The following is a 53,585-nucleotide window of genomic DNA, read 5'->3' on the forward strand; positions in this document are numbered from 1 at the left end:
GACCGCCGCGAGGGGCGGGTCGCCGAGTGTCAACGAGACGATGGTGCGCGGTGCCGACGACACGCTCGCGCGCAACGTCAGGGCGAGGGCCTGGCGGGCCTCGATGCGCTCGATCAGCGCTTCGTAGCGTTCTCGGTCGGCAGGGTGTCAGCGGACCCCTCTCGTGACGCGTCCCTGCATCTCGATCCGGTCCGCGAGCGCCTTCCGCAACGCCGTCTCGAGCGTGCCCGGCGGTTGGCCTGTCCACGATCCGCGTAGCGCACTTTGCGTCGAGGTTGCCGACGACCATCGAGAGCCCGGTCACGAGGGCGTCGCGCTCGGCGGAGCCCAGCCCGGACCACCACGCCTTCACGTCACCGGTGGCCGGCGAGGTGGTCGAGCATCCGCTGCGCCCGGCCTGTGTGCGCGGCAGCCCACTTCCGCAGTGCGTCGGGCCCCTGCGCGGCGAGGGCGGTCAGTACGCGGTGGAGGGTCGCGGCGTCTCCGAAGGCGCGGGAGGCCTCGGCGAAGTCGACCATCAGCGGCGGGTGGGGCGAGGGTGTTGCCGCTGAGTGACGGGAAGAGCTGTGGCGTTCGGCCGACCTGCCCTCGCGGATCGCCTGGTCGAGCTCGTACTCGCGCGGTGCTCCATCGCGTCCTCGAGCCGAGCGGCGCGGGCGTGCAGGTCGTCGTTGTCCGCTCGGTACTCGGCGGGCACGGCGTCGTCGCTGTCCGATGCGGCGACCCTGCTGCGGAGTTCGGCGATGTCGGCCGCGAGCGAGCGGGTGACTTCCGGATCGCGGCGACGTCGACCGCGAAGGCCTTCGAGCGGCGGTGGCGACGGACGCAGGCGGCGGCCTTCGCCAAGCCCGCCGGCGGTGTGCACCGCGCCGGCCATCGCCTGCGGCAGGGCATCGGTCGCGCCCGGTGAGGACAGCGCCACTCCGATGCCCGACCACGAGTCTGTGCGGCTTCGGCGTCGTGCTCCACCTGCACGTCGTGGACGACTTGAGCGCGGTGGCGCTGTCGCCGACCGCACCGCTCGTCGGGGTGACGGTCGGGAGCGCCCGCTCGTCGATCAGCCCCTGACTCATTGCGGCGCAGGCGTACCGGCGGAACGGGCGCTCGCCGCGCCCGTGTCACTCGCCATGTCCGTGTCAGCGTGGGGCGAACGCCGTCATCAGCTCCGGTCGCGGCGGTGATCGCCCTCGCGGCATGGACCGGACGGCCGAGGTCGCGTCGCCCTGGCGTGCATCGAGGAACACCTGCGCTGCGCCGACCGCGTCCGTGTCGGTGAGTGCGGTGACCACGTCGCGCAGTGCGGCGTCGACGTCGATCGCCGCGGTCTGCATCGACGACCCCGCGTTCGCCGCGCCGTCGATCACCGCCTGCGCCGCAGCGATGTCGACCTGCCAACCGTCCCCCATGAGACCCCTTCTCAGAGGGACTTCAGTACCTGATACTACATCCAGTACATCGGTATGGACCTGTGGAGGATCAGCGGGCGATGAGCCTTGCGGAGCGCGACGACGACCTCGTCGAGGAAGTCGTCGACCTGGCCCTGGTCGTACCGCGCCAGACCGTCGGCGTGAACCGCGCGGCGACGACGTCCTCCGGGGTGAGTGGCTCGGACGGACGCCCCTGCTCGTACCCGGCGAGCGTCGTCCGCACGCGGTCGAGGAAGTCGTCGACCTGTCCCTGGTCGTAGCCCTGCCCGAGAACTTCGTCGGCTGGAACCGCTTGTCCGCCACGTCTGCTGCGCGCATGTCTCCCCCTCGTGCCTGCCGTCCCCTGCTCGACATCCTGCCACGGTAGTCGGCGCGGTCCGCCGGTCAGCCCGTGCGCACCGACCGGTAGACGTCGAGGAGCGCGTCCGTCGGCTGCTCGACCGCGAGCGGGCAAGCGAGGGCGGCCTCGGATCGCTCGGGTGATCGCGCCGGGATCGGCTCGGAGCCGACGGACCTCGGCTGCGAAGACCGGCGGCGTCGGGCGTCGACGCGAGGAAGCCGGCGCCGGCCCGGGACCACCTCGGCCAGGTCCGGGTCGCAGTGGAGCACCGGCAGGCCGGACGCGATCGCCTCGAGCATCACCATCGGCTGGTTGTCGAAGTCGAACAGAGCTCGACACGAGCAGGTGCGCCGAGCGCATGGCGGCGAGGACCCGGTCGTGCGGGGTCGAGCCGTGCAGCGTGACGTCGGCGCCCCGGAGCGGCGCGGGCCACGGCGGCTCGTGCGACGCCGTCGCCGTACACGTCGACGTGCACGCCGGCCGGGAACTCGTGCGCCGCACGGACCAGGACGTCCGGACGCTTCTCGAGGAGAAGTCGACCGACCCAGACGATCCGGAGCGGCTCGTCGGCACGGAGCGTGCGGGCGGGAACGGAGCCGATGGCACCGAGCACGGACGGCTCGATGCCGTTCGTCAGCACCGTCACGGGCGTCCGCACGCCGCGGTCGACGAGCTTCGCGGCGAAGTGCGCCGACGGCACCACGACGTGGTCGCTCGCCCGCGACTGCGCGAGCAGCACCCGCCACATCCGGCGGGCGGTCCGGGTCCTCGTGTACGGCGCATCGGCACCGACGCGGATGCCGGCGGCGCTGACCTGCCGCCCGTGCAGCCACGCTTGAGCAGGACGGTCGAATAAAAAAAAAAAAAAAAAAAAAAAAAAAAAAAAAAAAAAAAAAAAAAAAAAAAAAAAAAAAAAAAAAAAAAAAAAAGTCACGGACGGGAGTGGCAGCACGTTCCGCGTGTAGACGTCGATCCGTCCGTGCATGGTGTGCACGACGGGGATGCCGAGGTCCTGCGCCGCCCGCACGGCGCCGAGCGCGGCGAACATCTCGGAGTGCGTGTGCACGACGTCGATCCGTCGCTCGGTGAACTCGCGACGCAGCGCGCTCCGGAGGCGGGCCGGCGACCAGGCGAACGGGTATCCGTCCGGGCGGAAGACGGGTGACACCGGCAGCCCGACGACGTCCGGGTCCGGGGACGCCGCGGCGAGCGGGCAGAACACGACCACGTCGTGCCCGGCCGAACGGAGACTCTCGGCGAGGGCACGGACCGCGGTCTGCACGCCCCCGAGCGTCGGCAGGTAGTAGTCGGTGACGAGGGCGATCCGCACGGAGCCGAGCCTAGGGGGAGCGGCCCCTAGGATCGGGGGAATGGGGGAGAGTGCGCTCGTCACGGGTGCCAGCGGGTTCCTCGGCGGCCACGTCGTCCGGGACCTCCGGGCGCACGGCTACGCGGTGACGGCGGCTGGCCGTCGAGGCCGAGGCGCTGCCCGAGGGGGCCGACCTTCGTCGGGGACCTCGACGACCTGGCGCGCGCCGACGTCCCCGCCGACGTCGTCGTGCACTGCGCTGCGCTGTCGTCGCCGTGGGGGGCGCTGGTCGGAGTTCGAGCGCGCCAACGTCACCGGGACCGCTCGGGTGCTGGAGTACGCGCGTCGCGTCGGCGCCCGGCGTCTCGTGCACGTCTCGTCACCGGGCATCTACGCCGCGCCGCGCGACCGTCTGGCGATCCAGGGAGCCCGAGGTCGACCCGAGCCGGCCGATGAACCACTACATCCGGTCGAAGCTGCACGCCGAAGCACTGTTGCGCGCTGCGGGTCCGGACGGTCCTGAGGTCGTCGTCCTCCGCCTCGCGCGGCATCATCGGCGCCGGGGACCCCGGCCTGGTGCCCCGACTGCTCCGCGTGCACGAGCGCGTCGGCGTGCCGCTCATGCACGGCGGTCGCGGGCTCGTCGACCTGACCGCCGTCGAGAACGTCGCACTGGCCGTGCGGCTCGCGGCCGAGGTCCCCGCAGCAGCCGGCACGGCGTTCAACATCACGAACGGCGATCCGCGGCCGTTCGTCGAACTGCTCGACCAGCTGTTGACCGGCCTCGGCCTGCCGATGCGGCACCGTCGGCTGCCGGCAGGGCTCGTGTACGGACTCGCGGGCGTCCTCGAGGCGGTGTGCGGGGTGCTCCCCGGCCGCCCCGAGCCGCCCGTCACGCGCTACACGGTGTCGACGATCACGCACTCGCAGACGCTCGACATCAGCCGTGCGCGCGAGGTGCTCGGGTACGAGCCGGTCGTCACGCTCGACGAGGCCCTGGCGAGCTACGCCGGAGGCGCCCGTGGGTAGCCTCCGGGCCGTCGCGTGCGGGTGGACGACGCACGGCGTGCACCAGCTCCTCCGTGGGGCGCCGCGGGAGCGACGCGTCTTCCCCGCCAACGCCTTCGTGTACGACAGCGACCACGACCACGGACCCACCAGGCGCGTCCTCTTCGACACCGGCTACGCCCCGTTCCCCTGGCGCACCGGCGTCGCCGGTTGGGCCTACCGACGACTGCTGCCGCCCCGCGTCCCTGCCGGCGCGAGCATCGGCGAGCAGCTCGACGCCTCCACTGTCACGCACGTCGTCCTCTCCCACCTGCACCCGGACCACATCGGCGGCCTCGCGGCGTTCCCGCACGCCACCGTCGTCGTGACGGAACCCGTGCGGCGGACGATGACGTCGTCGACGCTGCGTGACGGCGTGCTCGACGGGTTGCTGCCCACCGGGCTGGAGCCGCGCCTCCAGGTCGTGCCGGACTCGGCCTTCCACGAGGACGCGACCGGCCTGCACACCACCGACCTGTTCGGCGACGGCACCTACCTGCTGGTGGACCTGCCGGGCCACGCCGCCGGCCACGTCGGCGCGCTCGTCGAGGGCCGCGCCCTGCTGGCCGGCGACGCTGCGTGGGGACGCGACCTGCTCGGCGAGGAACACCGCATCCGCGCCGTCCCGCGGGCCGTCGCCCACGACCACGTCGCCCAGGCGGACACAGCACGTCGGTTGCTCGCCGCGGAACGGACCGGGGTGCGGCTGCTGTTCAGCCACGACACGCACCCGACCGACACCGACCTGCTCGCGGCGGACGACGCCACGACGAGCGACGACGCAGCGGACGACGCCGCGACCGACCGAACGACCGACCGAGGGGACCGTCATGAGGAACTGCCGGATCAGCGGCTGGGGACCTACCTGCCCGAGACGTCCGTGACGTTCGCGTCCCGCTCGGGCACCGTCACCCGCTACCGCATCCCCGACGACGTCTCGCAGCTCGACATGCTCGCCGCAGCCGCCGACCAGGCGATCCGCAGCGCGGGCATCAGCCCCGACGACGTCGACTGCGTCATCGCCGCGTGCGCCGCGGGCGTGCAACCGATCCCGTGCACGGCGGCCCTCGTGATGGAGCGGGTCGCACCCGGCGCGCGCGCCGCTGCGCTCGACGTGAACTCCACGTGCACGAGCTTCATCACCGCGGTCGACATCGCGTCCCGGTACCTCGCCGACGGGGAGTACGAACGCGTGCTGATCGTCTCCGGCGACGTCGGGTCACGGTTCCTCGACCCCGAGCAGCGGGAGTCGCACGAGCTGTTCTCGGACGCAGCGGCCGCGGTCGTCCTGACCCGTGGTGACGCCGGGCAGGGGGTGCTCGCGAGCCTGCAGCAGACGTGGCCCGAGCACGCGCACGACACCGAGCTCCGCGGTGGCCTGTCGCGCTTCCCCGCCCACGACTACGCAGACGGCGACCCGGCGGACTACCGGTTCGACATGCACGGACGGCGGGCCTTGATGGGGATGCTCCGGGTCCTCCCCGGGTTCTTCGACCGGTTCTTCGCGAAGGCGGGGCTCGGCCTCGAGGACCTCGACCTCGTCGTCCCGCACCAGGCCAGCGGGGCGCTCGGCATGCGATGCGACGGATCGGGATCCCGTCCGCCACCTATGTCGACGCGGTCGCCGAGTACGGCAACATGGTGTCGTCCTCGGTGCCGTACACGCTGGCGCGGTGCCTGGAGGACGGTCGCCTCGCCCCGGGTGACACCGTGCTGCTGTGCGGGACGGCCGCGGGCCTCACCGCGAACGCGCTGGCGCTGCGGCTCTAGTCCTGCCGTCCGCTCGTCCGGACGCTGCGGCTCTCGACGCGCCCACCGACGGCCTGGAGGCGCGGTGCGGGCCCGCCACGCGCCTCCAGGCCGTCACCGGTCGGGGCGAAGGCGCGGTCAGCGCGGGTGGCGCGGTGCCGGTGCGTGGCGCGTCGGCCGAAGAGGGCGGCGAGCAGGCGTGCGAAGCGCGGTTCGGGCACGGGCTTGGTCTCGACGGACCGGGTCGGCCCGCGGAACGCCAGGTCGTGCAGCATGTTCCGCTTCGAACCGTCCCAGTTCGCGAAGAGGTACGCGCCACCGAGGAAGGACAGGCTGCGGACCGGGGTCCGCTTCCACCGAGTCGGCCGCGACGTAGTAGCCGGCGTGCCCGGCGTGGATGTGCTGGATGACGGTGTCGACGTCGATGACGCTGGTGGTCGTCACGACGGCGGTGATGCCCGTTCGGTCACGGGCGACGTACTCGATGAGGTGTTCGGTCACGAGGGGCTCTTGTTCGCAGTTCGCGCCCGTCGTGCCGAAGGGGACGCACGACGAGGCCTGGCCGGAATCGTCGTTGCTTCCGAATCGAAGAATACGCCGTGAAAACCCCGGAGGGCGAGGAGGAACCTGAACCGATGCGCATCTCGAACACCTCCGGGGGAATCCTGTTCGTCACCGCGGTCGCCCTCGGGCTGACCGGCTGCACCGGCGGCACCACGTCGTCCGATCCGACCGTCACCCGCACCGTGACGGCGTCACCGACGTCGTCGCCCACCACCGCTCCGGCGACGGACGCGGCGACCGACCCGCCTCCGTCCCCACACCGACGCCCACCTGCGGACCGACCGACGGCACCGCGGTGGCGTCACCGGGCGATCGCGGACCTGCCGCTGCCCTCGGGGCTGCAGGATTCGCGGTGGGACCCGGCGACGGCGGACCTCGCCGGGTACGACCCCTGCGCGGCGCTGTCGTGGGCGACCGTCACGCTCGAGCGCGCCACCGGCAGCTCGCCGGTCGCGATCCTGCTCTTCCACCAGGGGCGCTACCTCGGCACGGCGACGAAGGAGCAGTACGCCTTCACGCCCGACGTGTCGCGCACCGACCCGTCGACCATCGCGGTGACCTACCACTACGCGAAGCCGGACGAGCCGCTGGCGGAGGCGAGTGGCCGCGCCGAGGCCACCTTCACGTGGAGCGACCCGGCCGGTCGGGTGCAGATGCAGGGGGACACGCCCCCGGCGGGCTGACGGTCAGCGCTCGGCGCCGGCCGGGCTGGCTGGCTGACGGTCAGCGCTCGGTGTCGGGCTGTCGGCGCAGCGTCTCGGCGGGGTACTCGCCGAAGCTCCGCAGGTAGAAGGCGGAGAAGCGTCCGAGGTGCCGGAACCCCCAGGCGACGGCGACCTCGGCGACCGTGGTCTCCCGGTGGTGCGCTGCCTCCAGTGCGAGTCGGACCCGGTCGAGCCGCATCTCGCGCAGGAACACCGTGGGCGTGGTTCCGCGGACCTGCACGAAGGCGCTCTGCACCGTGCGGACGCTGACCCCGATCGCGCTGCTGAGCGCCGGGAGCGAGACGTCCTCGTGGCAGTGCGCGGCGAGCCAGGCCTCGGCGAGCCGCATCGTGGTCGCCGCTGCGGTCGACGGGTCCGTGACCGCGCGATGACCGCCGTACGCGCGGTCGACGGCCTGGACCAGCCGCACCTGCACCGAGAACCGTCCCGTCCGGACGGGCTCGGTCGTGGCACCGGCGACTGCCTCGATGCTCGACCGGAGGGTGGGGAGGGCCGCGGGGTCCGGCTCGAGCGCACGTGCGGGGTCCGGCTCGCGGGCACGCCGGGCATCCGGGTACGTTCCGTCCCGGACCAGCCGACGGACCCGCTCGACGAAGTCGGCGTCGACGACCACCAGGCGGAGCGTGCCCGCGGGGACGTCCAGGTGGAACGACCGGTCCGAGGGCAGGAGCACGGGGACGGCGGCCCGCGCGGTCGTCGCCGTCTCGTCGACGACGACTCGCAGGCCCGGTTCCGACGTCCACGCGACGACGGTCTTGCCGGCGGTGTCGAACGCCCCACGGATCCCCGGAGACGCGACCGTCACGAGCTCGGTGCACGCGTCTCGACGGGACCGGAACCGGAAGCGGAACCGTCCCTGGTCGGGTGCTTCGAAGTCGAGCTGCGCGGCGATGCCGGCGCCGAGTAGGAACCGGCGTGCGAACTCGGCGTCGGTGCCCGCGTACTCGGTCTGGCCGCGGTCCCGGTCGCCGAGCCGTCGCGTGACGTGGGAACGGGTCCGACAACCCGACGCGGTCACGGCCGGGAGCCGGACTCGTGGTCGCGGTGCCGGCGCCCGCCGCACTGGTGCTCGAAGTACTCGTGGGCGGCCTGCAGCGTGGCCGTGTGCTGCCGGTGGTGCAGCGCTGCCATGAGCGTGCACGCGAAGCCGTCGACGGTGCGCTCGACGAAGCCGAGCAGCATCTCCGGGTCGCCCCAGGCCGCCGTGGCGTCCACGACCCGCCAGCAGGTCGAGTCGACGGGTTGGACCCGGATGTCCGCGGGGTCCGTCGCGGAGAGCGCCCGGATGCGGTCGGTGTGCACGACCTGCTGCCAGCTGCGCTCGACGGCGATCGGTGCATGGTCCGTTCGTTGGTGCCCCATCGTGCCTCCAAACCGAGGGTGCGACGCTCCCTGTGCGCCGCACGCGACGCTTTCAGTATCGGTGGGTCGTTTTCCGTCCCGAAAGGGGTTGACATCGATCCGCGTCTGCCGCATGAGGACCCGTCAGGTCGTCGGTGCTTAGGCTGTGGGGATGACCACCGAGCGCGACGGAGAGCACCGACTTCCGCGCGCCGTACGGGACGCCGTGCGCATCCTCCGGGAACGCGCGCGCACCCACGTGTCGATCACCGACGTCGCCACCGCCGTCGGGCTGTCGCCGCGGAGCCTGCCAGAAGGCGTTCCGGACCGAGTTCGGGCAGACCCCGGGTGAGTACCTGCGGGTCGATCCGGCTCGACGGGGTCCGGCGTGAGCTGCAGGCCATGGCCGCTGCCCCCGACCGCGAACGGATCGCCGACATCGCCCGGCGGTGGCATTTCAGCAACGCCGGTCGGATGGCCGCTGCCTACCGTGCCGCCTACGGGGTCCCGCCCTCGGATGCGCTGCGGTTCTTCGAGCCCGACGAACCGGGCGGGGACACGGCGCCGCGTCGACGGTTCCGCCTCGTGCTGGACTGCGAGGTCGACGTCGACGACCTGCAGGCCGCGATCGACAGTGCGCGCGACGGGGGCGACGGGACTGCGTGGCAGGGGTACCGACCCGATGGCGGACCCGAGAGCGTCGTGGCCTTCGTGCTCGGCAACGCCGTCCGCGCGGCAGCCGGCCGGACGGACGGGGTCCAGCTGCTCGCACTCGACCCGATGGTCCGCGTGCCGGACGCACTCGGGGACTACGCGGCCGCAGAGCTGCCGGCCTGGCGACCGAGCCCGCCGGCGGTTCCGCACCAGCGACGCGAGCAGGGGGACCGGACGAGTCCGGAGGGCACCCCGGAGTAGGATCAGACCCCACCAGGGAGGGCGCGCATGAGTGACGCATTCGAGCGTGCGTACCGCGCGCTCGTGTCCACCGACGTCCCGGACGGCGACCTCAGCCGCCCGTTCGTCGACGTGCTCCCGGTCGGCGGCGTCTCCGTCTCGGCCTTCGGGGTCCTGGGTGCGAGCGAGACCATCTCGGCCAGCGACGACGTGGCCTTCCGGATCGACGAGATCCAGTTCGACCTGACCGAGGGGCCGTGCTGGACGGCGCTCCGGAACGAGGCCCCCGTGCTCGAGGAGGACGTCGTCGGTCGGCCGAACGAGTCCTGGCCGGCCTTCAACGACGCCGTCCGTGACGAACCGGTCCGGGCCGTCTTCGCGTTCCCGATCGTCTTCGGTCCGTTCCCGCTCGGCGCGGTCGACGTCTACGCCCCGCGCCCCACCTCCCTCGCGCCCGACCAGGTGCAGCACGAAGCCTCGCTCGCCACCGCGGTCGGCCGCCGTGTCCTCCGCCGGGCGCTCCGCGCCATCGACGACGAGGTGCCCGAGGACCGCAGCCCCTTCTCACGTCGCGTCGTGCACCAGGCGACCGGTGTCGTGCTCGCGCAGCTCGACATCAGCCCGGACGACGCCTACCTGCTGATCCAGGGCCACGCCTTCGCGCGACGGACGTCGATGCGGCAGGTGGCGGAAGAGGTCCTCGAGGGAGCGGTCCGGTTCGAGAAGCACGGCGGTCTGATCGAGGAGGCCCGATGACGACGGACGAACGCGAGATGCGGGTCGTGGAGGCCTTCGCGACCCTCGCCGACACCCTGGTCGACGGGTACGACGTGGTCGAGCTCCTGCAGACGCTCGTCGAGACCTGCACCGAGGTCCTGTCGGTCGACGCCGCCGGTATCATGCTCGCCAACGACGACCAGGAGCTCGAGGTCGTCGCGTCGACGTCCGAGGCGAGGCCGGCTCATCGAGGTGCTCCAGCTCGACGCCGAAGCCGGGCCCTGCATGACCTCGTTCGCCACCGGACGATCGGTCGCCTGTCCGGACATCGCGGACGCCCCGCCGGAGTGGGACGCCTTCCGCACGGGGGCCCTCGCCCTCGGCATGCGCTCGGTGCACGCGGTGCCGCTCCGGCTGCGCACGACGGTGATCGGCACGCTCAACCTGTTCGGGACGGTCGCCGGCAGCCTCGCCGATGCGCACCTCCGGATCGCCCGGGCGCTCGCCGACGTCGCGACGATCGGCATCCTGCACGAGCGCACCCTGCGCGAGCAGGAGATCGTCCGCTCGCAGCTGCAGCGCACGATCGGCTCGCGCGAGGTCATCGAGCAGGCCAAGGGGGTCGTGTCGCACCTGCGGGGCGTCTCCATCGAGGACGCCTTCGGCGTGATCCGCGGCTACGCCGTGCACCACCACGTGCCGTTGTCCGAGGTCGCACGCGCGATCGTGGAACGCCGTCTGGCGCTCTGAGCGGTGCCCCTGTCCCGACCGGCGATCGCCGCCGCCCTGCCCGGCATCGCGTTGGCGGTCGCCATCGGTCTCGTCGCGACGGTGGTCGGCCGCGTCGTCCCCGTCGTCGGCGGTCCGGTGCCCGCGGTGGTCCTCGGTGCCGTGGTCGGTTGGCTGGTACGACGACCGAGCGCGCGGGCGAGGCGGTGGTGCCGGGCGACCTCGGCCCGCTGCAGCCCGGCGTCAAGTTCTCATCGAGTCGCGTCCTGCAGTTCGCCGTCGTCCTGCTCGGCGCCCAACTCTCCATCGCCGAGGTCCTCCGCATCGGCGGCGAGACCCTGCCCGTCATGCTCTCCACGCTCGTCGTCTGCCTCGTCGCGGCGTGGGGGATCGGCCGGCTGCTCCGGGTGTCCGGCGCGCTCCGCACGCTCATCGGGGTCGGGACCGGCATCTGTGGTGCCTCGGCGATCGCGGCGGTCACCCCCGTGATCGGCGCGGTGAGCGCGGACGTCGCCTACGCGATGTCGACGATCTTCCTCTGCAACATCGCCGCGGTGTTCGTCTTCCCGCTGGTCGGGCACGCCCTCGGACTGAGCCAGCACGCGTTCGGCGTCTTCGCGGGGACGGCCGTGAACGACACGTCGTCGGTCGTCGCGACCGCCACCGTCTACGGTCGCCAGGCGACCGACACCGCGGTCGTCGTGAAGCTGGTCCGGACGCTCATGATCATCCCGATCGTGGTCGGGCTGGCCGGCCTGGAGGCGCGACGCACCGCCCGCACGCAGCTCGCCCCCGACAGCGGCTCGCGTCCAGGGCTCCGCGTGTTCCGGCTGGTGCCGTGGTTCCTCATCGGGTTCCTCGTGGTGGTGCTGCTCCGCACCCTCGGCGTCCTGCCGGCCGCGGCGGCCCCGGAGTTCTCGACGGCGGCGACGTTCCTCATCACCGTGGCGCTCGCCGCGATCGGGGTGTCGACGGACTTCGGTGCGCTGCGGCAGGCCGGGTTCCGCCCGATGCTGCTCGGCATCGCGCTGTGGGTCCTGGTGGCGGGCACGAGCCTCGGCGCCCAGGCGGCGTTCGGGCTGCTCTGAGTCCGACCCGGTGCTGGAGCCTTGTGGCACGGATGCATATCGTTTATCGTTGCCATCGACATTCGATGGTATCGATGAACGACAGGGAATGAACCGATGAGCACGCCCGTCTACGACCCGCCCCGCGGGAAGAACTCGTACCTCGCGTACGTCACCGCGTGCGGCATCGGCATCGTGTTCGTGGTGTGGCGGTACGTCGCCGACCTCGTGGCCTCGATCGGCCGGGGCGTCGTGACCGTCCCGATCCGCACGTCCACCACCACCGACGTGCTCCAGCCGCCCGGCGGGGCCACCGTGCGGTCCGACCAGTTCGCCCTGCAAGGTCCGGACGGCGGACTTCCCCGGCGCGGCCCTCGGCTACATCCGCGTCGGCGACGCGATCGAGGTCGTCGCCGTCACCGCCCTCATCGCACTCGTCGGCGCGGTCGCGTGGCGCATCAGCCGCGGTGGGCTCTTCGACCGAGCGACGCCGAGGATCCTCGACTGGGTCGTCGCGCTGACGCTCACCGCCGGGATCCTCCCCGACTTCGTCCGGCGGATGGGCTGGAACTGGGTCGTGTCGGCGCTCGGTTGGGACGGGCACCTGCCGGTGCCGCTCATCGAGCCGCAGTACGTGCCCGTCTACCTCGGTGTCCTCGTCGTCACCTGCTTCCGGTTCGCGCTCACCGCGTCGCAGCGGATGGTCCGCGACCAGGCCGGGCTGGTCTGATGCCGCCGGAGGACGACGGCCACGCGGTCGTGTGCCATCTCGACGACCTGCTCGCCGCACGGGGGATGACGCTGACCGAGCTCGCCGACCGGGTCGGGGTGACGGTCGTGAACCTCTCCGTGCTGAAGAACAACCGCGCTCGGGCGATCCGGTTCTCCACGCTCACCCGGTTGTGCGAGGTGCTGGACTGCCAGCCGGGCGACGTCTTCTCCGTGCGCACGCGCTGACGGACCGCCAGGCCCGGATCACGTGAGCAGACCTGCTCACGTGATCCGGGCCTCCCGTCCGGATCGCGCTGTCAGCCGCGCAGCGCCTCCGTCAGCTTCACCCGGCTGCCGGTGCGCAGGAGCGCGTTCTCGTAGATCCGCGCGCCGACCACCACCACGAGCACGACCGAGACGGCGACGATGACCAGGGACAGGATCGGCTCCCACCACTCCGCGGTCCCGAGGAAGATCCGCATCGGCATGCCGATCGGCGCACTGAACGGCACGTACGACATCACACCGAGGATCGTCGGGTTGTTGTACGCGACGATGATGAGGATGTACGGGATCATCACCAGCATCATCACCGGGGTGGTCACGCTGCCGACGTCCTCCTGGCGCGACACCAGCACGGCGGCCGCGGCGAACAGCGAGGCGATGAGCACGAACCCGATCGCGAAGAAGCCGACGAACCAGAGCATGCTCGGGCCGAGCACCGTGAACATGTTGTCCTGCCCGGTCACCGCCAACGTCACCGCTGCCGCGATCGCCACCGCGACGATCTGGGCGAACGCCATCACGCTGTTGCCGAGGACCTTGCCGGCCAGGAGCGCTCGTGCCGGGATCGCCGCCATCAGGATCTCCACGACGCGGGTGGACTTCTCCTCGACGACGCTCTGCGCGATGGACTGGCCGAACGTCACCGCGGACGCGAAGTAGACCACGCCGAACGCCAGCGCGACGATGTAGATGAGGCCGCCCGGGATCGCGTTCGGGTCGAGCAGTTCGATCCGGGGGGTGACGCTGAGCGCCTGCACCACGTCGGCCGGGGCGTCGTCGAGGCCGATGACCTTGTACCCGAGCGGGTCGTCGGAGGGCAGGACCGCCGCGTCGACGTCGCCGCGCTCGACGAGTCGCTCCGCGGCGGCGGCGGTCGGTGCCGCGGTCACGTCGAGGCCCTTGCTCGTCGGCAGGTCGACGCCGTCGACGACGGCGACCGGGGTGGTGTCACCGGCGGTGGCCTTGCTGACGATGCCGCCGACGACGATCGAGGCGACGACCATCAGGACCAGGATGAGGGCGGACACGATGAAGGCCTTGCTGCGGACGCGGGCCTGGATCTCGCGGGCGGACACGAGCCGCACCGCCTGCACGAACGACGCGTTCATCGGACGACCTCCCGGAAGACCTCGCTGAGCCGCGGAACCCGCGGTGTGAACGACCCGACCGTGCCGTGCTGGACGGCACGCTGCAGGACCCGCTGGGCCGTGGTGTCGTCGGCCTCGAACAGGGCGTAGCCGCCGTCGAACTCGCGGACGGTGACGCCCGGTTCGTCCCGGAGCCAGGCGACGTCGCCGTCGACGAGGAGCTCCCACGCCGCGGGACCGGCCTGCTTCCGCAGCTCGTCCTGCGGGCCGGCCGCTCGGATGGTGCCGTCGGCGATCACCACGACGTCGTCGCAGAGCCGCTCGACGACGTCCAGCTGGTGACTCGAGAAGAGCACGGGGGCGCCGCCGGCCGCGGCCTCGCGGAGGACGCTCAGCACGACGTCGACGGCCATCGGGTCGAGTCCGGAGAACGGCTCGTCGAGCACGAGGACCTCGGGGTCATGGGCGAGCGCCGCAGCGACCTGCACGCGCTGCTGGTTCCCGAGGGAGAGCTTCTCGACCGCGTCCTCGGCGTGCGGCGCGAGGCCGAGCCGGTCGAGCAGGTCGGTGGTGCGGCTCGTGGCCGTGCGCTTGTCGACGCCGTGCAGCCGGGCGAAGTACGTGATCTGCTCGGCGACGGGCATCTTCGGGTACAGCCCACGCTCCTCGGGCATGTAGCCGAAGCGGCGCCGGTCGGCCGGACCGATCCGGGTGCCGTCGATCGACACCGTGCCGGAGTCGGCCTGCAGCACGCCGAGCAGGATCCGCATCGTCGTGGTCTTGCCGGCGCCGTTGCCGCCGACGAAGCCCGTGAGCCGGCCTCGACCGACCGTGAACGTGACGTCGTCGAGCACACGGCGGTTCCCGTACTGCTTCGTCACCCCTTCGATGGTGAGCATGTCGTTCCCTTCCCCGGCGGGTGGTCCGCCTGCCGTCGACGCTACGGGGAGGGTTGGGGCGGGCACCTCCTGCTGGGGGCGGGGATCGGCCCTCCGCCGAGCGGCGGAGGGTGTGGGCGTGGGCGGCGTTGCACCCCCGCACGGACATCGCGCCCCGGGGTGGCGGGGCGCGATGTTCGCGCGGGGGTGCGATCGCGGCGCGCGGCGCCGTGCGGCGGAGGGCGTGGGCGTGGCCGGCGTGGCCGGCGTGGCACCCCCGCACGGACATCGCGCCCCGGGGTGGCGGGGCGCGATGTTCGCGCGCGGGCGCGATCGGACAGCACGGCGCGCGGGTGCGATCGGACAGCGCGGCGCGGCGGCGCCGGACGGCACGGCGCCGGACGGCAGGTCAGCCGGCGACGCCGTGCTCGAACGCCCAGACGACGGCCTGGATGCGGTCGCGCAACCCGAGCTTCTGCAGCGTGTTCGAGACGTGGGTCTTCACCGTGGCCTCCCCGACGTAGAGCTCGCGCGCGATCTCGGCGTTGCTGAACCCCCGGGCGAGCAGCCGGAGCACCTCCGACTCGCGCTCGGTCAGCCCGGCGGCGACGAGCGCAGCGGCCCCGTCCGTGGCAGCGGTGGGCGCCGGAGGCGCGGTGGCCGACGCGGTCGCGCGGCTGATCACCCGCCGCGTGACGTCCGGCGCGAGCAGGGCATCCCCCGCGGCGACGGTGCGGACCGCGTCGATCAGCCGTTCGGGGGAGGCGTTCTTCAGCAGGAACCCGCTCGCCCCCGCCTCGAGCGCCTGGAACAGGGCATCGTCGTGGTCGAACGTCGTCAGGATGAGCACCGCCGGCGGATCCGCCAGCGCGGTGATGCGCCGGGCCGCCTCGAGGCCGTCCACGTTCGGCATCTGCACGTCGAGGCACACCACGTCGGGCCGCTGCGCCAGGACGGTGTCGACCGCTTCGGCGCCGTCGCGGGCCTCGCCGACGACGCGGAAGCCGGGCTCCGACTCGAGGATCACCCGGAAGCCGGCGCGGACGAGGTCCTGGTCGTCCGCCAGCACGATGGTCAGGTCGTCGGTAGCCATGCCCGCACCAGGTAGCCTCCCCGGGCGCGCGGCCCGATCTCGATCCGTCCGCCCACCGCGGCGACGCGTTCGCGCATGCCCACGTGCCCGAGCCCGCTGCCCGTCGTGTTGCGCGCCGCCCGCTCACCGTGGCCGTCGTCGGTGACCTCGACCTCGACCACCGTCGTCGAGGTAGCGGACACGCACGTCGGCACGGGCGTCCGGACCGGCGTGCTTGAGCACGTTCGTCACGGCTTCCTGCGCGATCCGGAACGCGACCGCCGACACCGTCGGGGGGACGTCGCGGGTGTCGCCGACGACGACGTACTCGGTCGGGTGGCCCGCGGTCCGCGCGGAATCGGCGAGCTCGCCGATCCGACCGAGTCCCTCGGTGCTCGGAGCGCCGTGGTCGCCGAGCGCGTCGTCGGACGCCCGGAGCGTGCCGAGCATCCGTCGGAGCTCCTCGACGGCGGTGCGGGCGCTCTTCTCGACGACGCCGAGCGAGGCGGTCGCCTGCGCCGGGTCGCGGTCGATCACGCGGCGCGCGGCACCGGCCTGCACGCCCATCAGGGACACGTGGTGGGCGACCACGTCGTGCAGCTCACGAGCGATCCGGACACGTTCGATCGTCACCGCCTGGGCGGCACTCCGCTCGCGCTCGGCGGCGAGCTCCGCGGTGCGCTCGTCGAGCTGGTGCTTCGCCACCGCGGACGCCCACGCCCGGTTGCCCGCGTACCAGGCAGCACCGAAGTAGACGACGTTGATCACGATGTTGATCAGCGAGTACCGCGATGGCGGGCGGGATGAGCGAGTCGCCGTCGTTCGGCAGCGCGTTCGGGATCGCCCACCCGAACGAGATCGCGATGAACAGCCACGCGAACATCCCGCCGATGACGACCCAGCGGACGGCCTCGGCCCGGACACGGTCGGCGCACCACGCCCCGACCGAGTACAGCGCGATGAAGAGGGTGAAGTTGACGACGAAGAGCTCGGGCACCCGCAGGAGCTGCGACGATGCGAAGGCCAGCGCGGAGACGATCGCGGCCGACATCGGGAAGCGACGTCGGTACGCGATCGGGACGGCGTTCGCGATGATCACGAGCGCGGACACCCACCATGCCGCCTGGTCCTCGCCGTAGACCCCGGCGGACCCGTGCAGCACCGTGGTGATCGTCAGCGCGCCACCGAGCACCAGGGCGAGGACCGCGTCCTGCCGGAGCTCGTGCCGCCCCACCGGCAGCCGTGACCACTCCGCTGTCGTCCCCATGCCGACAACGCTGGCGGGTGCGCGCCCCGGCCTGGAGGCGCGGCTCGCGTGACCGACGTCGGTCACGCGAGCCGCGCCTCCAGGCCACGGCCGTCGGCGGTCCGCAGACCGCGCCAGTCAGGCGTCGGCGTCCGCCGGCGTCGCCGTGCGCACCCGCTGCGGCAGCCCTGCGACCGCGGCACGCCAGGCCCACGCCGCCCCGGCGAAGACCAGTGCCGTGACGGCCCACAGCACCCAGGGCACGTCGGTGTCGAGCAGTCCGAGCGTCAGCGGGAAGAGCGCCATCCCCACCGAGCTCGCCGTCTGGAACACGCCGATCGCACGCCCGCGGATCCGGGGGTGCGGCGCCTCGGCCATCACGGCGTTGGCGGCGGGGAGCGCGACCATGTCCGCCACCGCGAGCACCACCGCGACGAGCACGACGAACGACCAGGCCGCGGTGCCCTTGAGCGGCAGGAGCACGATGAGCGGCACCGCCGTCAGCCCGGTCAGTGCTGCGCCGACCGCCACCAGGACACCACGGTCGAGACCGGCCACCCACCGGGTGACCGAGGTCTGCAGGCAGGCGGCCAGCCTGGTCGCGACGGCGAACTGCACCGGGGCGACCGCGGCCGGCATGTGCCACCGCTCGACGAACAGGACGCTCAGGGCGACGTTCGGCAGGACCATCGCCGGGCCGATCAGGAGCTGCCCGAGCGTGATGAGCCGCATCGACCGATCGGCGGCGAACTCGCGGAGCGACCCCGTCCGGACGTCCTCGAGGTCGCGCGCCGCCGGCTCCACGGCGCGGGCACCGCCGGTGCGCTGCGTCGCGAACACGATCGCGGCGGCGACGCTCGTCACGACGTTCGCGAGGACGAGCCAGCGCAGGCCCTCGTGTCCGCCGCCGGCCAGGGTGATCGCGGCCACCACCGCGCCGGCGCCGAGGGCGGCGGCCTTGGTCGCCTCGAGGAAGGCGAACCACCGCTCGAACGGGCGACCGTCGGAGAGGTCGTGCACGTACGCCGTCCACGACGTCCAGTAGAGGCGCTCCGACGCGTTCGCCAGGAAGATCGCCGCGAAGACCACGATCGGGTCGTGCGCGACGAGGTACAGGGCGAAGCCGGCGGCGGACAGCAGGTTGTTCGTGATCATCGACGCCCGCGCGCCGAACCGGTCGGTGAGCACGCCGCCGAGGAGTCCCACGGGCAGCGCGAGCAGGGACGCGACCGTCGACAGCAGTCCGATCACGGCGAGGGAGAGGTCGGTCGTCAGGGTGAAGTAGACGATCGTCAGCGGCAGCGTGAGGCCGGCGCCGATCGTGTCGACGAGGACCGCGAAGGTGACGAAGCGGTGCTCGGCGAGCGTGGAGAACGAGGCCCGGAAGCGGGCGCGGATGGAGAACACGGGGAGTCCCTCGGAGTCGTCGCGCGGCGTCGGTGCCGCGCGGGCGTACTGGAAGCGCACGGACCGCGTGGTCCGTGTGGAGGGGGAGCCGGCTCAGGTGCCGGCTCAGCGCTTCGTTGCCATGACTCCGCTGTCGTGTCCGAGGTGTTCGGAAAGGTCTCCCGGTGACCGTAGCGCAGGAGTAGCCTCCCGCCAACCGAGCAGGGGAGACACCATGCAGTTCCTCGTCAACGTCATCGACGACGGGCAGGCCGAGGCCACCGGCCGGACCGAGTCCGGCACCCAGACCGAGATGGACGCGGTCGACGCCTTCAACACGAGACTCGGCGACGCGATCGTGTTCGCCGCCGGGGTCTCCGCGCCCGCCGACGCGACCGTGGTCGACGCCCGCTCCGGCACGACCAGCACCACCCCCGGGCCGGTCGTCGCCGCTGATCGCTTCGTCGCCGGGTTCTGGGTCATGGACCTGCCGGATGCCGAGACCGCGCTCCGTGTGGCGGGTGAGGCGTCGGCGGCGTGCAACCGGACGATCGAGCTGCGTCCGCTCCTCTGATCCGCAGCCCGAGTGCCGCGCACGCCGCGGTGACGAGTGCGGCGACCGCGAACACGACGGGGGCGCCGGACGAGCCGAGCAGCGCTCCGGCCGCGGCGGCTCCACCGGCCTGCCCGAGGACGAGTGCCACGAAGAGCACCGACGTGCCGGCCGACGCCCGGTCCGGATCGATCTCGGTCGTCCACGCGATCAGGGACCCGGTCGCCGCGGTGTAGCCCCAACCGAACACCGCGCAGGCCACGAGCGCGAGCGCCGTCGACTGCGGCGCGGTCCCGAGTGCGAGGACGGCGAGTGCCACCGCTGCCGTCGTGACGGCCCACTGCCCCCGCGCACGCAGCCGACTGGTCCACGGCGCCGTCACCACCACGGCCGCGCCGCCGAGACCGAGCGCGATCCACGCGGACACCGAGACGACGACCGGGGCACCGGCGTCGACGAGCAGCGAGCGCCCGTAGGTCCACACCACCGCCGACCCGGCCCCGAAGAGCAGCGCGAGCGCCAGCACGGCGCCGTGCCGACGCCACCACGCGGTGTCCGGCACGGGGGTCCGGGTCGTGTGGCCGGGCCGGCCGCCCCGCGTCGACACGAGCAGCACGCCCCCGACCACCAGGGCGAACACGCCCGAGCAGGCCCACGCCGTCCGCCAGTCGGGCAGGAGCACCAGCGCGAGGACGCCGGCGCCGACGAGCCCCGGACCCGTGCCCGAGTTCACCACCGCCTGGGCGCGGCCCTGTGCGGCAGCGGGGAGCCGCGCGGCGACGAGCTGCACCAGGGCGGGCGACGCGAGTCCGGCTCCGCCCGAGGCCACGACGGACGCGACACCGAACGGCACCGGTCCGGCCGCGGCTGCCATGCCGAGCGCGCCCCCGCCCGCGACGACGGCCGCCACGGCGACGAGGACGCGGGGGACCCGCGCGGCCAGGACGAAGCCGGCGAGCGCGGCCAGGCAGTACACCGCCGAGGCGCCGGACGAGATCCAGCCGGCGGCGTCCGAGCGCAGGGCGAGGTCGCGCTGCACGTCGGGCAGGAAGAGGCCGTAGGCGAGCCGCACGAGCCCGTACGTCGCCGCGATGAGGCCGAGCCCGGACGCGAGCAGGACCCGCTGTCGTGACGAAAACGATCGTTTCACTTTTGAGAGCCTAGGGTGCTTCCATGGCGATGCGTCCAGGAACCGAGCAGAAGCTCCTCGACGCCGCCGAGGAGCTCTTCTTCACGCAGGGCATCGCCGCGACGCCGATCGACGCGGTGCTCGAGCGCGCCGGGATCTCCAGCGCCACGCTCTACCGCGGGTACGCCAGCAAGGAAGCCCTGGTCGCCGCCGCACTCCGGCGACGGCACGACGACTGGGTGGCGACGTGGGAGCGCGTCGCCGAAGGGGCCAAGGACGACCGGAGCCGGTTGCTGTCGGTCTTCGACGCGCTGGACGCCTACCGGTCCACTCCCGCCGGGTCGCGGTGGTGCGCGTTCCTCGGCACCGCCGCCGAGTACGCCGACGCTCCCGGTGACGTCCGAGCCGTGCTCGACCTCGAGACGGGCACACTGCGCGGCCGGCTCCTCGGTCTCGCGGGCCCCGTGGTCGGCGACGCCGCGGCGCTCGCCGACCAGCTGGTGCTCGTCGTGTCGGGGTACCTCGCGATGCGCCTGCGCGATCCCGCGCTCGGCACCGAGACCGCCCGCACGGTCGCTGCGGCGCTCGTCGACACGGCGACCGCCGAGGTCAGCGGTGCACCAGCGGCGCGACCTGCTCGGCCAGCAGCCCGAGACCGATGAGCACCATGAGCACGCCGGACACCTTCGTCACCACCACGCTCGCCCGCGGTCGCGACCCGAGGATCCGCCGCGCCGCCAGCGCGACGAGCAGGTAGACCACGGCGCAGTCGAGCAGGTGCAGGCTGCCGAGCACCCCCATCTGCACCGGGGCCGGCCAGCCGTGCGGTGACACGAACTGCGGCAGGAGCGCCAGCAGCAGCAGGACCCCCTTCGGGTTGATGCCGCTCACGCCGGCACCGCGGAGGAATCGGGTCCGCGCGCTCGTCCCCACCGGACGGTCACTGGCCGCGACGACCGCGCCGGCGCGGGCCAGCAACGTGCTGGCGCCGAGGTACAGCAGGTACGCCGCTCCGGCCAGGGTCAGGACCGCCAGTGCCGCCGGGTACTCCGTCACGAGCGCACCGATGCCGAGCGCGACGACGATCACGACGACCACGTAGCCGCTCACCATGCCGAGGATCGACGGCACCACGGACCGCGGTTGCAGTCCGGCCGCGATGGCGTACGCCCAGTCCGCGCCGGGCGTCAGGGCGAGCAGGAGCGCCACCGTCCAGAACTGGAGCATCAGGGTCAGGTCCACGATCCGAGACGCTACGGCGGATCCGGTGGGATGTGCTCCGATCCTCCCGCGCGACACCCGGTTCGTCTGCGATGATTCCCGGCATGGACGCACTCGACCGGGAGATCCTCTCACTGCTGCAGCACGACGGCCGGATGAGCGCCACCGATCTGGCATCCGAGGTCGGTCTCAGCCTCTCCAGCTGCCACCGCCGCCTGAAGGCGCTCGAGCAGTCCGGCGCGATCGAGCGCTACCGTGCCGTGGTCGCACCCGAGGCGGTCGGGCTGCACTTCGAGGCGATCGTGTTCGTCACGCTCGGCCGGACCGACCTCGAGACCATCGCCGGCTTCGAGGAGCGGGTCCGGTCGATGCCGAACGTGGTCGAGGCGCAGCGGCTCTTCGGCGACCCGGACTACCTCCTGCGTGTCCTCACACGAGACCTCGCCGCGTACCAGGTGTTCTACGACACCGAACTCGGTACCTTGCCCGGTGTGCAGCGAATCTCCTCGACACTCGTGATGAAGCGCGTGACCTCCGACGGCACCGTCCCGCTCGGATGAGCGGCTCGCGCGCGGCACGGGTCACCCGCAGGTCGCTCCTCGCCGCCGGCGTCGCGGTCCTCGGCGCCGCAGCGGTCGGCGAGGCGGTGAACCTGCGCCTGCTGCCCGGTCGGTCGACGATGTTCCGCGCGCTCGGCCTCGACGGTCCGGCGGGGACCATCCCCGACGCCACGCCGGTCCCCTCGACCTCGGGCTCGTTCGTCTCCGCCGCGCGGGCGGGACGCACGGTCGGTTGGACCGTCGCGGCCCCGCACACGGACGCGCCCCTGCCGATCGCGGTCGCCCTGCACGGGTACGGCAGCGGTCACGGCGACTTCTTCGGCACCCACCTCGGGTACGACCGCTTCCTCGCCGCGCACGTCGCCGCCGGGGTGCGCCGTTCGCGATCGCCGCGGTCGACGGCGGCAACCGGTACTGGCACCGACGGGCGGACGGCGACGACCCCGCGACGATGGTCGTCGACGAGTTCCTCCCGCTCCTCGCCCGCCGGGGCTTCGACACCACGCGCCTGGCGTTCGTCGGCAACTCGATGGGCGGGTACGGCGCCCTGCACCTCGGGGGCGTGCTCGGCTCGGCGCACGTGCGGGCGGTGTCCGCAATCAGTCCCGCGCTCTGGACGTCGGCGGGCGACACGGCACGTGGGGCCTTCGACGACGCGGCCGACTTCCGTGCGAACACCGTGCTCGGCCGGCAGCACGCGCTCGACGGCGTCGCGGTCCGGGTGGACTGCGGCACGGGCGACGGCTTCGAGCCGGCGGTCCGGACCTACGTGGACGGCTTCACCCGGCGCCCGTCCGGCGGGTTCGAGCCCGGAGGGCACACGCACGCGTACTGGCGCCGCATGGCCCCGCAGCAACTCGCGTTCCTGGCGCACCACCTGCACGCCTGACCGGCGAGCGTCGGGGCTGCGTCAGGCGCGCCCGCGGTTGCGCCGGCGGATCTCCTTCGGGGCGCGTCCGGCCATGAACGAGCGAGCCGGGTCGACCAGGAACCCCTGCCGGAGCGCCTCGCGTCCGACGAGCATCCGGAAGCCCATCTGGTCGCGGTTGCTCAGCGTGACCTCGGCCTGGAACACCCGCCCGGCGAGGGCGATCTCGGTCAGCACGACGATCCGCTCCTGGGTGTGGCCCGTCGAACTCCGCACGATGCGGCGGTCGTGCACGTCGCACTCGATCGTGGAGGCGTCGGCATCGGTGTCCTGCCACGGGTGCACCGAGAACCGCACCCGGTCGCCGGGGAGCTCCTCGAGGTCGAACGCGTGCAGCGCCGAACTCCGGGCTCCGGTGTCGAGCTTGACCTTGATCCACGGGATCCCGAGGTCGGGCAGTCCCGCCCACTCCCGCCACCCGGCGACGACGAGCCCGCTGTCGGAGGACTTCGGAGCGCGGGCCATGTGCCCATCCTGTCGCATGCTTGGATGGAGCGTCGTCGCCCCTCGTCCCCCACACCCCGCGGAGCCGCACCGATGAAACTCGCCATCCTGTCGCGTGCCCCGCACGCGCTACTCGACCGAGCGGCTCCGGGCCGCTGCGATCGACCGGGGGCACGAGGTGAAGGTGCTCAACACCCTGCGGTTCGCGATCGACCTGTCCGGCGAGGACCCCGACCTGCTCTACCGCGGCAAGCTCCTCAGCGACTACGACGCCGTCCTGCCCCGCATCGGCAACTCGATCACCTACTACGGCACCGCCGTGGTGCGGCAGTTCGAGCAGATGGACGTCTACACGCCGAACACGGCGAACGGCATCACGAACTCGCGCGACAAGCTCCGGGCGAACCAGATCCTGTCGCGGCACGACATCGGCATGCCGGCGACGACCTTCGTGGCCGGCCGCAACGACGTGCGCGGGGCGATCGAACGGGTCGGTGGCGCGCCCGTCGTCATCAAGCTCCTCGAGGGCACGCAGGGCATCGGTGTGATCCTGGCACCCGAGGCGAAGGTGGCCGAGTCGATCGTCGAGACGCTGCACTCCACCAAGCAGAACGTCCTGATCCAGCGGTTCATCGCCGAGAGCCGCGGTCGTGACATCCGGGCCCTCGTCGTCGGTGACCGGGTCGTGGCGGCGATGCGCCGGACCGCGTCGGGTGACGAGTTCCGCTCGAACGTGCACCGCGGCGGCACCGTCGAGAAGGTCACGCTCTCGCCCGAGTACGAGGCGGTGGCCGTGCGCTCGGCGCAGATCATGGGCCTCAAGGTCGCCGGCGTCGACATGCTCGAGGGCAACGACGGGCCGCTCGTGATGGAGGTCAACTCCTCGCCAGGACTCGAGGGCGTCGAGCGCGCCACCGGCCTCGACATCGCCGGTGCGATCGTCGACTTCATCGCGAACCAGGTGGCGTTCCCAGAGATCGACGTCCGCCAGCGGCTGTCCGTCTCGACCGGCTACGGCGTCGCCGAGCTCCTCGTGCACACCAACGCCGACCTGGTCGGGATGACGATCAAGGAGTCCGGGCTCTGGGACCGCGACATCACGGTCCTCACGCTGCACCGCGGCTCGAACGTCATCCCGAACCCGCGCAGTGGCGTCGCCCTCGAGCCGGGGGACCGTCTGCTCTGCTTCGGCAAGCTCGAGGAGATGCGGTCGATGATCCCGGAGCGCCGCAAGCGGCGCGCGAAGGTGCGGAAGCTGCCGAAGGAGCCGTTGCAGACCGAGGGCTGAGCGCTCGGGCGCTGCAGCGCCGTGACAGCCGGGAGGCCCGGATCGCGTCCCCTCGTCGGGTACGTGATCCGGGCCTCCAGTCCGCAGTCCGGGGCTCAGTGGCCGCGCACGTCGCCTTGGCGTCGGCGCGCGAGCAGGCGCAGGACGGCGCCGAGCCCGAGCGCGGTCAGCGCGGCGGCGAGCCAGCCGCCGAGCTCGACGCCGGTGAAGGCGAGCTCACGGTTGGTGGTGGCGGTGCCGGTGGGGCTGGCTCCGTCGGTCTCCGGAGCGGGTGCGGTGCGATCGTCGGTCGTGCCGAGCTGCGTGCCGGTGCCCGGGGTCACGATCACCGGGAACGCGATTCCCGTTCCGGCCCCGTGGTCGTTCTCGGCATCGCCATCGTCATCGCCTTCGCTCTCGGGGACGAGCGTGACGAGCATGCTCGAGCCCGGTGAGACGTGACCGAAGCGGTCCACGGCGACGACCGACAGCAGGTGTGCTCCCGGCTCCAGGGGAACCGTCGTCCGGAAGGCGAACCGCCCGTCGGAGTCCGCTGTCCCGCGGCCGATCTCGCGGCCGTCGGCGTCGCGGATGACGACCGTCGAGCCGGGCTCGACGGAGCCCCGGACGATGCCGGTTCCGTCGACGATGTCGTCGAACGCCTCGAGGACGGGTGCCGCCGGGGCCTCGGTGTCGACGTCGACGGTGGTCTTCGTCAGGTCCGACTCGTTGCCGACCTTGTCCTGCGCGATCAGTTCGAGGTCGTGCGCCCCGTCCGTGAGCGGCTCGTCGAGGACGATCTCGAAGTCGCCGTTCTCGTCCGCGGTGTCGCGGCCGAGTTCGTTGCCGTCCTCGTCGCGGATGATCACGGTCGAGCCCGGCTCCGCCGTCCCGCTGATCGGGCCCTTGCCGTCGCTCAGGTCGGACGGGCTGGTGACGACGGGTGCGTCGGGCGTTTCAGTGTCGACGTCAACCGTGGTGTCGGTCGGGTCGGACTCGTTACCGGCGTCATCCTGGGCGATCAGTTCGAGCTTGTGCTCGCCGTCGTCGAGCGGCTCGTCGAGCTCGATCGAGAAGTCGTCGTCGTCGTTGGCCTCACCGCGGCCGATCTCGTTGCCGTTCTCGTCACGGACGATCACGGTGGAGCCGGGTTCGGCGGTCCCGGTGATGGGACCCTTGCCGTTGTCGAGGTCCTTGGGGCTGGTGACGACGGGCGCCGTCGGTGCCTTCGTGTCGACGTCGACGGTGGTCTTCGTCTCCTCGGAGTTGTTGCCGGCGTCGTCCTGGGCGATCAGTTCGAGCTTGTGCTCGCCGTCGTCGAGGGGCTCGTCGAGCTCGATCGAGAAGTCTCCGTCGTCGTTGGCTTCGCCGCGGCCGATCTCGGTGCCGTCCTCGTCGCGGATGATCACGGTCGAGCCGGGCTCCGCGGTCCCGGTGATGGGGCCCTTGCCGTTGTCGAGTTCTCTGGGGCTGGTGACGACGGGTGCGTTGGGGGCTTCGGTGTCGACGTCGACCGTGGTGTCGGTCGGGTCGGATTCGTTGCCGGCCTTGTCTGCAGCGACGAGTTCGAGCTTGTGCTCGCCATCGGTCAGCGGTTCGTCCAGCTCGATGCTGAAGTCGCCGTCGTCGTTGGCTTCGCCGCGGCCGATCTCGGTGCCGTCCTCGTCGCGGATGATCACGGTGGAGCCGGGCTCCGCGGTCCCGGTGATGGGGCCCTTGCCGTTGTCGAGGTCAGAGGGGCTGGTGACCACTGGTGCGTCGGGTGCTTCGGTGTCGACGTCAACCGTGGTGTCGGTCGGGTCGGACTCGTTACCGGCGTCATCCTGGGCGATCAGTTCGAGCTTGTGCTCGCCGTCGTCTAGGGGCTCGTCCAGCTCGATGCTGAAGTCGCCGTCGTCGTTGGCTTCGCCGCGGCCGAGCTCGTTGCCCTCCTCGTCGCGGATGATCACGATCGAGCCCGGCTCCGCGGTACCCGTGATCGGTCCCTTGCCATCGCTCAGGTCGGACGGGCTGGTGACGACGGGTGCGTCGGGTGCTTCGGTGTCGACGTCGATGGTGACCGGGGTGGGGGTCGAGATGTTGCCGGCGTCGTCCTGTGCGATCAGTTCGAGCTTGTGCTCGCCGTCGTCCAGGGGCTCGTCGAGCTCGATCGAGAAGTCGCCGTCGTCGTTGGCTTCGCCGCGGCCGATCTCGTTACCGTCCTCGTCACGGATGATGACCGTCGAGCCGGGTTCGGCGGTCCCGGTAATCCGGACCCTTGCCGTCAGCGAGGTCGGTCGGACCGGTCACGCCCGGTGCGTTCGGAGCGTCGTCGTCCACGTGCACCGTGACCGGCGTCGGGGACGAGACGTTGCCGGCCTCGTCCTGCGCGACGAGCTCGAGGTCGTGCGCGCCGTCGTCGAGCGGCTCGTCGAGCACGATGGTGAACTGCCCGTCGTCGCGGGCCTCGGCACGGCCGAGTTCGTTGCCGTCGGCGTCACGCACGATCACCGTCGAACCGGGTTCGGCCGACCCGGTGAAGGGGCCGGTGCCGTCGGGCGGGGAACTCGGGGGTCGTGCTGATCGGCGCATCTGGTGCGGTGACGTCGGGGTGCGGTGACGGTCACGGGCGAGGGAGCCGACTCGTTGCCGGCGTCGTCCTGTGCGACGACCTCCAGGCCGTGGTCGCCCTCGGTCAGCGGCTCGTCCAGCTCGACCGAGAAGTCGCCGTCGTCGTTCGCTTCGCCCCGGCCGATCTCGTTGCCGTCCTGGTCACGGATGATGATGATGGAGCCGGGCTCGGCGGTTCCGACCACCGGACCGGTCGGGGTCGCGAGGTCCTGGCGCTCGACGATCGGAGCGTCGGGCGCGGTGGTGTCCGGGACGACAGCGGTCGCGGTCGCCGGGCCGGACTCGTTGCCGACCGCGTCGGCGGCGACGACCACGAGGTCGGTCGCGCCCTCGGGCAGCGGTGCGTCGAGACGGACGGAGAAGTCACCGTCCTCGTCCGCGCGGTCGCGGCCGAGTTCGTTGCCGGCCTCGTCGCGGACGATGACGATGGCGCCCGGCTCGGCCGCGCCGGTGATGGGTCCGGTCGGGTCGGCGAGGGTGCCGGGGTCGTCGATGATCGGGACGTCGGGGGCGGTGGCGTCGACGTCGAGGGTCGCCGTGGTGGGTTCGGCGGTGAAGCCGTTGCGGTGCTGCACGGCGGTGACGGTGACCGACCCGTCCGACAGCGCCTCGGTGACGGGGAGCGACCAGGTGCCGTCGTCGCCGACGGGGACGTTCACCGGTGCCCGGTCACCGACGGTCACGTCGACGGTGCCGCCGGGGACGCCCTGGCCGGTGATGGTCGGCTTCGGTCCGACGGCTGCGGTCGGCTCGTCGATGACGGCGGCGGTCAGCGGGATGGTGACCTTCCACGTCGATGTCGTCTGCTCGTTCGTGTTGACGTAGTCGGTGGCGGCGTTCGGGGCGAACGAGCCGTACACCGTGACGACGTCGCCCGGCAGCGCCGAAGCGTCAACGGTGACCGGCACCCGGATGTGGTTGTAGTTCGCTCCTCCGGTGTTGAGCGGCTGGGGGTTCGCTCCGAGGCGGTCGGTCTGCGTGGGAGACGTGAACGTGCAGTTCGCGACGTTCGCCGTGCCGGAGTTCGCCACGGAGAACGGCGGTCGTCCGCGTGTGAAGGTCGCAGGGCCGGTGATGGTCCAGTGGAAGTCGAGCGAGCGGCTCGGGATCGTGAAGCCACTCGAGTTCTTGACGTTGAAGATCGACGTCTCGAACCGCTGTCCCGGCTGGCCGGTCGCGTCCGTCGCGCCCTGGACGTAGACGTTGATCGGCGTCTCGTTCGGCGTGACCTCGTCGGTCGGGGGCTGCGCCTCGAGGGTGGGGGTCGGGGCGGGTGCGGTGCTCGGCGCCGGCGCCGGCTCCGGCTTCGTGGCGGGGTCGGCGTCGACCGAGGGCCGCGGTGTCCGCGGGCGCCTCGGGCTCGACAGGCGCGCCACTGTCGACAGGCGACTCGCCCTCGCCCTCGCCCGGAGCCTCCGGCTCCACGGACTCGTCGGCTCGCTCCTCGGTCGGCGCGGGTGCCGTCGTGAAGGTCGTCGCGGCGGCCATGTCCGGCACCGCCAACGGCGCGAAGGCCAGCAGGAGGGGCTGCGGCAGAGGTGGACTTGCTGAGCGGGGGCATTCGGGGCTCCGATCGAAGGGGTCGGTAGCCATCGTATGCAATATGTATTTCACATGCAATGCATTGCCCGGATTCAGGGCCGTCCAGCGCATCCGGATCGCGCACACAGGCCAGATGCGGAAGTATGTGTCGGTGACGATCATGACGGAACGGCCGGTCGACCAGGCGACGAGCAACGATCCGGAGCGGCCGGGCAACGCCACGGCGAAGCACCAGAACGTCTCGCTGCTGTCCGTGGCGACCACCACGGCCGAGCGGGTGACGACCTCGGCCGACATCGAGGCGCGCCTCCGCGGCGTCCTTCGTCGCCTCCGTCTGCCGATGGGGCTGCTCGAACGCGTCGCCGGTGTCACCGAGCGCCGCAACTGGGGCGAGGGCCAGACCTTCCAGGACGCCGCGATCGACGCCGGCCGTCGCGCGATGGCCGAGGCGGGTGTCCGCCCCGAGGACATCGGTCTGCTCATCAACACGTCGGTGACCCGTCCGCACCTCGAGCCGTCCGTCGCGGTCCGCCTGCACCACGGGCTCGGCCTGCCGACGTCGGCGATCAACTTCGACATCGCGAACGCGTGCCTCCGGGTTCGTCAACGCCATGAGCGTCGCCGCGGGCATGATCGACTCGGGCAAGATCGGGTACGCGCTCGTCGTCGACGGCGAGGACGCCGACCAGGTGCAGCTCAACACCATCGACCGCCTGAACCAGGGCGGCCGGAACCGCAAGGACTTCATGAGCGAGTTCGCGAGCCTGACCCTCGGGTCCGGTGCCGCGGCCGCCGTACTCGGCCCGTCCGATGCCCGCCCCGAGGGGCACCGCATCGTGGGCGGCGTCACCCGCGCCGCGACGCGGTGGTACGACCTCTGCGTGGGCAGCGTCGACGGCATGTTCTACGGACGCGAAGATGCTGCTCAAGGGCGGCATGGAGCTCGTGGTCGCCGCCTGGAACGAGGCCGCGCACTTCGACTGGGCCGACATGGACCGGTACGTGCTGCACCAGGTCTCCGACGTGCACACGAACGCCTTCGTCGAAGCGATCGGCATCCCGCGCGACAAGGTCCCGAAGCGACCTGCCAGCGGTTCGGCAACGTCGGTCCGGCGTCGATCCCGATCACCCTGGCGGACGAGGTCGCGAACGGCAGCATCACCCGCGGCGACCGGGTCTTCCTCGGCGGTGTCGGTTCCGGCATCAAGCGCGGCGTATGGTGGAACTGCGCTGGTGAGGGTCCGGCCTCCCGCGCGTCGCCGCTGCCACGGCTCCGGCGGCGCTCCCGCCGCCCCTGCCCGGACTCGACCCCGCCCTGGGTCGCGTCTCGCTGACCGTCCCAGTTGTCGCTGCTGACCGAGGCCGGGAGGCACGACTCGCCCCGCGCCGCACCTGGCACCTCCTCGGCACGGCCGGTTCCCTCGACGCCCTCGGCGTGCGCCCGGTGGGCACCCTGCTCTGCGTGCACGGCAACCCGGCCTGGTCGTACCTGTGGCGGTCGGTCGCCGCGCGGTCGCTCGAGGTCGCCCGCGCGGAGCGGTCCGGCGTGGCGGGTCGTGCGGTCGACCAGCTCGACATGGGCTTCTCGGAGCGCACCGGGCACCAGCGCTGGCTGCCCGAACGCGTCCGCGACCTCGGCGCACTGACCGACGAACTCGGGCTCACCGGCCCGGTGGTGACCCTCGGCCACGACTGGGGCGGTGTCGTCTCCCTCGGCTGGGCGGTCGACCACCCGGACCTCGTCGTGGCGGTGCAGGCGTGCAGCACCGCCGTGCACCAGCCCGCCGACGCCCCGATCCCGGCGCCGCTCCGGCTGGCCCTGCGCCCGGGGCTCCTCGGCCGGGCGACCGTCGATCACGCCGGCGTTCCTCGAGACGACGCTCGCGATCGCACACCCGAAGCTCGACCGGCCGACCGCCGACGCCTACCGGGCGCCGTACCGCGAGGGCCGCCCGTCGCGGGGGGATCGGCGGGTTCGTCGCCGACATTCCCGTCGACAGCGCGCACCCGAGCGCCCCCGAACTCGACCGGATCGCCGCGGGGGTCGCGGCGCTCGACGTCCCCGCGCTGCTCATGTGGGGCCCGCGCAGACCCCGTGTTCCTCGAGCGGTACCTCGACGACCTCGCCGAGCGGTTGCCGCAGGCCGACGTGCACCGCTTCGAGGGCGCCGGGCACCTGCTGCCGGACGACGCCGACGTCGCCGGAACGGTCTTCGAGTGGCTCGGCGACCACCTGCCGGACGGCCACGTGCCCGCGGGGGACGAGCCGCGCCTCCAAGGCCGGCACCGAGGCCGCGACGGACGCGAGCCGCTCCACTGTGGGCCGCGCTCGACGACCTGCGCGACAGCGGCGAACCCGCGCTGGTCGAGGATGGCCGCACCCGGCGGGGTCCGTACCGTCTCGTGGCAGGCTGCTCGCGCGCCGGGTCGAGGAGATCGCGGCCGGACTCGCGGACCTCGGCGTGCGCTCGGGCGACCGCGTCTCGCTGCTCGTCACGCCCGGAGCCGACCTGACCGCCGTCCTCTACGCCGTGCGTCGGATCGGCGCGGTCGTCGTCGTGGCCGATGCCGGACTCGGGCTGCGCGGGCCTGACCCGTGCCGTCCGCGGAGCCCGTCCCGACTGGATCATCGGCGCCCTGCCCGGGCTCGGTGCCGCCCGCGCGCTCGGGTGGCCGGGCCGACGCATCGCGACCGTCACGATGCCCGGAGCCGCACGCCGAGGCGCTCCGCGTCGAGCACACGCTCGTCGACGTCTCGCCCGCCGGGTGCAGCGCCGTCTCGCAGCGGGCGCGACCCTGCCCGCTGCACCCGCGTCCGACGCGTCCGCAGCAGGTCACTGTTCACCTGTCCGGGTCGACCGGCCCGGCGAAGAGGGCGTCGTGTACACGCACGGGCAGCTCGGTGCCGTCCGCGACGCCCTGGCGACCCAGTACGACATCGGCGTCGGCACCGGCCTCGTCGCCGAGGTTGCGCCGTTCGCCCTGCTCGGACCGGCGCTCGGCGCAGGTCCGGTGGCACCCGACATGGACGTCACCGCGCCCCGCACGCTCACGGCGACGGCGGTCGCTGCGTCGGTGACGGCCGCCGACGCGACCGTGGTGTTCCTGTCCCCGGCGGCGCTCGCGAACGTGGTGGCGACGGCCTCCGCGCTGACGGAAGCCGACCGCCAGGCGCTCGGCCGCGTCGGCCTGTTCCTGTCGGCCGGCGCCCCGGTGTCGGCCGCGCTGCTGACCGCGGCGACCGACCTCGCTGCCGAACGCGAGCGCGCACACCCCCTACGAGGAAGCGCTGACCGAGGGGCTGCTCATGACGGACGTCGACCTCGACGGGGTGCGGAGCGGCGTCGGAGTCCGCCGAGGAGGGCATCTGCGTCGGGGCCCCGGCCGCGCACGTGCACGTCCGAGATCGCGCCGCTCGACGATGTCGGCCGACCCACAGGCGCCCTGACCGACCGGGCGGGCATCACCGGTGAAGGAATCGTCGTCGCGGCGCCCCGCATTGCGCGAGCGGTACGACCGGCTCTGGCGGACGAACCGGGTGTCCCGGCGCTCGGCGTCGACGACCCCCGCGGGCACCGCACCGGCGACGTCGGACACCTCGACGCGTCCGGCCGGCTCTGGGTCGAGGGGCGGCTGCAGCAGCACGTGCTCACCACCCCGTCCGGGGTCGTCACGCCGGTCGGTCCCGAGCAGCGCATCGAGCGTGCTGGACGGCGTCGGGCGAAGGCCCGGGTCTCGCTGGCATCGGACCGAGCGGGACGCGGCAGGCCGTCGCCGATCGTCGAGACGACCGGGCAGGAGCCCTGCGCGTGGTCGCAGTCGTCGCCGTCCGGGGCTCGCTGACCCAGCGCTGGCCGCAGCGGTCCGGGCTGCCGCAGGGATCCCGCTCGCGCGGTGCTGACCGTGCCCGTGCTGCCGACGGACATCCGGCACAACTCGAAGGTCGACCGTGCGCGGCTGTCCCGGTGGGCGGCCTCGGTGCTTCTCCGGCGGACGGATGGTCCGGCCGTGACCGCCGCGTGCGCTGCGTGCGGTGCGTGCTCACACGCGCTCAGCGACGCTTCACAGACCGTCGGGCGCCGGCGAACTGTCGCAGCATAGCGCAACCGAACCGCAGCGGTGCGCTCCGGCGGACGGATGGTCCAGCCGTGACCGTCCTCGTCACCGGGGCCAGCGGATTCCTCGGGCAGGCGACGGCCGCGGCCGTGCGCGATGCCGGGCACGGGGTCCGGACGTTCCAGCGCCGACCCTCCGGGGTGTCCGGTGTGTCGGACGTGCTCGGCTCGATGACCGACCCCGACGCGATCCGCCGCGCCGTCGACGGCGTCGAGGCCGTCGTGCACCTCGCCGCGAAGGTCCTCGCTCGCGGGTGACCCGGCCGACTTCGTCCGCGTGAACGTCGACGGCACCCGGGCACTCGTCGACGCGGCTCGGCAGGGCGGGGCCCGTCGCTTCGTCTTCGTCTCCTCGCCCTCGGTCGCGCACACCGGGTCGTCACTCGATCGGTGCGGGTGCCGGTCCGGCCGAACCGGCTCGTGCGCGTGGCGACTACGCCCGCACGAAGGCCGCCGCCGAGCTCGTCGCCCTCGACGCCGACGCCCCGGACTTCGCCGTCGTCGCGATCCGGCCGCACCTGGTGTGGGGGCCGGGCGACACGCAGCTCGTCGGACGGATCGTCGACCGCGCCCGGACGGGGCGGCTGCCGGTGCTCGACTCTGGCGCAGCCCTCATCGACACGCTCTACGTCGACAACGCCGCGTCCGCGATGGTCGCCGCGCTGACTGCGCCGCCGATGACGGGGTGCACGGGAACGCCTACGTCGTGACGAACGGTGAGCCGAGGCCGGTCGCCGAGCTGCTCGCCGGGATCTACGCAGCGTCCGGTGTGCCGGCACCGCGGCTGCACGTGCCGGCCGGGGTGGCCCAGGCCGCCGGGGTCGCTCGTCGAGGCCGCGTGGCGGGTGCGCCCGGGGCAGGACGAGCCGCCGATGACGCGGTTCCTCGCGGAGCGACTTTGTCGACGGCGCACTGGTTCGACCAGCGCCGGACCCGTCGCGACCTGCAGGTGGGCACCGGCGGTGTCGATCGATGAGGGCCTGGCACGGCTGGCGGCGGCCGCGGCGGCTGGCCGGCCCCGGGCCGTGCCCGAAGTCTCGGGCTGAGCGACACTTCTCGGGTGCTGGGCCGCGAGAACTGTCGCGCATCCTGAATCTCCGACCTGCGCGGCAGGTCTCGGGCCGGCGCAGCCAGGCTCAGGACCTGGTCGGCCGCCACGTAGACCCAGGCGGTCCACCCCGACGCGAGCGTGACCCGGATGCGCTGGTAGTCGGCGACCTCGTGGCGGTCGACCGCGCCGAGCTGCCACTCGTACCCGAGGGCGAGGACCGAACCCTCGACGACGTCGTCCGCGGAGCCCCGTCGCAGGATCGGGTGCCGGTCGGACCCGCTCGTCCGGATGACCTCCGGGTCGGTGATCGTCACCCACTCGAGGCGCCAGCCCGGCAGGGCATCCGGTTCGGTCGGCACGTGCCCGCCGAACAGCGACTCCATGCACGAGCGGCTGCCGGAGCGTGCCGTACGAGAACACTCGCTGCGTCTGGCCGGGCAGGGGAGCCGGACCGCTTGATCGGCTTCGGACCGATCGTGGGCGTCGACGTCCACACGAGGGCTCCCGCGACGCCCGTCAACCCGAGGTGCAGCAGCCCGATTGAGCGCCCAGGACGCTGCCCCAGATGACCCCGGACGTGTCGCCCGGGGCAGGGCTCGAGGAGCCCGTCGTCGTCGAGCGGTCCGCACATCGCGTTCCCGTTCGTCACACCGACGGCGATCGCGATGAACACCGACGACGAGGCAGACCAGCGCGAACACGCCCGAGACCGAGGACCCAGCGCTGGCCGGGGAGAGAGACGCTTCACGTCGCGAGGGTAGCGGACTGGCGGCACGCACCACGCGAGCCGACCGGCTCACGTGATCCGCGCCTCCAGTCTGGCGACGTCACCCGCGGGACAGAACTCCGTCGGCGGCGACTGATCCACCTTGCTCACCCAGACCGAGTCAGCTCGGTCGCCGGAGCCGACCGGCGGGAAGCGGAAGCTGACGAACACGCCGTTGATCGTCGTCGTCCAGCCGCCGTAGGGCGAGTCCGACGGCTGGGCGTCGTCGTTGCCCGGTTCCGTGTAGTGCAGGTCGGGGTACGCCGCCCGCAGCTCGGCGAGGGTGCTGCCGACGCCCAGTCCAGCGGCCGTCGTGGGGGCCGTTGCCCTGAGCGTCCGGGGCGCCGGTCCCGATCCGCGATACTCTGCACCGTGCCGTCGTCCGCCCGGACCACCGTCAGTTCCGGGAAGTCCTGCGACAGCCAGAAGGTGACAGCCGGGTTGAGGCGGGGCTCGGGCGAGTAGATCCCGTCCAGGTCGTCGGTCTCGGCGGCGTCCTCCCCACCGAGCGCGATCGGCCCGACCTCGCTCCCGAGATCGTCCAGGTGGACGGATCCGGACAGCGCACGTACGGCGGCCGGGTCGACGTGGGCGACGGCGTCGAGAGTCGGCGTCGGGCGTCCCGACCGGCGCCCCGGACGGGGTCTCGGTCGGGGTCGGCTCGACGGTGGGCGTGGCCGGTCGGCACCGGCTCGGCGGTGATCGACGTCGGGATGAGGCCGAGCGCGACCCCGCCGCCGGCGGCACCGAGCAGGGCGCACTCCCCACGACGCCGATCGCGATGCCCCGCACGACGTCCGTGTCGCTTCGGGCGAGGGTGGCCCGCTTCGAGGACGTTCTGCTTCATCGAGACGAGCATGCGTTGCGGGTCGTCTCCCTCGGGGATTCAGTGTTCATCGTGCGTCACCGCCTTCTTGAGTCGTCGGCGGGACCGGGAGACCCGCTGGGTGACCGCTCCGACAGCTGAGTCCGAGCAGTTGGGCGGCTTCCGCGTAGGGTACCCCTGCAGCGAGCCCAGAGTTCGCAGATCCGACGGTCGGTGTCCGGGAGGGCGGCGATCTCGTCGCGGTACTTGCAGCGGAGCTGTTCGGAGGCCTCGGTCGTGTCGCCGGGCGCCGCGGGCTCGGCGGAAAGCAGTTCGTCGCCGGCGTTCTTCGCGGTGCGGCGGCCGGTGTTCCTGGCGTGGTTGCGGCGCACCACCAGGAGCCACGGCAGCAGGCTGCCGGTGGGGAGCTGGAGCCCGTCGGCGCGTTGCCAGAGGGTCAGGGACGTGTCCTGGACGATCTCCTCGGCGATCCTGGCGGCTGCCCGCGATCGCCCCACGCGTACCGGGTGAGTGTCGGCGCGAAGCGGTCGGGCGCCGTCGCGAGCGCTGCTCTGTCCCCGAAGGCGAGGCGCCGTGCGAGGCCGGCGTCGTCTTCTGCGGTGTTGTCCACGGTGCTCTCCTTCACTACGACAATGTCGGGGAGACGGCCGAACATGACACGGATCACGACGCGGAAGTCGTCCACGTCGTGATCCATGTGTAGTGCGCCGGAGGCGTCAGCGGTGTCGGTTCGCCGCCTTCGCGAGCTTCTTGCCGAGCTTCTTCCGGTCCTTGCGGGCGTGCGGGTCGTTCCAGATCCGCCGCGCGCGGTCTCGGCCTTGGAGGTCTTGATCACCGGGCGGTTGGCGCGGGAACCGAACCAGAAGCCGATGAGGACGATCGCGCCGATCAGGTTGATGCGGTTGCGCATGGTGGTGCTCCTTCGTTGGTGGTGCACGGGAGTCGGCGCGTCAGCCGGTGAAGCGGTTCCAGAGCTCGGTGACGATCGGCCAGACGTCACCGGCGCGGTCGGCGGACCCGATGGCGACGAGGACGATCGGCACGATCGTGACGGCGATGGCCACGAGGACTTGGCGAGCACGACGGCCGAGGCGGCGGTCGCGGTGTGCCGTCGGGTGAAGGCGAGGACGAGCAGCGCGAGGTTGACCAACGTTTCCCGCGATCGTGACGAGTGCCACCCGCACGAACGGGAACGGCACGAGTCCGAAGGTGGTCGCCGTGACGCCGCTGAGGAACCCGACGAGGGGCAGGAACGCCCCGAGTGCGGTGCCGAGGACCAGGACCACGCCGATGCCCGAGGGCGATCCAGACGCCGCGTGGCCGGGGACGGCGGAGCTTGGTCCGGCGGTTCCCGGACCAGGCGGTGGTCACGGCTGCTCCCGGCGGTGCCGGGCGGCGTCGCCGTCCGCAGCGGTCGCGGCCGCGTCGGCAGAGTCTGCGGCAGCGGATGCGGCGTCCTCAGCGGCGTCGGCTGCGTCCTCGGCGGCGTCCGCAGCCGCGGCCGCGCGGTCGGCTGGGGCGGTGGATGCCGTGTCGCGGACGGTCTCGACCGCGTCGGCGGCTCGGTCCCGGGTGCGCTCGACCGCGTCGGCGGCTCGGTCCTGTGTGCTCTCGGCGGCGTCGACCACGACGTCGCGTGCCTGCTCGGCGGCGTCCTTGGCGGACGACGCGGCGTCGGCGGCCTGCTCCGAGGCCCGGGCGAGCTACTCGGCGGCGGCGTCACGCACGTCCTCGGTGGTGTCGGCGGCGGTCTCGACGACACGCTTCGTGGTCTCGGCGGTGGCGTCGGCCGCACGCTTCGACGCGTCAGCGGTGGCGTCCGCCGCACGCTTCGTCACGTCGGCGGTGGCGTCGGCCGCGCGCTTCGAGGCATCGGCGGTCGCGGATGCTGCGCTTGGTGGCGTCGGCGGTGGCGTCCGCGGTGCGCTTGGTCCCGTCGGCGGTCGTCGCGGCAGCGCGCTTCGTCGCGTCCGCCGTGGTCTCGGCGGCCTGCTTGACCGCGTCGCCGGTGGTCTCGGCAGCCTGCTTGACGGCGTCGGTCGCGGCCTCGGTCGCGCGGCCCAGCGGTGACTGCTCGTCGTCGAAGGGACCGTGCACGTCGAGGACGCGGACGTCCACGCTCGTCGAGGAGCTCGGACACCTGCCGCGTCGCGGCGGTCACCTGCTTCCGCACCTCGTCGGCGACGTGGAGCACGGGCTCCGGGTAGCTGACGACGATGGAGACCTGCACGCCGAGCGCGCGCCGTCGTCCTCGTCGACCTGCACGCCGGCGGTGCCGGCGCCTCCGGCCGAGCTGCTTGCGGAACTGGTCGGCTGCACGGGCGGCGATCCCGCCGAGGTGGTGCACACCGGGCACGCCGAGTGCGGTCTCCATGCCGTCCGGGCGACGATCGTGACGGTGCTCGCGTCGTCGGGCAACGGCTCCGTGAAGCTCCGCGGGCAGCGCCACCTCGGTGACCTGCGTGTGCGCGTTCGGGTCGTGCTGCATGGTTCTCTCCTCGTTCGGGTTCCGCCGGAACGCGTGCGGGGCACTCGACTGCGCGAGTGCCCCGACACGGTTCGTGCGACCTACTTCTTGAAGACGTCCTTGACGTCCTCGCCGGTCTGCTTGGCGCTCGCAGCGGCCTGGTCCTTCTTGCCCTCGGCGACCTTGGAGTCGTCGTTGGTGGCGTTCCCGAGCGCTTCCTTCGCCTTGCCGGCGAGGTCCTGTGCAGCGTTCTTGATCTTGTCGTCGAGTCCCATGACGGGTCCTTTCTTCGGCGGGCGTGCGCCCGGTGGGTGTGCTGGGTGGGCCGGGAGGCCCGTGGTGCGTCGTGCTGACGGGTGTCAGCGGACGCGGGTCGGCCTTCGCGAGCGCGGAGCGGGGTGCCGCCGGTGAGGTGCACGAGCACCGGCACCTGGCGGCCGAGCGTGCGGTCCAGGACCGCGACCGCCCGGTCGACGGCGTCGAGCACGGTGACCGCGTCGCCGCCGCGGCGGACGGCGACCCGGATCCGAGCAGCACCCGCTGCCGGCGGACGAGGTAGGTGTCGACCCGCGAGCCGCCGACGACGTCACGGACGCCGGAGAGCTCTCGTGGTCGAGGACGTCGCGGACGAGCGCCACGTTGACGGTCACCGCGTCGTCGCCGGAGCGTTCCCGGACGGCGACCGAGGTACCGCCACCGCCACGCGTGAACACCCACACGAGGGCGAGCACGATGACGAGGGCGCATGCACCGGCGATGATCCACAGCGAGGACGCGGGGACGTCGAGGCTGCGGGGGAGGTCGACGTACGGGGCGGTCGCGTCGCGGACGGCGGGCAGCACACCCGCGCCGATGACGAGACCCACGACGACGGCGACCAGGCCGAGCACGAGGAGGATGATCCGGTTGAGGGTCCGGTTGCTCTTGGTCATGCGAGGGTTCCTTCTCCTCGACCCGGACGCGGACGCTCCGGCCGAATCGTTCGTCGAGACCGCTGAGCCGGTCGCGGACGGCGTCGCGGACGACGCCCTCGTCGACGGGCATCCCGGTGACGGGGACCACGCGGACCTCGGTCCGGCGACCACGTGCGGTCGCCGAGGCGTTGCCCTCGGGGACGCCCGCGGCGGTTCCGGCCGCGTTCGCCGCGGTCGACGCCAGGATGCGGCTGTCGATGATGACGGCGCCGCGCTCGTGTTCGACGACGGAGCGGTGCTGCCGGCCGGGCTTGAGCGCGAGGACGATCAGCACGACCCCGAGGACGACCAGCACGACGGCGACGACCTCGGCGATCGTCAGGAACGCCGCGTCGGGCCGGAGTGCCGCGTCGACCGCGGACTGCGGGTCGGCGAGGAGCGGAGGCCGACCGATCGCCCGGAGGACCGACTCGGTGCCGATCCACGCCGCGACGAGGACGAGCACGACGAGGGCGACGGCCACGGCGGTCGAGCGGGAGCGGTGGACGCTCCGGCGACGGATGCGCCGTTCCACGGAACCGTTGCTCATGATGGCCTCCTAGGCGGTCCGGGTCTCGCGCTCGCGCACGATCCCGGTGAGTTCGATGTGGGCACTGCCGACACGACGGCCGGTGAGGTCACCCCACGCGGCCTTGACCTCCTCGGCGACCCGGGCGGAGCGGTCGACGATGTCGTCGCCCGCCGAGATCGGGCCGGTGATGTCGAGGAGAGTGCGCCGGACGCGTCGCCGAGTCCGACCCGCACCCGCTTGGCGGGGCTGCCGAGCCGTTCGGCTGCGACGGCCCGCGCCAGCGAGTTCAGTGCGCGAGCGGTGATCTCGACGCGGCCCGCGACAGCAGCAGACGAGACGCCGTCCGGGCCGGGGGTCATCGTGAGCTCCGGCGCCCGGTCAGCACGTCGGCGAGGGCACCGCGGTCGATGCGGCCGGTCACGAGCGCGGCCACGAGGGCCCCGACCGCTCCGAACACGACCACGGGCACGAAGCCCCAGAAGCCGAACTGCAGGTGCTGCACGACGGCGAGGACGGCACCGATCAGGGCGCCCATCAGTGTGTTGCTCATGCGACTCGCGCTTCCTTCTTCTCGTCGTCCTTGTCGTCGTCGTCACCCGGGATGAAGACGTCCTGCACGGTCACGTTGACCTCGGCGACCTCCATGCCCACGATCTGCTCGAGCGCACGGGCGACGCCGGCACGGACGCCGTCGGCGACCTGCTGGAGCGCGACCGGGTACTCGGCGACGATCACGATGTCCGCGGCGACCTGCTTCTCGCCGACCTCGACCTTGACGCCCTGACCGAAGTCGCGCTGGCCGATGGCGTCGCGGAGGGCGCCGATCGCACGGGCTGCACCGTTGCCGAGGGAGTGGACGCCGTTGACCTCGCGGGCGGCGATGCCGGCGACCTTCGACACGACGGTGTCGTCGATGACGGTCTTGCCCGTGACACCGTTCGCGCCGGAGTGGGTTCCGGTGTTGCGCGTGGCGGCCGTGCTGGTGGTCGTGGGGGTGAGGGTGGTGTCAGCCATTGTCGTTCCTTCCGATCGTCCCGCCGGGCGTTCCCAGCGGTTGCTGTTCACGGATGAGACGGGGCTCACCAGAGGTTCGTCACACCCGGGTCTTCGGTTTCAGCTGATCTCCAGAGAAACGGCCCGATCCCAGTGCTGGCGTACCCCGAGGGGTCGGTCGGGTCAGTCGACCGCGCGGATTGCGGCCGCTCCGCTGCGTTCCGACGCACCGCGGATCGAACGGACAGCCGCCATCGGGGACTCGCCCCGTTCCTCCTGGAAGAGCTGCTGGAGCCGTCGCGGACGCACTCCGGCCGCATCGGCGATGTCCTGCACCGTCAGGTCCTCGTCGAGGTGCTGCTCGATGAAGGCGGAGTGCGCGCCGGAGGCGCCACGAGGGCCGTCCGGTGGCCGACGATGCCCGCATCGTCTCGCCGGGGTCCTCGCCGAAGCGCTCGCGGTACGCGGCGGCGAAACGCCCCGCGTTCGTGCGAACCCCCAGCGCCCGCCGACGGCGGCCACCCCCTCGGAGCCGTCGCCGCGCAGGAGCTCCTGCCGGACGCGGTCCAGGCGGTGGTCGCGGAGGAACCGGTGCGGGGTCGAGTCGAGCGTGCGGGCGAACACGTCCTGCAGGCCACGCTGACTGAGGCCGCACGCCGCGGCGATCTCGGGCACCGACGGCCGATCGGACGCGTTCGCCTCGATGAACCGGATCGCGTCCCGCAGTCGGTTCGCCACCGGTACGTCGGTCCCGCGGTTCCGGATCGGGAACGTGTCGAGCACGACGACGGCGAGACGGCGGTTCAGCTCGGTCCGCATCGCGCCGAGCACCCGGTCGTCGACGAGCATCGGACCGATCTCGTGGATGAGGTGGCGGAGTGGTTCGCGCCGTGCGACCACCTCGTCCTGCTGGTCGAAGAGCAGCGGACCGGCCGGCAGCCGGAACCCGAGGTCCTTCCCGACCTCGCGGAGGAACCGGTCGGCGACGTGGACCCCGTTGTAGACGGTGCCGGTCGACTCGAACCGGTAGGCCTCGGACGCCGACGCGATGTAGGGGCTGCCCGGCTCGACGACGCGGGACCGGTCGGCGAAGTGCATCTCCAGCCGGCCCTTCGTCAGCCAGAACACGACGTGGTCGTCCCGCGCGCCGATCACGCCGCCGCGCTTGCCGCCCTCGGCGCGCATGGTCCGGAGGGTCAGGTCGTCGTCGCCCACGACGGTGTACTCGTACCGGGCGTCCTCGGTGGCGAAGGTGTCCGACGCGAAGTCCGAGCCGTGGTACTCGGCCTCGAAGATGGCGGAGTAGTCGGAGCCGTCGCCGTCGGTGAACCGCAGTCTGCGGAAGCCGTTCGGCGACGAGGCGGTCATGTCCGCATCTTTCCACGGTTGCGCCCGCGCGTCGAAGGAATACCCTAGGGGGGTACCGTATTGAGTCGGGTGGAGGACACGATGCACGAACACGTCGGGTACATCGGCGACAAGGACGACCTGCTCAAGCGACTCCGTCGCGCCGAGGGCCAGGTGCGGGGGATCGCCCGCATGGTCGAGGACGAGACCTACTGCATCGACGTCCTCACCCAGATCTCCGCGGCCGAACCGGGCGCTCGAACGCGTCGCCCTGTCGCTGCTCGAGGACCACCTGTCCCACTGCGTCGCCGAGGCGGTCGCCGAGGGCGGGGACGCCGCGAACGCCAAGGTGCGCGAGGCGAGCGAGGCCATCGCGCGACTCGTCCGCTCCTGAACACCGGAAGGAACACCGTGAACGACACCGTGAACACCGAACTCCTGCTCGTCGAGGGCATGACCTGCGAGCACTGCGTGATGAGCGTGACCGAGGAACTCACCGAACTCGACGGGGTGTCGGGCGTCGCCGTCCAGCTCGTGCCGGGCGGTCGGTCCGAGGTCACCGTCACGTCGGACGGTCCGGTCACGACCGAGGCGCTGCGCGACGCGGTCGCCGAGGCGGGGTACGAGGTCGTGCGCTCGTGACGGACGGCATCGTCGACCGTGTGGTCGAACTCGACATCACCGGGATGACGTGCGCCTCGTGCGCCAACCGCATCGAGCGGAAGCTCGGCAAGCTCCCCGGCGTCACCGCGACCGTGAACTACGCGACCGAGAAGGCGCAGGTGCAGGTCGACGACCCCGACTCGGCCGATCCCACAGTGCTGATCGCCGCGGTCGAGGCCGCCGGGTACGGCGCCTCGGTCTCGGCGCCGCCCGTCTCCGCGGACGACGACACCGCCGACACCGCCGGGTCCGATCCCTCCGCGCCCCTCCGGCAGCGGCTCGTGGTCTCGGCGGTGCTCGCGCTGCCCGTCGTCGTCCTGTCGATGGTCCCCCTGCTGCAGTTCCCGGGCTGGCAGTGGCTGGCACTGGCCCTCGCCGCGCCCGTCGCGGTCTGGGGAGCACTGCCGTTCCACCGCGCCGCGTGGGTGAACGCCCGGCACGGCGCCGCCACGATGGACACGCTCGTGAGCGTCGGGGTCCTCGCCGCGTTCGGCTGGTCGCTGTACGCACTGTTCCTCGGCGACGCCGGCACGACCGGCATGCACATGACCTTCTCGTGGTTCGCGACCGATCCCGAGGCGAGCGACCTCTACCTCGAGGTCGCCACCGCCGTCACGGTCTTCATCCTGGCCGGCCGGTACATGGAGGCGCGGGCGAAACAGCAGTCCGGCGCAGCGCTCCGCGCCCTGCTCGAGCTCGGCGCGAAGGACGCGACGGTGCTGGGGGGGGCGACCGAGACCCGTGTGCCGGCTGCCTCGCTCGTCGTCGGTGACGTGGTCGTCGTCCGCCCGGGGGAGCGGATCCCGAGTGACGGCACCGTGCGCGAGGGCTCCTCCGCCGTCGACCTCAGCATGCTCACCGGCGAGTCCGTGCCGGTCGAGGTCCGCCCCGGCGACGCCGTCACGGGTGCCACGATCAACGTCGGCGGACGACTCGTCGTCACGATCACCCGCGTCGGCGCCGACACCGAACTCGCACGCATGGGTCGGCTCATCGAGGACGCGCAGACCGGCAAGGCCGAGGTGCAGCGCCTCGCCGACCGCGTCTCCGGGGTCTTCGTCCCGATCGTCATCGGGCTCGCGGTCCTGGCGTTCGTCGGTTGGCTCGTGCTCGGCGGGTCCCTGACGGCGGCGTTCACCGCGGCCGTCGCCACCCTCATCATCGCCTGCCCGTGCGCGCTCGGTCTCGCCACCCCGACCGCCCTCCTGGTCGGCACGGGGCGCGGCTCGCAGCTCGGCATCCTCATCGGCGGACCCCAGGTGCTCGAACGCACCCGTGCCGTCGACACGATCGTGCTCGACAAGACCGGCACCGTGACGACCGGGGCCATGGCGCTCCGCTCGGTCGTGGCCGCCCCCGACGCCGACGTCGACCCCGACGCGGTGCTGCGACTGGCCGCGGCCGTCGAGGACGGCTCGGAGCACCCGGTCGGCCGCGCGGTGATCGCCGGCGCGCGTGACCGGGGCATCGCCACGGCGGAGGCATCGCAGTTCACCGCGACGCCGGGCGCCGGCGTGCAGGCCGTGGTCGACGGCGACGTGGTGCTGGTCGGCACCGCCCGGTGGCTCGCCGAGTCGTGGTCGATCGGCCTGCCGGAGACGCTCGCCACCGCACTCGCCGAGGCCGAGTCCGACGGCGGGACCGCGGTCGTGGTCGCTCGGAACGGTGCCGCGCTCGGCGTGGTCGTCGTCGGCGACACCGTGAAGCCCGAGGCAGCCGACGCCGTCCGTCGCTTCGTCGAGCTCGGACTCCGTCCGGTGCTGCTCACGGGCGACAACGAGGGGGCGGCACACGCCGTCGCCGCGTCCGTCGGGATCGACGAGGTCCACGCGCGCCACACCAGCCTCGAAGCTCGAGACCGTCCGCCGGCTGCAGGCAGAGGGGCGGAGCGTGGCGATGGTCGGGGACGGGGTGAACGACGCAGCAGCCCTCGCCGCGGCCGACCTCGGCATCGCGATGGGCGCCGGCACCGACGCGGCGATCGCGGCCAGCGACATCACCGTCGTCAGTGGCCGGCTCACCGTGGTGGCCGATGCGGTCCGGCTCTCCCGTGCCACCCTGCGCACGATCAAGGGGAACCTGTTCTGGGCGTTCGCGTACAACGTGGCGGCGATCCCGCTCGCGATGGCGGGGCTGCTCAACCCCGTGCTGGCGGGTGCGGCCATGGCGTTCTCGTCCGTCTTCGTCGTGACGAACAGCCTGCGCCTCCGTCGCTTCGCCCCGCTCGACCGCCCCTGACCTGGCGGCCCGACTGTGCGCACCACCTGCCGGAGCGCACTACGCTCGAACTCGGTCCGCGACGCAGTGCTGCGGTGACCCGCGGGCTTGTACGTCTTGAAGGTGATCCAGGAGGACCCCGTGACCGAATCCGCGCCCGTCGACCCCACATCGACCGAAGGCTGGAAGAAGCTGGACGGCATCGCCGCCGCGGCTTCACCCCGGACCTGCGAGGGTGGTTCGACAGCGACCCAGGCCGTGCCGAGCGGTACACGTTCCAGGCGGCGGACCTCACCGTCGACCTGTCGAAGGGCCTCGTCGACGACGAGATCCTCGGCGCTCTGCTGCAGGTCGCGAAGGACACCGGCGTCGCCGAGCGCTTCCAGGCGATGCTCGCCGGTGAGCACATCAACGCCACCGAGGACCGTGCCGTGCTGCACACCGCGCTCCGCCGGCCGAAGGCGACCGAGGGCCTCGTCCCCGCCGCCCCGCTGACCGTCGACGGCCAGGACGTCGACGCCGACGTGCACGCCACGCTCGAGAAGGTCTACGCGTTCGCGACGCAGGTGCGCGACGGCTCGTGGACCGGTGTCACCGGCAAGCGCATCGAGACCGTCGTCAACATCGGCATCGGCGGCTCGGACCTCGGACCGGTCATGGTCTACGAGGCACTGAAGCCGTACGTGCAGCCCGGCCTCGAGGCCCGCTTCGTCTCGAACATCGACCCGTCGGACATCTACGAGAAGACCGTCGACCTCGACCCGGAGACCACGCTCTTCATCGTCGCGTCGAAGACCTTCGGCACGCTCGAGACCCTGACGAACGCCCGCCTCGCCCGCCAGTGGCTGTGGGAGAAGCTGGGCCTCACGGACGCCTCGGACGACGAGAAGTCGAACGCCGTCGCGAAGCACTTCGTCGCCGTCTCGACCGCGCTCGACAAGGTCGCCGCGTTCGGCATCGACCCGGAGAACGCCTTCGGCTTCTGGGACTGGGTGGGCGGCCGCTACTCGGTCGACTCGGCCATCGGCACGAGCGTCGTCATCGCGATCGGCCCGGAGAACTGGGAGCAGTTCCTCGCCGGCTTCCACGCCGTCGACGAGCACGTCCGCACCACGCCGCTCGAGCAGAACGTCCCCGTCCTGATGGGGCTGCTCAACGTCTGGTACTCGAACTTCCTCGGTGCCCAGAGCCACGCGGTCCTGCCGTACACGCAGTACCTGCACCGCTTCGCCGCGTACCTGCAACGGCTCACGATGGAGTCGAACGGCAAGCGCGTCCGCTGGGACGGCTCGCCCGTCACCACCGAGACCGGCGAGGTCTTCTGGGGCGAGCCGGGCACGAACGGCCAGCACGCGTTCTACCAGCTCATCCACCAGGGCACCCGCCTCATCCCGACGGACTTCATCACCGTCGCGAAGCCGGCCCGTCCGCTGAAGGACGAGTCCGGCGACGGCAAGGCCGTGCAGCCGGGGCAGGACGTCCACGCGCTGTTCCTGGCGAACTTCTTCGCGCAGACGAAGGCGCTCGCGTTCGGCAAGACGGCGGACGAGGTCCGCGCGGAGGGCACCACCGACGAGGCGATCGTCGCGGCACGCACCTTCACGGGCAACAAGCCGTCGACGTCGATCCTCGCGCCGGAGCTCACCCCGAGCGTGCTCGGGCAGCTCATCGCGCTCTACGAGCACATCGTGTTCACCGAGGGCACCATCTGGGGCATCGACTCGTTCGACCAGTGGGGCGTCGAGCTCGGCAAGCAGCTGGCGCTGCAGATCGCCCCGGCGGTCGACGGCGACCAGGCCGCGCTGGACGCGCAGGACTCCTCGACGAAGGCGCTCATCGCCAAGTACCTGGAGCTGCGCGGCGAGTAACGCGCACCTGACGGACGGGAGGCGCGGTGCCAGCTGGCACCGCGCCTCCCCGTCCGTCTGCCGATCGTGCTGGCCGCGGGGCGGACCCGAGGCGGTTTTCGCGCTGAGCGACAGTTCACGCGCGGCGCGGCCGGTGAGGTGTCGCTCACCGCGAAACGTCGCCGGCGCCGTGGCCGCCGGGGTCAGCGGCCGAGCGGGTCGAGGTTGAGCGACGTGCCCTCGTAGAGGTGCTGGTCCTCGCCGAACACCTGCACGCCCTCGTTCAGCCACACCAGGTCGCGCACCGTGATGCCAAAGCGCGCGGCGACGTCGCCGATGAGGTCGTCCGGCGCGACCGTGTAGGTCTTCGGTGCACCGGAGGCCGTGGTCGCCGTGACCGGCCCGTTCGCGTTCGCGCGGGTGCCGGCGTCCTTCGGGTGTACGTTCGTCTGCCGTGCGGGGACCGACCAGCGGACGGTCGTGACGGCGAGGACCTTGTCGGCGGCGATCTCGACGGGGACGTCCTGCCCGGGCGCCGCCGCGGAGTACGTCACGAGCGTCCCGAGGTGCGACAGGTCGACCCCGGACCCGCTGAGCGGCACGTTCGCCGCGATCGCACCGCTGGTCGGGCCACCGAGGGTGTGGTCGCCGACGCCGTGGTACGTGAGCCCGTCGCCGACCTTCCGCGGCAGGTCGAACAGCCCGACGCCGATCGGCACCGGCAGGGTCGAGGTGATCCCGGAGTACTGCGCGGTGAAGGAGTCGTCACCGTTGGCGACCATCCGGAAGTGGAAGTGGATGCTGCCCTTGGGGGAGGCGACGTCGCCCTGCGCCAGGACGGTGCCGGCCGGGATGGGCGTGAGCGTCGGAGGCCGGGGCAGCGGCCTCGGTCGGTGCCGGGGTGGGGCGTGCGGGGGTTCGCCGACGCCTCGAGCAGGTCCGACGCGGACTCGCCGTCGGGGTCGGCGTCGGGGTGGCGCTCGGCGGCGCGGACGTCGCCGGCGGGCTGGACGGCGCGGGCAGCGCTCCGTCGGATCCGCGCAGCAACGAGCACCCGGACAGCGCGACGGTCCCCAGGACGACGGCACCGATCGTCACGAAAACGCTTCATGGTTCCCCCTCGCGACGATGCTAGCGCGGCGTCGCGCCCGGACGGAGGGGCGGTTGCGGGCTGTGTCCTGCGGCACACCGCACCGGTCCGGGCGTGGTGGGACGGTGTCGGTCGGAGCGGCTACCGTCGTGGGTATGGAGCGTTCGGAGATCCTCGCCGCTGCAGCCGCCGCGCGCGCCGCCCGCATCGCCGAGGAAGGCGGTGACGACGCTGCCGCGCGGGAACGTGCCGAGAGCGTCCGTCGTCGTGCCGACGGCCTGACCGACCGGTTCGACACCGTCGAGGGGACGAGCGCCGAGTCCGATGCGCGCGACGCCGACCGCCGTCGCGCGGGCGAGGGACCGTGCAGCCTCCCGGACCGAGGGGTCACTGTCGGACTGGCACCGCATGGGCACCCGACGCGGCGTCACGCCGGACGACCAGGTCCGCACGGCCTGGACCGTCACCGGGGTCCCCGAACCCGGCGAGGCGCGGGCGGCTCGCGAACGTCCTGCTCTCGACCGCCGGGCACGCCGGTCGGGTCGCCGACGCCGCACGCCGGAACCCCCGGCTCGCCGGAGCCGCCAGCGCTGCCGCGCGCCGGACGGTCCGGCGCTACACCGACCACGGTGCGGACATGTCCTCGCTGGGGGACGTGCTCGCCTGAACCGCCCCGCGACGAGGAGTGAGGCACCCTCGCCCCTGATCAGGACTTTCGTGGAGCGATCCAATCCGTCTGATGTCCATATGTGTGATTGACAGGACATGGAAACGGGTTACGATCCTTTCCAAGCGATGAAGGGGGTGATCACTGACGAGAAGGAGTCACCCGCATGGTCGAGGCATCAAACCGGACAGCCCCGAAGACGGCGCTCCCGCCGGTCGGGAAGGGCTCCGCACGTCCGCCGCCTCGGCGTCCTCGCCCTCGTCGCCACCTTCGGCGGCCTCCTGTTCGGCTACGACACCGGTGTGATCAACGGCGCGCTGCTGCCGATGAAGCAGGAGCCCGGCCTCACGAACTTCACCGAGGGCGTGGTCATGAAGCTCGCTCCTCTTCGGTGCCGCCATCGGCGCTCATGCTCGGTGGCCGCATCGCCGACGGCCTGGGTCGTCGGAAGACGATCATCCTGGCTCGCCGTGACGTTCTTCGTCGGCACGCTCGTCTGCGTCTTCGCGCCGGCCTTCGGCGTGATGGTCGTCGGTCGTGTGCTGCTCGGCCTGGCGGTCGGTGGTGCCTCCACGGTCGTCCCGGTGTTCCTCGCCGAACTCGCGCCGTACGAGATCCGCGGATCGCTTCTCCGGTCGCAACGAGCTGATGATCGTCATCGGACAGCTCGCCGCGTTCGTGGTGAATGCGATCATCGGCAACCTCTGGGGTGAGGGCAACGGGGTCTGGCGCGTCATGCTCGCCGTCTGCGCCCTGCCCGCGATCGCGCTCTTCATCGGGATGCTCCGCGTGCCGGAGTCGCCGCGGTGGCTGGCGTCGAAGGGCCGCAACGACGAGGCGCTCGAGGTCCTCGGGCAGATCCGCTCGAAGGAGCGTGCGTCGGCCGAGCTCGAGGACATCAAGCGGACGAACGCCTTCGAGGAGAAGGTCCAGCGCGAGAGCGGCTGGCGCGTCCTGCTCGGCAACAAGTGGCTCATCCGGATCGTGCTCATCGGTGCGGGCATCGGCGTCGCGCAGCAGCTGACCGGCATCAACTCGATCATGTACTACGGCCAGACCGTCCTGATCGAGTCGGGCTTCCAGCAGTCGGCGGCGCTCATCGCGAACATCGCGCCGGGCATCATCGCCGTGGTCGGTGGCTTCATCGCCATCTACAACATGGAGAAGATCAACCGTCGGACGACGCTGATCCTCGGGTACTCGCTGACGACGGTCTGCCACTTCCTGATCGGCATCGCCTCGATGACGCTCGTCGAGGGCAACCCCGCTCGTCCCTGGGTCATCCTGTTCCTCGTGGTCGCCTTCGTCGGTTCGATGCAGACCTTCCTCAACATCGCGACCTGGGTGATCCTGTCCGAGATCTTCCCGACGCAGATCCGTGCGCTCGGCATGGGGATCGCGGTCTTCTGCCTCTGGATCGCGAACGCGTTCCTCGGGCTGTACTTCCCGACGATCGTCGCCGCCACGGGCATCACCGGCACGTTCTTCGGCTTCGCGATCGTCGGCGTCCTCGCGCTGCTCTTCATCTGGAAGTTCGTGCCGGAGAGCCGCGGCCGCACCCTGGAAGAGGTCGAAGAGGGCGTCACCACCGGCAACATCTTCACGGTCCCGCCGAAGGCGCGCCGGTGACGGTGGGGCGTCGCTGACGCAGTCCATCGAGGAGCAGAAGACGTCGGGTCGGCCAATGGCACCCGACGTCTTCTGCTCCCTCGACGGGTGACCGGGTGACGGGACGACGGACGGGAGGCGCGGTGCCAGCTGGCACCGCGCCTCCCGTCCGTCTGCTGGCGGCGCTACGGGCGCAGGAGTACCTTGCCGACGCGGCCGGCGGTGTCGCTCGCGCGCACCGCGTCGCGGACGTCCTCGAAGGCGAACGTCTCGGCGACGGGGGCGTCAGCAGCCGTCGAGCACGCGGGTGATGAGCTCACCGAAGAGCTGCTGCTTCGTCTCGCCCGGCATGGTGCGGCTGACGACACTGCCCCAGAAGCCCTTGATCGTGACCTGCTTGAAGATCACGGCCCCGGACGGGATCGTCATCGTCGGCGACGCCATGGCGCCGAACACGACGAGGGTCCCGTTCTCGGCGAGCGTCGACACGATGTCCGCGGCGGCCTGTCCGCCCACCGACTCGACGCCGGCGATGATCGGCGCACCGCCGGTGATCGCCGTGACCTGGTCCTGCCAGTCGTCGCCGTCGGTCGCGACGATCCGCTCGATGCCCTGCTCGCGGAGTTCGTCGACACCGGCCGCACGCCGGACGAGGCCGACGACGTTGATGCCCCGGGCGGCGGCGAGCTGCGCGACCATGCGGCCGACGGCGCCGTTCGCGGCGTTCTGGATCATCCAGTCGCCCTCGTGCAGGTCGAGCGAGTGCAGCAGGCTGATCGCGCTGAACGGCATCGACACGAGCTGGGCGGCGGCCTCGTCCGGACATCGCGTCGGGCACCGGGATGAGCCCGGCCGCGTCGGCGACGTAGTACTCGGCCCAGACGCCGAAGGTGCCGCCGGCGACGCGCTGGCCGACCTGCAGGTTCGTGACGCCCTCGCCGAGCGACTCGACGACACCGAGCGCCTCGGTGCCGGACTGGGCGGGCAGCTCGAGCTTGAAGCCGTAGGTGCCGCGCACGGTCCACAGGTCGTGGTTGTGGATGGGGGAGAGCACGGTGCGGACGAGGACCTGCCCGGTGCCGGGCTGGGGGACCGGACGCTCGGCGACGGTCAGGACGTCGGCGGGCTCGGCGAAGGTCTCGTGCACGACGGCGCGCATCGTGGTGGGGGTGGTGTCGGTCATGGACTAGTCCTCGAGACGGTGATCGTGACGTCGATGTTGCCGCGCGTCGCGTTCGAGTAGGGGCAGACCTGGTGGGCAGCGTCCGCGAGGGCCTGGGCCTGGTCGTGCTCCACGCCGGGGATGACGACCTCGAGCATGACGGCCAGCTGGTAGCCGCCCTGGCCGTTCGGGCCGATCTGCACGCGGCCGCCGACGGATGAGTCGGCGATCTTCCGCCTTCTGGCTGCGGGCGACGCCCTGCAGCGCGGAGTGGAAGCACGCGGCGTAGCCGGCGGCGAAGAGCTGCTCGGGGTTGGTGCCGGCGCCGGAGCCGCCCATCTCCTTCGGGATGGCGAGGTCGAGCGCGAACGAGCCGTCGCTGGTGGCGACGCGGCCGTCACGGCCGGCGCCGGTGGAGAGGGCCTCGGCGGTGTAGAGGGCTTCCATGTGGTGTTCCTTCCTTCGTGGGTCAGTGTGGTCTTCGTCGTGGTGCGAGCCGTTCCTTCGCGCTGAGCGACAGTTCACGGACTCGGAGACGCGTGAGGTGTCGGTCAGGCCGTGACGTCGCGCGGGGCGTCAGCGGCCGCGGCGACGGTGGTGGTGGCGTGCATGGTCTCGGTGAGCCGGTGCAGCGTGGCGATGAGCTCCGTCGCGGCCTGCTCGTCGGACAGTCCCATCCCGGCGGCGATCCGGGCCGGGATGTGCGCGAGCTCCGGACGGAGGGCCGTCCCGCGCTCACCGATGGTCACCGTGACGACGCGCTCGTCGGCGCTGCGGCGCTCGCGGCGGACGAGTCCGGCCTGCTCCATGCGGCGGAGCAGGGGGAGAGCGTGCCGGAGTCGAGCTGCAGGTGGTCGCCGAGGCTGGAGACGGTCTGGTCGCCCTCGATCCACAGGGTCACGAGCACGAGGTACTGCGGGTAGGTCAGCCCCACGGCTCGAGCAGTGTCCGGTACGCCTGGGTCGTCGCACGGGAGGCCGCGTAGAGGGAGAAGCACACCATCTCGTCGGTCACGGGCATGGCACAAGCATTGCACGCAACCGAGTTGTGCACAACCTAGTACGCGCGCTCCGCTCCTGACGCGGCCCCGGGACGCCCGCGCTCGGCCAGCGCGGCGCGTGCGTCCTCGAACGACGAGTACGGCACGTGCGTCCCCTCGACGTCCCGGTAGTCGGTGAGCCCCGGACCCGCCCAGTACACGACGCCGTCCTCCCCGACCTCGTCCAGGGCGCGGCGGACGGCGGTGGCCGGCTCCGGCACCTCGAGGACGAGCGGAGCGGACGACCCGGTTCCGGACGCGCTGGCGACCACCGCGTGGGCGCCGTCGAGGATCGCCCGCCGGATCGGCTCCGGAGCCTCGTACCGGGGGTGGTGGTCGGCCACGACCACGACGTCCGCCGCCGACGCCGCGACCGTCCCCATCGCCCGCCGCTTGCTCACGTCGCGGTCGCCGTCGGCACCGAGGACGATGGCCACCCGGCCGGTCGCGAAGGCCCGGATCGCCGAGAGGCTCTTGTCGAACGCGTCCGGCGTGTGCGCGAAGTCGACGTAGACACGGGGGCCGGTCGCGGCCGAGGCGTCGGCCATCCGCCCGGGGACCTCGACGTCGAGCGGGCCGGAGGTCGCCTCGAGCAGTGCGCCGGCGGGGACCCCTGCGTTCGCCAGCATCGCGATCGCCAATCCCGCGTTCGCCACCATGTGCACGCCGAGCAGCGGGACGTCGAGCGTGAACGCGGCGCCGTCCGGCGCACTCACGACTGCTCGGCTGCCGTCCGGCCGCTGGTCGAGCACCCGCACCAGCCAGTCCGCACCGGCAGCGGGGTCCGTCGAGATCGTCGTCACCGGGACGCTCGCCTGCGCCGCGATCCGCCGTCCGGCCCCAGAGTCCAGCGACACCACGCCCGCGCGCGACCGCTCCGGGTGAACAGCAGCGCCTTCGCCGCGAGGTACGCGTCCATGTCCGGGTAGTCGTCGAGGTGGTCGTGGGACAGGTTCGTGAAGCCGGCGACGTCGACGACGACCCCGTCGGTGCGGTGGCGGGTGAGTCCCTGCGCGCTGACCTCGATGGCCGCGCCCTGCACCCCGAGCTCGGCTGCGCGGGCGAGGAACTCGTGCAGCTCCGGTGCCTCCGGGGTGGTGAGCACACTCGGCACCGCCGAACCCGGCACCCGGCGCTCGACGGTCGAGCTCAGGGCCGTCCGCCACCCGAGCCGGCGCATCAGGGCGTCGAGCAGGTGCACGGTCGAGGTCTTCCCGTTCGTCCCGGTGACGCCGAACAGCGTGAACGGCAGCGTCGCCGTGCCGGAGAGCAGCCGTGCGAGGTCGCCGAGTCGGGCGCGGGGATCGGGCACGACGAGCACGGGGAGACCGCTGCGGAGCGCGGCCGCCTCGCCGGCCCGGTCGGTCAACACCGCGACCGCCCCGGCAGCCCGCGCCGTCCCGCCGTGGTCCG

At 72.3% G+C, this 53,585-nt stretch carries 57 protein-coding genes and 12 pseudogenes (1 of these 69 running past the window's edge); 31 read left to right on the plus strand and 38 right to left on the minus strand.

The window, feature by feature from the left end; all coding sequences use genetic code 11:
- Positions 1-353 precede the first annotated feature (353 nt).
- On the minus strand, positions 354-518 hold the full coding sequence (locus ACZ8AI_RS06840; RefSeq protein ID WP_464857532.1) for a hypothetical protein: 165 nt from the start codon (positions 516-518) through the stop codon (positions 354-356).
- A gap of 104 nt (positions 519-622) precedes the next feature.
- On the opposite strand from ACZ8AI_RS06840, the gene ACZ8AI_RS06845 reads away from it, so the two are divergent.
- On the plus strand, positions 623-910 hold the full coding sequence (locus tag ACZ8AI_RS06845) for a hypothetical protein (RefSeq protein WP_464857534.1): 288 nt from the start codon (positions 623-625) through the stop codon (positions 908-910).
- 226 nt (positions 911-1,136) lie between these two features.
- Here the strand turns inward: ACZ8AI_RS06845 and ACZ8AI_RS06850 are convergent, their stop codons facing one another.
- From ACZ8AI_RS06850 to ACZ8AI_RS06865, 4 genes are all read right to left on the minus strand, one after another.
- Complete coding sequence (locus tag ACZ8AI_RS06850) at positions 1,137-1,406, minus strand: hypothetical protein (protein WP_464857536.1); 270 nt, start codon at positions 1,404-1,406, stop codon at positions 1,137-1,139.
- Between the two features lie 70 nt (positions 1,407-1,476).
- Positions 1,477-1,881: a DivIVA domain-containing protein gene (locus ACZ8AI_RS06855; RefSeq protein WP_464857538.1), complete on the minus strand. Its 405-nt coding sequence runs from the start codon at positions 1,879-1,881 to the stop codon at positions 1,477-1,479.
- Complete coding sequence (locus ACZ8AI_RS06860; RefSeq protein WP_464857540.1) at positions 1,812-2,066, minus strand: hypothetical protein; 255 nt, start codon at positions 2,064-2,066, stop codon at positions 1,812-1,814. The genes ACZ8AI_RS06855 and ACZ8AI_RS06860 overlap by 70 nt, the downstream gene beginning before the upstream one ends.
- A complete protein-coding gene (locus tag ACZ8AI_RS06865; RefSeq protein WP_464857542.1) occupies positions 2,066-3,097 on the minus strand; it encodes a glycosyltransferase in 1,032 nt (343 codons plus the stop codon). Before ACZ8AI_RS06865 ends, ACZ8AI_RS06860 begins: the two co-directional genes overlap by 1 nt.
- A 40-nt stretch (positions 3,098-3,137) precedes the next feature.
- Here ACZ8AI_RS06865 and ACZ8AI_RS06870 point away from each other — a divergent pair, with 40 nt between their 5' ends.
- The 6 genes and pseudogenes from ACZ8AI_RS06870 (at position 3,138) to ACZ8AI_RS06895 (ending at position 7,119) form a co-directional block, all read left to right on the plus strand.
- Positions 3,138-3,599: an NAD-dependent epimerase/dehydratase family protein gene (locus tag ACZ8AI_RS06870; protein WP_464857544.1), complete on the plus strand. Its 462-nt coding sequence runs from the start codon at positions 3,138-3,140 to the stop codon at positions 3,597-3,599.
- Between the two features lie 53 nt (positions 3,600-3,652).
- Positions 3,653-4,105: a Rossmann-fold NAD(P)-binding domain-containing protein gene (locus ACZ8AI_RS06875; protein WP_464857546.1), complete on the plus strand. Its 453-nt coding sequence runs from the start codon at positions 3,653-3,655 to the stop codon at positions 4,103-4,105.
- Positions 4,106-4,142: 37 nt separating this feature from the next.
- Positions 4,143-5,438 (plus strand): annotated as a pseudogene (locus ACZ8AI_RS06880) (MBL fold metallo-hydrolase); the annotation flags it as partial.
- A 263-nt stretch (positions 5,439-5,701) separates the two neighbouring features.
- Positions 5,702-5,893, plus strand: coding sequence for a 3-oxoacyl-[acyl-carrier-protein] synthase III C-terminal domain-containing protein (locus tag ACZ8AI_RS06885; RefSeq protein ID WP_464858106.1), 192 nt, complete (start codon positions 5,702-5,704; stop codon positions 5,891-5,893).
- 372 nt (positions 5,894-6,265) lie between these two features.
- Positions 6,266-6,475, plus strand: a complete 210-nt coding sequence (locus ACZ8AI_RS06890; RefSeq protein WP_464857548.1) for a hypothetical protein — start codon at positions 6,266-6,268, stop codon at positions 6,473-6,475.
- 32 nt (positions 6,476-6,507) lie between these two features.
- Positions 6,508-7,119, plus strand: coding sequence for an LppP/LprE family lipoprotein (locus tag ACZ8AI_RS06895; RefSeq protein ID WP_464857550.1), 612 nt, complete (start codon positions 6,508-6,510; stop codon positions 7,117-7,119).
- 40 nt (positions 7,120-7,159) lie between these two features.
- Here ACZ8AI_RS06895 and ACZ8AI_RS06900 read toward each other — a convergent pair whose 3' ends face one another.
- Positions 7,160-8,179 (minus strand): helix-turn-helix domain-containing protein, encoded by a 1,020-nt coding sequence (locus ACZ8AI_RS06900; protein WP_464857552.1) that lies wholly within the window; start codon positions 8,177-8,179, stop codon positions 7,160-7,162.
- A complete protein-coding gene (locus tag ACZ8AI_RS06905) occupies positions 8,176-8,523 on the minus strand; it encodes a hypothetical protein (protein WP_464857554.1) in 348 nt (115 codons plus the stop codon). Before ACZ8AI_RS06905 ends, ACZ8AI_RS06900 begins: the two co-directional genes overlap by 4 nt.
- A 151-nt stretch (positions 8,524-8,674) precedes the next feature.
- Here ACZ8AI_RS06905 and ACZ8AI_RS06910 point away from each other — a divergent pair, with 151 nt between their 5' ends.
- The 6 genes from ACZ8AI_RS06910 (at position 8,675) to ACZ8AI_RS06935 (ending at position 12,866) form a co-directional block, all read left to right on the plus strand.
- The gene (locus ACZ8AI_RS06910; protein WP_464857556.1) at positions 8,675-8,854 is read left to right on the plus strand and encodes a hypothetical protein; all 180 of its coding nucleotides are present in this window, start codon (positions 8,675-8,677) and stop codon (positions 8,852-8,854) included.
- Positions 8,851-9,417 (plus strand): hypothetical protein, encoded by a 567-nt coding sequence (locus tag ACZ8AI_RS06915; protein ID WP_464857558.1) that lies wholly within the window; start codon positions 8,851-8,853, stop codon positions 9,415-9,417. Before ACZ8AI_RS06910 ends, ACZ8AI_RS06915 begins: the two co-directional genes overlap by 4 nt.
- Positions 9,418-9,444: 27 nt before the next feature.
- Positions 9,445-10,152 (plus strand): GAF and ANTAR domain-containing protein, encoded by a 708-nt coding sequence (locus ACZ8AI_RS06920; RefSeq protein ID WP_464857560.1) that lies wholly within the window; start codon positions 9,445-9,447, stop codon positions 10,150-10,152.
- 213 nt (positions 10,153-10,365) lie between these two features.
- A complete protein-coding gene (locus tag ACZ8AI_RS06925) occupies positions 10,366-10,863 on the plus strand; it encodes a GAF and ANTAR domain-containing protein (RefSeq protein ID WP_464857562.1) in 498 nt (165 codons plus the stop codon).
- A gap of 149 nt (positions 10,864-11,012) precedes the next feature.
- Positions 11,013-11,930, plus strand: coding sequence for a YeiH family protein (locus ACZ8AI_RS06930; RefSeq protein WP_464857564.1), 918 nt, complete (start codon positions 11,013-11,015; stop codon positions 11,928-11,930).
- A gap of 708 nt (positions 11,931-12,638) precedes the next feature.
- Complete coding sequence (locus ACZ8AI_RS06935; RefSeq protein WP_464858107.1) at positions 12,639-12,866, plus strand: helix-turn-helix domain-containing protein; 228 nt, start codon at positions 12,639-12,641, stop codon at positions 12,864-12,866.
- A gap of 71 nt (positions 12,867-12,937) precedes the next feature.
- Here ACZ8AI_RS06935 and ACZ8AI_RS06940 read toward each other — a convergent pair whose 3' ends face one another.
- The 7 genes from ACZ8AI_RS06940 to ACZ8AI_RS06970 form a co-directional block, all read right to left on the minus strand.
- Positions 12,938-14,014: an ABC transporter permease gene (locus ACZ8AI_RS06940; protein ID WP_464857566.1), complete on the minus strand. Its 1,077-nt coding sequence runs from the start codon at positions 14,012-14,014 to the stop codon at positions 12,938-12,940.
- On the minus strand, positions 14,011-14,892 hold the full coding sequence (locus tag ACZ8AI_RS06945) for an ABC transporter ATP-binding protein (RefSeq protein ID WP_464857568.1): 882 nt from the start codon (positions 14,890-14,892) through the stop codon (positions 14,011-14,013). The genes ACZ8AI_RS06940 and ACZ8AI_RS06945 overlap by 4 nt, the downstream gene beginning before the upstream one ends.
- A 388-nt stretch (positions 14,893-15,280) precedes the next feature.
- Positions 15,281-15,964: a response regulator gene (locus ACZ8AI_RS06950; RefSeq protein WP_464857570.1), complete on the minus strand. Its 684-nt coding sequence runs from the start codon at positions 15,962-15,964 to the stop codon at positions 15,281-15,283.
- Entirely contained in the window at positions 15,946-16,125 is a 180-nt protein-coding gene (locus ACZ8AI_RS06955; protein WP_464857572.1) for an ATP-binding protein, read from the minus strand. The genes ACZ8AI_RS06950 and ACZ8AI_RS06955 overlap by 19 nt, the downstream gene beginning before the upstream one ends.
- Positions 16,088-16,576, minus strand: coding sequence for a sensor histidine kinase (locus ACZ8AI_RS06960; protein WP_464857574.1), 489 nt, complete (start codon positions 16,574-16,576; stop codon positions 16,088-16,090). The genes ACZ8AI_RS06955 and ACZ8AI_RS06960 overlap by 38 nt, the downstream gene beginning before the upstream one ends.
- Positions 16,545-17,210, minus strand: coding sequence for a DUF7134 domain-containing protein (locus ACZ8AI_RS06965; RefSeq protein ID WP_464857576.1), 666 nt, complete (start codon positions 17,208-17,210; stop codon positions 16,545-16,547). Before ACZ8AI_RS06965 ends, ACZ8AI_RS06960 begins: the two co-directional genes overlap by 32 nt.
- 117 nt (positions 17,211-17,327) lie before the next feature.
- Positions 17,328-18,656, minus strand: a complete 1,329-nt coding sequence (locus ACZ8AI_RS06970) for an MFS transporter (RefSeq protein ID WP_464857578.1) — start codon at positions 18,654-18,656, stop codon at positions 17,328-17,330.
- Positions 18,657-18,810: 154 nt separating this feature from the next.
- Here ACZ8AI_RS06970 and ACZ8AI_RS06975 point away from each other — a divergent pair, with 154 nt between their 5' ends.
- Positions 18,811-19,149: a YciI family protein gene (locus ACZ8AI_RS06975; RefSeq protein ID WP_464857580.1), complete on the plus strand. Its 339-nt coding sequence runs from the start codon at positions 18,811-18,813 to the stop codon at positions 19,147-19,149.
- Here the strand turns inward: ACZ8AI_RS06975 and ACZ8AI_RS06980 are convergent.
- A complete protein-coding gene (locus tag ACZ8AI_RS06980) occupies positions 19,055-20,278 on the minus strand; it encodes an MFS transporter (protein ID WP_464857582.1) in 1,224 nt (407 codons plus the stop codon). The two genes, ACZ8AI_RS06975 and ACZ8AI_RS06980, sit on opposite strands and share 95 nt — an antisense overlap.
- A 23-nt stretch (positions 20,279-20,301) precedes the next feature.
- Here ACZ8AI_RS06980 and ACZ8AI_RS06985 point away from each other — a divergent pair, with 23 nt between their 5' ends.
- On the plus strand, positions 20,302-20,919 hold the full coding sequence (locus ACZ8AI_RS06985; protein ID WP_464857584.1) for a TetR/AcrR family transcriptional regulator: 618 nt from the start codon (positions 20,302-20,304) through the stop codon (positions 20,917-20,919).
- On the opposite strand, the gene ACZ8AI_RS06990 is transcribed toward ACZ8AI_RS06985, so the two are convergent.
- A complete protein-coding gene (locus ACZ8AI_RS06990; protein ID WP_071291114.1) occupies positions 20,867-21,499 on the minus strand; it encodes a LysE family translocator in 633 nt (210 codons plus the stop codon). The two genes, ACZ8AI_RS06985 and ACZ8AI_RS06990, sit on opposite strands and share 53 nt — an antisense overlap.
- An 83-nt stretch (positions 21,500-21,582) precedes the next feature.
- Here ACZ8AI_RS06990 and ACZ8AI_RS06995 point away from each other — a divergent pair, with 83 nt between their 5' ends.
- Together ACZ8AI_RS06995 and ACZ8AI_RS07000 are read left to right on the plus strand one after the other, a co-directional pair.
- On the plus strand, positions 21,583-22,038 hold the full coding sequence (locus ACZ8AI_RS06995) for an Lrp/AsnC family transcriptional regulator (protein ID WP_464857587.1): 456 nt from the start codon (positions 21,583-21,585) through the stop codon (positions 22,036-22,038).
- Positions 22,039-22,270: 232 nt separating this feature from the next.
- Complete coding sequence (locus tag ACZ8AI_RS07000) at positions 22,271-22,927, plus strand: alpha/beta hydrolase-fold protein (RefSeq protein WP_464857589.1); 657 nt, start codon at positions 22,271-22,273, stop codon at positions 22,925-22,927.
- A 21-nt stretch (positions 22,928-22,948) separates the two neighbouring features.
- Here ACZ8AI_RS07000 and ACZ8AI_RS07005 read toward each other — a convergent pair whose 3' ends face one another.
- On the minus strand, positions 22,949-23,431 hold the full coding sequence (locus ACZ8AI_RS07005; protein ID WP_464857591.1) for an ATP-dependent zinc protease family protein: 483 nt from the start codon (positions 23,429-23,431) through the stop codon (positions 22,949-22,951).
- 72 nt (positions 23,432-23,503) lie between these two features.
- Here ACZ8AI_RS07005 and ACZ8AI_RS07010 point away from each other — a divergent pair.
- Positions 23,504-24,698 (plus strand): annotated as a pseudogene (locus ACZ8AI_RS07010) (RimK family alpha-L-glutamate ligase).
- Between the two features lie 95 nt (positions 24,699-24,793).
- Here the strand turns inward: ACZ8AI_RS07010 and ACZ8AI_RS07015 are convergent.
- Genes ACZ8AI_RS07015 through ACZ8AI_RS07025 form a run of 3 tightly spaced genes read right to left on the minus strand, consistent with a single transcriptional unit; the run spans position 24,794 to position 28,663 of the window.
- Positions 24,794-26,944, minus strand: coding sequence for an Ig-like domain-containing protein (locus ACZ8AI_RS07015; protein ID WP_464858109.1), 2,151 nt, complete (start codon positions 26,942-26,944; stop codon positions 24,794-24,796).
- Positions 26,883-27,161: an Ig-like domain-containing protein gene (locus ACZ8AI_RS07020; protein WP_464857593.1), complete on the minus strand. Its 279-nt coding sequence runs from the start codon at positions 27,159-27,161 to the stop codon at positions 26,883-26,885. The genes ACZ8AI_RS07015 and ACZ8AI_RS07020 overlap by 62 nt, the downstream gene beginning before the upstream one ends.
- Before the next feature lie 2 nt (positions 27,162-27,163).
- A complete protein-coding gene (locus ACZ8AI_RS07025; RefSeq protein ID WP_464857595.1) occupies positions 27,164-28,663 on the minus strand; it encodes an Ig-like domain-containing protein in 1,500 nt (499 codons plus the stop codon).
- 326 nt (positions 28,664-28,989) lie between these two features.
- Between ACZ8AI_RS07025 and ACZ8AI_RS07030 the strand changes: the two are divergent.
- The 5 genes and pseudogenes from ACZ8AI_RS07030 to ACZ8AI_RS07050 all read left to right on the plus strand — a co-directional run bounded on the left by ACZ8AI_RS07030 (position 28,990) and on the right by ACZ8AI_RS07050 (position 33,990).
- Positions 28,990-30,066 (plus strand): annotated as a pseudogene (locus ACZ8AI_RS07030) (3-oxoacyl-ACP synthase III).
- Between the two features lie 225 nt (positions 30,067-30,291).
- A pseudogene (locus ACZ8AI_RS07035) lies at positions 30,292-30,960 on the plus strand (alpha/beta fold hydrolase); the annotation flags it as partial.
- Positions 30,961-31,291: 331 nt separating this feature from the next.
- Positions 31,292-31,348 (plus strand): annotated as a pseudogene (locus tag ACZ8AI_RS07040) (hypothetical protein); the annotation flags it as partial.
- Positions 31,349-31,394: 46 nt separating this feature from the next.
- Positions 31,395-32,672, plus strand: a complete 1,278-nt coding sequence (locus ACZ8AI_RS07045; RefSeq protein ID WP_464858160.1) for an acyl-CoA synthetase family protein — start codon at positions 31,395-31,397, stop codon at positions 32,670-32,672.
- Between the two features lie 305 nt (positions 32,673-32,977).
- Positions 32,978-33,990, plus strand: a pseudogene (locus tag ACZ8AI_RS07050) (NAD-dependent epimerase/dehydratase family protein).
- A gap of 1,168 nt (positions 33,991-35,158) precedes the next feature.
- On the opposite strand, the gene ACZ8AI_RS07055 reads toward ACZ8AI_RS07050, so the two are convergent.
- From ACZ8AI_RS07055 to ACZ8AI_RS07090, 8 genes are all read right to left on the minus strand, one after another.
- A complete protein-coding gene (locus ACZ8AI_RS07055; RefSeq protein WP_464857597.1) occupies positions 35,159-35,620 on the minus strand; it encodes a hypothetical protein in 462 nt (153 codons plus the stop codon).
- Positions 35,621-36,023: 403 nt separating this feature from the next.
- A complete protein-coding gene (locus ACZ8AI_RS07060) occupies positions 36,024-36,497 on the minus strand; it encodes a hypothetical protein (RefSeq protein ID WP_464857599.1) in 474 nt (157 codons plus the stop codon).
- Between the two features lie 40 nt (positions 36,498-36,537).
- Positions 36,538-36,873 carry an MFS transporter permease gene (locus ACZ8AI_RS07065; RefSeq protein ID WP_464857601.1) on the minus strand — a complete coding sequence of 112 codons (336 nt, stop codon included), beginning with the start codon at positions 36,871-36,873 and terminating at the stop codon, positions 36,538-36,540.
- 81 nt (positions 36,874-36,954) lie between these two features.
- On the minus strand, positions 36,955-37,215 hold the full coding sequence (locus ACZ8AI_RS07070) for a hypothetical protein (protein WP_464857603.1): 261 nt from the start codon (positions 37,213-37,215) through the stop codon (positions 36,955-36,957).
- Positions 37,216-37,290: 75 nt separating this feature from the next.
- On the minus strand, positions 37,291-37,425 hold the full coding sequence (locus ACZ8AI_RS07075) for a hypothetical protein (protein ID WP_464857605.1): 135 nt from the start codon (positions 37,423-37,425) through the stop codon (positions 37,291-37,293).
- A complete protein-coding gene (locus ACZ8AI_RS07080; RefSeq protein ID WP_464857607.1) occupies positions 37,422-38,075 on the minus strand; it encodes a hypothetical protein in 654 nt (217 codons plus the stop codon). The genes ACZ8AI_RS07075 and ACZ8AI_RS07080 overlap by 4 nt, the downstream gene beginning before the upstream one ends.
- An 80-nt stretch (positions 38,076-38,155) precedes the next feature.
- Entirely contained in the window at positions 38,156-38,329 is a 174-nt protein-coding gene (locus ACZ8AI_RS07085) for a CsbD family protein (RefSeq protein WP_071291125.1), read from the minus strand.
- Between the two features lie 84 nt (positions 38,330-38,413).
- A complete protein-coding gene (locus ACZ8AI_RS07090) occupies positions 38,414-38,986 on the minus strand; it encodes a hypothetical protein (protein ID WP_464857610.1) in 573 nt (190 codons plus the stop codon).
- 116 nt (positions 38,987-39,102) lie between these two features.
- Here ACZ8AI_RS07090 and ACZ8AI_RS07095 point away from each other — a divergent pair, with 116 nt between their 5' ends.
- Positions 39,103-39,570, plus strand: a complete 468-nt coding sequence (locus tag ACZ8AI_RS07095) for a hypothetical protein (RefSeq protein ID WP_464857612.1) — start codon at positions 39,103-39,105, stop codon at positions 39,568-39,570.
- Positions 39,571-39,894: 324 nt separating this feature from the next.
- On the opposite strand, the gene ACZ8AI_RS07100 is transcribed toward ACZ8AI_RS07095, so the two are convergent.
- The 3 genes from ACZ8AI_RS07100 to ACZ8AI_RS07110 all read right to left on the minus strand — a co-directional run bounded on the left by ACZ8AI_RS07100 (position 39,895) and on the right by ACZ8AI_RS07110 (position 41,900).
- Complete coding sequence (locus ACZ8AI_RS07100; protein ID WP_464857614.1) at positions 39,895-40,089, minus strand: hypothetical protein; 195 nt, start codon at positions 40,087-40,089, stop codon at positions 39,895-39,897.
- Positions 40,086-40,553 (minus strand): Asp23/Gls24 family envelope stress response protein, encoded by a 468-nt coding sequence (locus tag ACZ8AI_RS07105; RefSeq protein WP_071291130.1) that lies wholly within the window; start codon positions 40,551-40,553, stop codon positions 40,086-40,088. The genes ACZ8AI_RS07100 and ACZ8AI_RS07105 overlap by 4 nt, the downstream gene beginning before the upstream one ends.
- Positions 40,554-40,715: 162 nt before the next feature.
- Positions 40,716-41,900, minus strand: a complete 1,185-nt coding sequence (locus ACZ8AI_RS07110) for a helix-turn-helix domain-containing protein (protein WP_464857617.1) — start codon at positions 41,898-41,900, stop codon at positions 40,716-40,718.
- Positions 41,901-41,981: 81 nt separating this feature from the next.
- Between ACZ8AI_RS07110 and ACZ8AI_RS07115 the strand changes: the two are divergent.
- The 4 genes and pseudogenes from ACZ8AI_RS07115 (at position 41,982) to pgi (ending at position 46,627) form a co-directional block, all read left to right on the plus strand.
- Positions 41,982-42,273: pseudogene (locus tag ACZ8AI_RS07115) on the plus strand (metal-sensitive transcriptional regulator).
- Positions 42,180-42,521 carry a heavy-metal-associated domain-containing protein gene (locus ACZ8AI_RS07120; RefSeq protein WP_464858111.1) on the plus strand — a complete coding sequence of 114 codons (342 nt, stop codon included), beginning with the start codon at positions 42,180-42,182 and terminating at the stop codon, positions 42,519-42,521. The pseudogene ACZ8AI_RS07115 and the gene ACZ8AI_RS07120 overlap by 94 nt, the downstream one beginning before the upstream one ends.
- 44 nt (positions 42,522-42,565) lie before the next feature.
- Positions 42,566-44,780, plus strand: a pseudogene (locus ACZ8AI_RS07125) (heavy metal translocating P-type ATPase).
- Positions 44,781-44,900: 120 nt separating this feature from the next.
- Positions 44,901-46,627 (plus strand): annotated as a pseudogene (gene pgi, locus ACZ8AI_RS07130) (glucose-6-phosphate isomerase).
- A gap of 182 nt (positions 46,628-46,809) precedes the next feature.
- Here pgi and ACZ8AI_RS07135 read toward each other — a convergent pair.
- Positions 46,810-47,694, minus strand: a complete 885-nt coding sequence (locus tag ACZ8AI_RS07135; RefSeq protein WP_464857619.1) for a LysM domain-containing protein — start codon at positions 47,692-47,694, stop codon at positions 46,810-46,812.
- Positions 47,695-47,851: 157 nt separating this feature from the next.
- Between ACZ8AI_RS07135 and ACZ8AI_RS07140 the strand changes: the two genes are divergently transcribed.
- From ACZ8AI_RS07140 to ACZ8AI_RS07150, 3 genes are all read left to right on the plus strand, one after another.
- Positions 47,852-48,385, plus strand: a complete 534-nt coding sequence (locus ACZ8AI_RS07140; RefSeq protein WP_464857621.1) for a hypothetical protein — start codon at positions 47,852-47,854, stop codon at positions 48,383-48,385.
- Positions 48,386-48,500: 115 nt separating this feature from the next.
- Positions 48,501-49,076, plus strand: coding sequence for an MFS transporter (locus tag ACZ8AI_RS07145; RefSeq protein ID WP_464857623.1), 576 nt, complete (start codon positions 48,501-48,503; stop codon positions 49,074-49,076).
- Positions 49,012-49,992 (plus strand): MFS transporter, encoded by a 981-nt coding sequence (locus tag ACZ8AI_RS07150; protein ID WP_464857625.1) that lies wholly within the window; start codon positions 49,012-49,014, stop codon positions 49,990-49,992. The genes ACZ8AI_RS07145 and ACZ8AI_RS07150 overlap by 65 nt, the downstream gene beginning before the upstream one ends.
- Positions 49,993-50,256: 264 nt before the next feature.
- Here the strand turns inward: ACZ8AI_RS07150 and ACZ8AI_RS07155 are convergent, their stop codons facing one another.
- From ACZ8AI_RS07155 to ACZ8AI_RS07180, 6 genes and pseudogenes are all read right to left on the minus strand, one after another.
- On the minus strand, positions 50,257-50,670 hold the full coding sequence (locus tag ACZ8AI_RS07155) for a zinc-binding dehydrogenase (protein ID WP_464858113.1): 414 nt from the start codon (positions 50,668-50,670) through the stop codon (positions 50,257-50,259).
- 190 nt (positions 50,671-50,860) lie between these two features.
- A pseudogene (locus tag ACZ8AI_RS07160) lies at positions 50,861-51,154 on the minus strand (alcohol dehydrogenase catalytic domain-containing protein); the annotation flags it as partial.
- A pseudogene (locus ACZ8AI_RS07165) lies at positions 51,151-51,580 on the minus strand (organic hydroperoxide resistance protein). The pseudogenes ACZ8AI_RS07165 and ACZ8AI_RS07160, both read right to left, overlap by 4 nt.
- Before the next feature lie 104 nt (positions 51,581-51,684).
- Positions 51,685-52,153 (minus strand): annotated as a pseudogene (locus tag ACZ8AI_RS07170) (MarR family winged helix-turn-helix transcriptional regulator).
- A gap of 36 nt (positions 52,154-52,189) precedes the next feature.
- Positions 52,190-52,975, minus strand: coding sequence for a glutamate ligase domain-containing protein (locus ACZ8AI_RS07175; protein WP_464857627.1), 786 nt, complete (start codon positions 52,973-52,975; stop codon positions 52,190-52,192).
- Positions 52,972-53,585, minus strand: partial view of a Mur ligase family protein gene (locus ACZ8AI_RS07180; RefSeq protein ID WP_464857629.1) — the 3' portion only. The gene runs 232 nt beyond the window's last position; only the last 614 of its 846 coding nucleotides appear in the window; its start codon lies off the right edge, out of view — the gene reads right to left on this strand; the stop codon is at positions 52,972-52,974. The genes ACZ8AI_RS07175 and ACZ8AI_RS07180 overlap by 4 nt, the downstream gene beginning before the upstream one ends.

This window comes from Curtobacterium sp. AC273 (genome assembly GCF_979253735.1).

Bases quoted from the DNA above. Each gene is read 5' to 3' on its own strand.
- ACZ8AI_RS06840 (WP_464857532.1), bottom strand. From the start codon at position 518: ATGGTCGACTTCGCCGAGGCCTCCCGCGCCTTCGGAGACGCCGCGACC.
- ACZ8AI_RS06850 (WP_464857536.1), bottom strand. From the start codon at position 1,406: ATGGGGGACGGTTGGCAGGTCGACATCGCTGCGGCGCAGGCGGTGATC.
- ACZ8AI_RS06860 (WP_464857540.1), bottom strand. From the start codon at position 2,066: ATGCTCGAGGCGATCGCGTCCGGCCTGCCGGTGCTCCACTGCGACCCG.
- ACZ8AI_RS06870 (WP_464857544.1), top strand. From the start codon at position 3,138: ATGGGGGAGAGTGCGCTCGTCACGGGTGCCAGCGGGTTCCTCGGCGGC.
- ACZ8AI_RS06885 (WP_464858106.1), top strand. From the start codon at position 5,702: ATGCGACGGATCGGGATCCCGTCCGCCACCTATGTCGACGCGGTCGCC.
- ACZ8AI_RS06895 (WP_464857550.1), top strand. From the start codon at position 6,508: ATGCGCATCTCGAACACCTCCGGGGGAATCCTGTTCGTCACCGCGGTC.
- ACZ8AI_RS06905 (WP_464857554.1), bottom strand. From the start codon at position 8,523: ATGGGGCACCAACGAACGGACCATGCACCGATCGCCGTCGAGCGCAGC.
- ACZ8AI_RS06910 (WP_464857556.1), top strand. From the start codon at position 8,675: ATGACCACCGAGCGCGACGGAGAGCACCGACTTCCGCGCGCCGTACGG.
- ACZ8AI_RS06920 (WP_464857560.1), top strand. From the start codon at position 9,445: ATGAGTGACGCATTCGAGCGTGCGTACCGCGCGCTCGTGTCCACCGAC.
- ACZ8AI_RS06935 (WP_464858107.1), top strand. From the start codon at position 12,639: ATGCCGCCGGAGGACGACGGCCACGCGGTCGTGTGCCATCTCGACGAC.
- ACZ8AI_RS06940 (WP_464857566.1), bottom strand. From the start codon at position 14,014: ATGAACGCGTCGTTCGTGCAGGCGGTGCGGCTCGTGTCCGCCCGCGAG.
- ACZ8AI_RS06945 (WP_464857568.1), bottom strand. From the start codon at position 14,892: ATGCTCACCATCGAAGGGGTGACGAAGCAGTACGGGAACCGCCGTGTG.
- ACZ8AI_RS06950 (WP_464857570.1), bottom strand. From the start codon at position 15,964: ATGGCTACCGACGACCTGACCATCGTGCTGGCGGACGACCAGGACCTC.
- ACZ8AI_RS06965 (WP_464857576.1), bottom strand. From the start codon at position 17,210: ATGGGGACGACAGCGGAGTGGTCACGGCTGCCGGTGGGGCGGCACGAG.
- ACZ8AI_RS06975 (WP_464857580.1), top strand. From the start codon at position 18,811: ATGCAGTTCCTCGTCAACGTCATCGACGACGGGCAGGCCGAGGCCACC.
- ACZ8AI_RS06985 (WP_464857584.1), top strand. From the start codon at position 20,302: ATGGCGATGCGTCCAGGAACCGAGCAGAAGCTCCTCGACGCCGCCGAG.
- ACZ8AI_RS06995 (WP_464857587.1), top strand. From the start codon at position 21,583: ATGGACGCACTCGACCGGGAGATCCTCTCACTGCTGCAGCACGACGGC.
- ACZ8AI_RS07005 (WP_464857591.1), bottom strand. From the start codon at position 23,431: ATGGCCCGCGCTCCGAAGTCCTCCGACAGCGGGCTCGTCGTCGCCGGG.
- ACZ8AI_RS07045 (WP_464858160.1), top strand. From the start codon at position 31,395: ATGCCGGACTCGGGCTGCGCGGGCCTGACCCGTGCCGTCCGCGGAGCC.
- ACZ8AI_RS07055 (WP_464857597.1), bottom strand. From the start codon at position 35,620: ATGCTCGTCTCGATGAAGCAGAACGTCCTCGAAGCGGGCCACCCTCGC.
- ACZ8AI_RS07060 (WP_464857599.1), bottom strand. From the start codon at position 36,497: ATGCGCAACCGCATCAACCTGATCGGCGCGATCGTCCTCATCGGCTTC.
- ACZ8AI_RS07080 (WP_464857607.1), bottom strand. From the start codon at position 38,075: ATGCAGCACGACCCGAACGCGCACACGCAGGTCACCGAGGTGGCGCTG.
- ACZ8AI_RS07085 (WP_071291125.1), bottom strand. From the start codon at position 38,329: ATGGGACTCGACGACAAGATCAAGAACGCTGCACAGGACCTCGCCGGC.
- ACZ8AI_RS07090 (WP_464857610.1), bottom strand. From the start codon at position 38,986: ATGACCAAGAGCAACCGGACCCTCAACCGGATCATCCTCCTCGTGCTC.
- ACZ8AI_RS07100 (WP_464857614.1), bottom strand. From the start codon at position 40,089: ATGAGCAACACACTGATGGGCGCCCTGATCGGTGCCGTCCTCGCCGTC.
- ACZ8AI_RS07105 (WP_071291130.1), bottom strand. From the start codon at position 40,553: ATGGCTGACACCACCCTCACCCCCACGACCACCAGCACGGCCGCCACG.
- ACZ8AI_RS07110 (WP_464857617.1), bottom strand. From the start codon at position 41,900: ATGACCGCCTCGTCGCCGAACGGCTTCCGCAGACTGCGGTTCACCGAC.
- ACZ8AI_RS07140 (WP_464857621.1), top strand. From the start codon at position 47,852: ATGGAGCGTTCGGAGATCCTCGCCGCTGCAGCCGCCGCGCGCGCCGCC.
- ACZ8AI_RS07150 (WP_464857625.1), top strand. From the start codon at position 49,012: ATGATCGTCATCGGACAGCTCGCCGCGTTCGTGGTGAATGCGATCATC.
- ACZ8AI_RS07155 (WP_464858113.1), bottom strand. From the start codon at position 50,670: ATGGTCGCGCAGCTCGCCGCCGCCCGGGGCATCAACGTCGTCGGCCTC.